The 55,067-nt window shown below is 68.4% G+C and carries 57 protein-coding genes and 1 tRNA gene (2 of these 58 only partly in view); 27 read left to right on the top strand and 31 right to left on the bottom strand.

The window, feature by feature from the left end; translation table 11 throughout:
* The 7 genes from ABTX24_RS16645 to ABTX24_RS16615 form a co-directional block, all read left to right on the top strand.
* Positions 1-182, top strand: partial view of an HpcH/HpaI aldolase/citrate lyase family protein gene (locus ABTX24_RS16645; RefSeq protein ID WP_160026594.1) — the final stretch only. Its footprint begins 889 nt before the window's first position; 182 of the gene's 1,071 nt are visible here — the last part of the coding sequence; its start codon lies beyond the left edge, outside the window; the stop codon is at positions 180-182.
* Between the two features lies 1 nt (position 183).
* Positions 184-1,047, top strand: coding sequence for an HpcH/HpaI aldolase/citrate lyase family protein (locus ABTX24_RS16640; protein ID WP_350841040.1), 864 nt, complete (start codon positions 184-186; stop codon positions 1,045-1,047).
* Positions 1,048-1,217: 170 nt separating this feature from the next.
* Positions 1,218-2,282, top strand: coding sequence for a hypothetical protein (locus tag ABTX24_RS16635; protein WP_350841038.1), 1,065 nt, complete (start codon positions 1,218-1,220; stop codon positions 2,280-2,282).
* Between the two features lie 266 nt (positions 2,283-2,548).
* A complete protein-coding gene (locus tag ABTX24_RS16630) occupies positions 2,549-3,832 on the top strand; it encodes a choice-of-anchor P family protein (RefSeq protein ID WP_160026592.1) in 1,284 nt (427 codons plus the stop codon).
* A 182-nt stretch (positions 3,833-4,014) separates the two neighbouring features.
* Positions 4,015-7,536 (top strand): (Fe-S)-binding protein, encoded by a 3,522-nt coding sequence (locus ABTX24_RS16625; protein WP_350841036.1) that lies wholly within the window; start codon positions 4,015-4,017, stop codon positions 7,534-7,536.
* Positions 7,537-7,767: 231 nt separating this feature from the next.
* Entirely contained in the window at positions 7,768-8,349 is a 582-nt protein-coding gene (locus ABTX24_RS16620; RefSeq protein ID WP_350841034.1) for a toxin-antitoxin system HicB family antitoxin, read from the top strand.
* Positions 8,350-8,440: 91 nt separating this feature from the next.
* Positions 8,441-9,202, top strand: coding sequence for a DUF4097 family beta strand repeat-containing protein (locus tag ABTX24_RS16615; RefSeq protein WP_350841032.1), 762 nt, complete (start codon positions 8,441-8,443; stop codon positions 9,200-9,202).
* A 16-nt stretch (positions 9,203-9,218) separates the two neighbouring features.
* Here the strand turns inward: ABTX24_RS16615 and ABTX24_RS16610 are convergent, their stop codons facing one another.
* The 9 genes from ABTX24_RS16610 to dcd all read right to left on the bottom strand — a co-directional run bounded on the left by ABTX24_RS16610 (position 9,219) and on the right by dcd (position 17,538).
* On the bottom strand, positions 9,219-9,500 hold the full coding sequence (locus tag ABTX24_RS16610) for a hypothetical protein (protein ID WP_350841030.1): 282 nt from the start codon (positions 9,498-9,500) through the stop codon (positions 9,219-9,221).
* Between the two features lie 10 nt (positions 9,501-9,510).
* Positions 9,511-11,241, bottom strand: coding sequence for a sodium:solute symporter family protein (locus ABTX24_RS16605; protein WP_350841072.1), 1,731 nt, complete (start codon positions 11,239-11,241; stop codon positions 9,511-9,513).
* Between the two features lie 83 nt (positions 11,242-11,324).
* Positions 11,325-12,251, bottom strand: coding sequence for a siderophore-interacting protein (locus tag ABTX24_RS16600; protein WP_350841028.1), 927 nt, complete (start codon positions 12,249-12,251; stop codon positions 11,325-11,327).
* Between the two features lies 1 nt (position 12,252).
* Positions 12,253-13,068: an ABC transporter ATP-binding protein gene (locus tag ABTX24_RS16595; protein WP_350841026.1), complete on the bottom strand. Its 816-nt coding sequence runs from the start codon at positions 13,066-13,068 to the stop codon at positions 12,253-12,255.
* Positions 13,068-14,120: a FecCD family ABC transporter permease gene (locus ABTX24_RS16590; protein WP_350841024.1), complete on the bottom strand. Its 1,053-nt coding sequence runs from the start codon at positions 14,118-14,120 to the stop codon at positions 13,068-13,070. Before ABTX24_RS16590 ends, ABTX24_RS16595 begins: the two co-directional genes overlap by 1 nt.
* Positions 14,117-15,148 carry a FecCD family ABC transporter permease gene (locus tag ABTX24_RS16585; protein ID WP_350841022.1) on the bottom strand — a complete coding sequence of 344 codons (1,032 nt, stop codon included), beginning with the start codon at positions 15,146-15,148 and terminating at the stop codon, positions 14,117-14,119. The genes ABTX24_RS16590 and ABTX24_RS16585 overlap by 4 nt, the downstream gene beginning before the upstream one ends.
* A gap of 8 nt (positions 15,149-15,156) precedes the next feature.
* Positions 15,157-16,215, bottom strand: coding sequence for an iron-siderophore ABC transporter substrate-binding protein (locus ABTX24_RS16580; protein ID WP_350841020.1), 1,059 nt, complete (start codon positions 16,213-16,215; stop codon positions 15,157-15,159).
* A gap of 108 nt (positions 16,216-16,323) precedes the next feature.
* Positions 16,324-16,926, bottom strand: coding sequence for a DNA-3-methyladenine glycosylase I (locus ABTX24_RS16575; protein WP_160026582.1), 603 nt, complete (start codon positions 16,924-16,926; stop codon positions 16,324-16,326).
* A gap of 36 nt (positions 16,927-16,962) precedes the next feature.
* Entirely contained in the window at positions 16,963-17,538 is a 576-nt protein-coding gene (gene dcd, locus ABTX24_RS16570; RefSeq protein WP_141794788.1) for a dCTP deaminase, read from the bottom strand.
* Positions 17,539-17,668: 130 nt separating this feature from the next.
* On the opposite strand from dcd, the gene ABTX24_RS16565 reads away from it, so the two are divergent.
* A complete protein-coding gene (locus ABTX24_RS16565; protein ID WP_350841018.1) occupies positions 17,669-18,451 on the top strand; it encodes an SGNH/GDSL hydrolase family protein in 783 nt (260 codons plus the stop codon).
* Between the two features lie 50 nt (positions 18,452-18,501).
* Positions 18,502-18,577 (top strand) — tRNA-Gly (locus ABTX24_RS16560).
* A gap of 14 nt (positions 18,578-18,591) precedes the next feature.
* On the opposite strand, the gene ABTX24_RS16555 is transcribed toward ABTX24_RS16560, so the two are convergent.
* From ABTX24_RS16555 to ABTX24_RS16505, 11 genes are all read right to left on the bottom strand, one after another.
* The gene (locus tag ABTX24_RS16555) at positions 18,592-19,734 is read right to left on the bottom strand and encodes a tyrosine-type recombinase/integrase (protein WP_350841016.1); all 1,143 of its coding nucleotides are present in this window, start codon (positions 19,732-19,734) and stop codon (positions 18,592-18,594) included.
* The gene (locus ABTX24_RS16550; RefSeq protein ID WP_350841014.1) at positions 19,731-19,934 is read right to left on the bottom strand and encodes a helix-turn-helix transcriptional regulator; all 204 of its coding nucleotides are present in this window, start codon (positions 19,932-19,934) and stop codon (positions 19,731-19,733) included. Before ABTX24_RS16550 ends, ABTX24_RS16555 begins: the two co-directional genes overlap by 4 nt.
* A gap of 11 nt (positions 19,935-19,945) precedes the next feature.
* Positions 19,946-21,580 carry a replication initiator gene (locus ABTX24_RS16545; RefSeq protein ID WP_350841013.1) on the bottom strand — a complete coding sequence of 545 codons (1,635 nt, stop codon included), beginning with the start codon at positions 21,578-21,580 and terminating at the stop codon, positions 19,946-19,948.
* Entirely contained in the window at positions 21,577-21,759 is a 183-nt protein-coding gene (locus ABTX24_RS16540) for a hypothetical protein (RefSeq protein WP_350841011.1), read from the bottom strand. The genes ABTX24_RS16545 and ABTX24_RS16540 overlap by 4 nt, the downstream gene beginning before the upstream one ends.
* Positions 21,756-22,037 (bottom strand): WhiB family transcriptional regulator, encoded by a 282-nt coding sequence (locus ABTX24_RS16535; protein WP_350841009.1) that lies wholly within the window; start codon positions 22,035-22,037, stop codon positions 21,756-21,758. Before ABTX24_RS16535 ends, ABTX24_RS16540 begins: the two co-directional genes overlap by 4 nt.
* Positions 22,034-23,359, bottom strand: a complete 1,326-nt coding sequence (locus ABTX24_RS16530; RefSeq protein ID WP_350841007.1) for an FtsK/SpoIIIE domain-containing protein — start codon at positions 23,357-23,359, stop codon at positions 22,034-22,036. Before ABTX24_RS16530 ends, ABTX24_RS16535 begins: the two co-directional genes overlap by 4 nt.
* Positions 23,360-23,445: 86 nt before the next feature.
* Positions 23,446-23,880: a plasmid replication, integration and excision activator gene (locus tag ABTX24_RS16525; RefSeq protein ID WP_350841005.1), complete on the bottom strand. Its 435-nt coding sequence runs from the start codon at positions 23,878-23,880 to the stop codon at positions 23,446-23,448.
* A 121-nt stretch (positions 23,881-24,001) separates the two neighbouring features.
* Positions 24,002-24,733, bottom strand: a complete 732-nt coding sequence (locus tag ABTX24_RS16520; RefSeq protein ID WP_350841003.1) for a GntR family transcriptional regulator — start codon at positions 24,731-24,733, stop codon at positions 24,002-24,004.
* Between the two features lie 69 nt (positions 24,734-24,802).
* Positions 24,803-24,994, bottom strand: coding sequence for a hypothetical protein (locus tag ABTX24_RS16515; protein ID WP_350841001.1), 192 nt, complete (start codon positions 24,992-24,994; stop codon positions 24,803-24,805).
* On the bottom strand, positions 24,994-25,830 hold the full coding sequence (locus ABTX24_RS16510; RefSeq protein WP_350840999.1) for a phosphoribosylaminoimidazolesuccinocarboxamide synthase: 837 nt from the start codon (positions 25,828-25,830) through the stop codon (positions 24,994-24,996). Before ABTX24_RS16510 ends, ABTX24_RS16515 begins: the two co-directional genes overlap by 1 nt.
* A 115-nt stretch (positions 25,831-25,945) precedes the next feature.
* Positions 25,946-26,338 carry a hypothetical protein gene (locus ABTX24_RS16505; protein WP_350840997.1) on the bottom strand — a complete coding sequence of 131 codons (393 nt, stop codon included), beginning with the start codon at positions 26,336-26,338 and terminating at the stop codon, positions 25,946-25,948.
* A gap of 36 nt (positions 26,339-26,374) precedes the next feature.
* Here ABTX24_RS16505 and ABTX24_RS16500 point away from each other — a divergent pair, with 36 nt between their 5' ends.
* The 5 genes from ABTX24_RS16500 to ABTX24_RS16480 all read left to right on the top strand — a co-directional run bounded on the left by ABTX24_RS16500 (position 26,375) and on the right by ABTX24_RS16480 (position 30,455).
* Positions 26,375-27,013 carry a hypothetical protein gene (locus ABTX24_RS16500; RefSeq protein WP_350840995.1) on the top strand — a complete coding sequence of 213 codons (639 nt, stop codon included), beginning with the start codon at positions 26,375-26,377 and terminating at the stop codon, positions 27,011-27,013.
* A 206-nt stretch (positions 27,014-27,219) separates the two neighbouring features.
* The gene (locus ABTX24_RS16495) at positions 27,220-27,348 is read left to right on the top strand and encodes a hypothetical protein (protein ID WP_350840993.1); all 129 of its coding nucleotides are present in this window, start codon (positions 27,220-27,222) and stop codon (positions 27,346-27,348) included.
* Between the two features lie 551 nt (positions 27,349-27,899).
* Entirely contained in the window at positions 27,900-29,276 is a 1,377-nt protein-coding gene (locus tag ABTX24_RS16490; RefSeq protein WP_350840992.1) for a class-II fumarase/aspartase family protein, read from the top strand.
* Positions 29,277-29,322: 46 nt separating this feature from the next.
* Positions 29,323-29,793 (top strand): hypothetical protein, encoded by a 471-nt coding sequence (locus tag ABTX24_RS16485; RefSeq protein ID WP_350840990.1) that lies wholly within the window; start codon positions 29,323-29,325, stop codon positions 29,791-29,793.
* A 29-nt stretch (positions 29,794-29,822) separates the two neighbouring features.
* The gene (locus ABTX24_RS16480; protein ID WP_350840988.1) at positions 29,823-30,455 is read left to right on the top strand and encodes a DUF2461 domain-containing protein; all 633 of its coding nucleotides are present in this window, start codon (positions 29,823-29,825) and stop codon (positions 30,453-30,455) included.
* Positions 30,456-30,536: 81 nt separating this feature from the next.
* On the opposite strand, the gene ABTX24_RS16475 is transcribed toward ABTX24_RS16480, so the two are convergent.
* Entirely contained in the window at positions 30,537-30,989 is a 453-nt protein-coding gene (locus ABTX24_RS16475; RefSeq protein WP_350840986.1) for a nuclear transport factor 2 family protein, read from the bottom strand.
* 72 nt (positions 30,990-31,061) lie between these two features.
* On the opposite strand from ABTX24_RS16475, the gene ABTX24_RS16470 reads away from it, so the two are divergent.
* Both ABTX24_RS16470 and ABTX24_RS16465 read left to right on the top strand, forming a co-directional pair.
* Complete coding sequence (locus ABTX24_RS16470; protein WP_350840984.1) at positions 31,062-32,306, top strand: MFS transporter; 1,245 nt, start codon at positions 31,062-31,064, stop codon at positions 32,304-32,306.
* A 116-nt stretch (positions 32,307-32,422) separates the two neighbouring features.
* Positions 32,423-34,276, top strand: a complete 1,854-nt coding sequence (locus ABTX24_RS16465) for an acyl-CoA dehydrogenase (RefSeq protein WP_160026574.1) — start codon at positions 32,423-32,425, stop codon at positions 34,274-34,276.
* Between the two features lie 65 nt (positions 34,277-34,341).
* Here the strand turns inward: ABTX24_RS16465 and ABTX24_RS16460 are convergent, their stop codons facing one another.
* Positions 34,342-35,217 (bottom strand): LysR family transcriptional regulator, encoded by an 876-nt coding sequence (locus ABTX24_RS16460; RefSeq protein WP_350840982.1) that lies wholly within the window; start codon positions 35,215-35,217, stop codon positions 34,342-34,344.
* An 82-nt stretch (positions 35,218-35,299) separates the two neighbouring features.
* On the opposite strand from ABTX24_RS16460, the gene ABTX24_RS16455 reads away from it, so the two are divergent.
* Both ABTX24_RS16455 and ABTX24_RS16450 read left to right on the top strand, forming a co-directional pair.
* A complete protein-coding gene (locus ABTX24_RS16455; RefSeq protein ID WP_350840980.1) occupies positions 35,300-36,520 on the top strand; it encodes an MFS transporter in 1,221 nt (406 codons plus the stop codon).
* Positions 36,521-36,610: 90 nt separating this feature from the next.
* Entirely contained in the window at positions 36,611-36,976 is a 366-nt protein-coding gene (locus ABTX24_RS16450) for a hypothetical protein (RefSeq protein WP_160026571.1), read from the top strand.
* Between the two features lie 5 nt (positions 36,977-36,981).
* On the opposite strand, the gene ABTX24_RS16445 is transcribed toward ABTX24_RS16450, so the two are convergent.
* On the bottom strand, positions 36,982-37,884 hold the full coding sequence (locus ABTX24_RS16445) for a LysR family transcriptional regulator ArgP (RefSeq protein ID WP_350840978.1): 903 nt from the start codon (positions 37,882-37,884) through the stop codon (positions 36,982-36,984).
* Positions 37,885-37,958: 74 nt separating this feature from the next.
* Between ABTX24_RS16445 and ABTX24_RS16440 the strand changes: the two genes are divergently transcribed.
* The 3 genes from ABTX24_RS16440 to ABTX24_RS16430 all read left to right on the top strand — a co-directional run bounded on the left by ABTX24_RS16440 (position 37,959) and on the right by ABTX24_RS16430 (position 40,478).
* Positions 37,959-38,567, top strand: coding sequence for a LysE/ArgO family amino acid transporter (locus ABTX24_RS16440; RefSeq protein ID WP_350840976.1), 609 nt, complete (start codon positions 37,959-37,961; stop codon positions 38,565-38,567).
* Between the two features lie 67 nt (positions 38,568-38,634).
* A complete protein-coding gene (locus ABTX24_RS16435) occupies positions 38,635-39,576 on the top strand; it encodes an oxidoreductase (RefSeq protein ID WP_350840974.1) in 942 nt (313 codons plus the stop codon).
* A gap of 80 nt (positions 39,577-39,656) precedes the next feature.
* Positions 39,657-40,478 (top strand): hypothetical protein, encoded by an 822-nt coding sequence (locus ABTX24_RS16430; RefSeq protein ID WP_350840972.1) that lies wholly within the window; start codon positions 39,657-39,659, stop codon positions 40,476-40,478.
* On the opposite strand, the gene ABTX24_RS16425 is transcribed toward ABTX24_RS16430, so the two are convergent.
* Positions 40,460-41,251, bottom strand: coding sequence for a crotonase/enoyl-CoA hydratase family protein (locus tag ABTX24_RS16425; RefSeq protein ID WP_350840971.1), 792 nt, complete (start codon positions 41,249-41,251; stop codon positions 40,460-40,462). The two genes, ABTX24_RS16430 and ABTX24_RS16425, sit on opposite strands and share 19 nt — an antisense overlap.
* Positions 41,252-41,289: 38 nt before the next feature.
* Here ABTX24_RS16425 and pgm point away from each other — a divergent pair, with 38 nt between their 5' ends.
* Positions 41,290-42,939, top strand: coding sequence for a phosphoglucomutase (alpha-D-glucose-1,6-bisphosphate-dependent) (gene pgm / locus ABTX24_RS16420; RefSeq protein ID WP_350840969.1), 1,650 nt, complete (start codon positions 41,290-41,292; stop codon positions 42,937-42,939).
* Positions 42,940-42,957: 18 nt separating this feature from the next.
* Here the strand turns inward: pgm and ABTX24_RS16415 are convergent, their stop codons facing one another.
* Positions 42,958-43,422 (bottom strand): carboxymuconolactone decarboxylase family protein, encoded by a 465-nt coding sequence (locus tag ABTX24_RS16415; RefSeq protein WP_350840967.1) that lies wholly within the window; start codon positions 43,420-43,422, stop codon positions 42,958-42,960.
* 147 nt (positions 43,423-43,569) lie between these two features.
* Between ABTX24_RS16415 and ABTX24_RS16410 the strand changes: the two genes are divergently transcribed.
* Complete coding sequence (locus ABTX24_RS16410; RefSeq protein WP_350840965.1) at positions 43,570-44,457, top strand: sigma-70 family RNA polymerase sigma factor; 888 nt, start codon at positions 43,570-43,572, stop codon at positions 44,455-44,457.
* Here the strand turns inward: ABTX24_RS16410 and ABTX24_RS16405 are convergent.
* The gene (locus ABTX24_RS16405) at positions 44,454-44,753 is read right to left on the bottom strand and encodes a WhiB family transcriptional regulator (RefSeq protein ID WP_045547698.1); all 300 of its coding nucleotides are present in this window, start codon (positions 44,751-44,753) and stop codon (positions 44,454-44,456) included. The two genes, ABTX24_RS16410 and ABTX24_RS16405, sit on opposite strands and share 4 nt — an antisense overlap.
* A gap of 165 nt (positions 44,754-44,918) precedes the next feature.
* On the opposite strand from ABTX24_RS16405, the gene ABTX24_RS16400 reads away from it, so the two are divergent.
* Both ABTX24_RS16400 and ABTX24_RS16395 read left to right on the top strand, forming a co-directional pair.
* Entirely contained in the window at positions 44,919-47,990 is a 3,072-nt protein-coding gene (locus ABTX24_RS16400) for a M4 family metallopeptidase (protein WP_350840963.1), read from the top strand.
* A 72-nt stretch (positions 47,991-48,062) separates the two neighbouring features.
* Positions 48,063-48,776 carry a Type 1 glutamine amidotransferase-like domain-containing protein gene (locus ABTX24_RS16395; protein ID WP_350840961.1) on the top strand — a complete coding sequence of 238 codons (714 nt, stop codon included), beginning with the start codon at positions 48,063-48,065 and terminating at the stop codon, positions 48,774-48,776.
* A gap of 9 nt (positions 48,777-48,785) precedes the next feature.
* Here ABTX24_RS16395 and ABTX24_RS16390 read toward each other — a convergent pair whose 3' ends face one another.
* Complete coding sequence (locus ABTX24_RS16390) at positions 48,786-49,337, bottom strand: RipA family octameric membrane protein (protein ID WP_160026561.1); 552 nt, start codon at positions 49,335-49,337, stop codon at positions 48,786-48,788.
* A gap of 85 nt (positions 49,338-49,422) precedes the next feature.
* Positions 49,423-49,986, bottom strand: coding sequence for a TetR/AcrR family transcriptional regulator (locus ABTX24_RS16385; protein ID WP_350840959.1), 564 nt, complete (start codon positions 49,984-49,986; stop codon positions 49,423-49,425).
* 78 nt (positions 49,987-50,064) lie between these two features.
* Here ABTX24_RS16385 and ABTX24_RS16380 point away from each other — a divergent pair, with 78 nt between their 5' ends.
* Positions 50,065-50,958: an NAD-dependent epimerase/dehydratase family protein gene (locus ABTX24_RS16380; protein ID WP_350840957.1), complete on the top strand. Its 894-nt coding sequence runs from the start codon at positions 50,065-50,067 to the stop codon at positions 50,956-50,958.
* A gap of 67 nt (positions 50,959-51,025) precedes the next feature.
* Here ABTX24_RS16380 and ABTX24_RS16375 read toward each other — a convergent pair whose 3' ends face one another.
* Together ABTX24_RS16375 and ABTX24_RS16370 are read right to left on the bottom strand one after the other, a co-directional pair.
* Positions 51,026-52,276, bottom strand: coding sequence for a fatty acid desaturase family protein (locus ABTX24_RS16375; RefSeq protein ID WP_160026558.1), 1,251 nt, complete (start codon positions 52,274-52,276; stop codon positions 51,026-51,028).
* 32 nt (positions 52,277-52,308) lie between these two features.
* Positions 52,309-53,469 (bottom strand): ferredoxin reductase, encoded by a 1,161-nt coding sequence (locus ABTX24_RS16370; protein WP_350840955.1) that lies wholly within the window; start codon positions 53,467-53,469, stop codon positions 52,309-52,311.
* 95 nt (positions 53,470-53,564) lie between these two features.
* Between ABTX24_RS16370 and ABTX24_RS16365 the strand changes: the two genes are divergently transcribed.
* Positions 53,565-54,722, top strand: a complete 1,158-nt coding sequence (locus ABTX24_RS16365; protein ID WP_350840953.1) for a PucR family transcriptional regulator — start codon at positions 53,565-53,567, stop codon at positions 54,720-54,722.
* Here the strand turns inward: ABTX24_RS16365 and ABTX24_RS16360 are convergent.
* Positions 54,703-55,067, bottom strand: partial view of a type II toxin-antitoxin system VapC family toxin gene (locus tag ABTX24_RS16360; RefSeq protein WP_350840951.1) — the 3' portion only. Its footprint extends 55 nt past the window's final position; 365 of the gene's 420 nt are visible here — the last part of the coding sequence; the start codon falls outside the window, past its right edge — the gene reads right to left on this strand; its stop codon occupies positions 54,703-54,705. The genes ABTX24_RS16365 and ABTX24_RS16360 overlap by 20 nt on opposite strands.

The following is a 55,067-nucleotide window of genomic DNA, read 5'->3' as shown; positions in this document are numbered from 1 at the left end:
AGCACGCGCGCCGCGTGGTCGCCGCCATGGGCGACGGCACCGGCGCGGTCATGCTCGACGGCAAGATGGAGGACGACGCCTCGCTGAAGCAGTGCCTGGTGCTCGTCGACCTCGCCGAGGAGCTGGCCGCCATCGACCCGAAGCTCAAGGAGCTCTACGACGCGATCGAGATCGAGGACTGAGATGACCGACACGACCTTCCGCCCCCTGCGCTCGGTTCTCTACATGCCGAGCTCCAACACGCGCGCCCTCGAGAAGGCGAAGACGATCACCGCCGACGCGCTGATCCTCGACCTCGAGGACGCCGTCGCCCCCGACGCCAAGCCGGAGGCGCGCGAGAACGCCGCCGCGGCCGTGACATCGGGCGAGTACGGCAACAAGTACCTCACCATCCGCATCAACGGCGCCGACACCGAGTGGCATGCCGACGACCTGGCCACCGCGGCCAAGGCAGGACCCGACGCGATCGTGGTCCCCAAGGTCAACAGCGCCCAGCAGGTGCACGACCTCGTCGCGGCCTTCGAGAAGGCCGGCGTCCCGGAGCAGACGAAGCTCTGGGCGATGATCGAGAGCCCGTACGCCATCCTCAACGCCGAGGAGATCGCCTCCGCCTCCGAGCGGCTGACGGTGCTCGTCATGGGCACCAACGACCTGGTCAAGGAGCTGTACGTCGACCACGTCCCGGCCCGCGCCAACCTGGTCACCAGCCTCCAGCTGGCCGTGCTCGCCGCGCGCGCGAGCGGCAAGGTCATCCTCGACGGCGTCTACAACAACGTGAAGGACGCCGAGGGCTACGCGGCCGAGGTCGAGCAGGGCCGGATCTTCGGGTTCGACGGCAAGACCCTGATCCACCCGACCCAGGTCGAGGGTGCCAACGCAGGCTTCGCGCCCAGCGAGCAGGCGGTGGCGGACGCCAAGGGTCTCATCGAGGCGTTCGAGGCCGCCGGCAGCGGCGTCGCGACCTACAACGGCAAGATGGTGGAGGCCCTCCACGTCGAGTCCGCCAAGCGAGTCCTCAGCATCGCCGAGGCCATCGCCGCGCTGTAGGCCACCGGCCAGGAATATCTCTCAATGTATAGAAAAAGTTACTGATCGCCCATCTTGGCTGATCAGTAACTTTTTTCCGAGAAGAAGGTGACAAACCGGCGCGATTCTGGTTCCGTTACGTGCTGCGCGACACAACCGACACTCGCTACGCGCTCAGGAGACAGCGTCAGATGACTGAAGCGAATCGTCGGCCCGCGACGGGGGACCACTCGAACGTCCCACCCACGCCGGCTCGACACCCCGCCACACCGATGCTCCCCACGAACGACACCGCGCCCGAACCCCTCGAGATCGCTCGCCGCGCTCTCGAGGGGGTGTCCCCGGCGGACGAGTCGTGGTTCACCAATCCCAAGACGAACCCAGCCGCGGAGCGAGTGCGACCGCATCACACGCCGTACACGCCATACCCGCCGCCGCAGCCCGGCACGGCGATCGTCCTGCGACACTCCGATGCCGGCTACTCCCAGCCGCCGCGGGCCACCTACCAGCGCCCGATGCCCGCGCACACCCGGCTGCCGCAGTACGCCTACCAGCCGAGCCCCTACACGGCACAGCAGTTCCACCCTGCCGGGCCGGTGACGTTCGCCAACCCGGCGATGCCGCCGTACGCCGCCGCGCAGGTGCCGACCCGGAACGGCGTGGTCGAGGAGCACCGGATCCCGAAGAGCCGCGCCCGCAACAAGAAGGCCGTGCTGCTGCCGCTCGCCGCGATGGCGATCGCCTCGGCCGGCATCGGCGCCTTCGCCCAGGCCAACGTCGAACAGGGCCTCGAGACCACGCAGGCCAAGGCCCACGCCGGCCAGTACGACGCCGTACCCGTGGTCGACGTCGCCGACCAGAAGATCATCGACGCCCCCGGTGTGATCGCGCCGGAGAGGACGTCGCCGTTCTCCCCCGCGGCCCCGGGCACCACCGCCGGCGGCAAGCACTCCAACGGCGACTACGACGCACCCTCCACCGCCGAGACCTACGGCGGCGCTCACTCCTCCAGCGGGACGATCTCCGCCCCACGCGAGGGTGACACCTTGTCGGACAAGGACCCGGCCCCCGCTCCCGAACCGGCTCCCGAGCCGGCCCCGGAGCCCGCTCCGCAGCCCCAGCCCGAACCCGAGCCCGAGCCGACCCCGGCGCCGGCGCAGCCGTCGCTGGGCGAGAACGTGGTCGCCCCGGTGCTCGACACGGTGACGGGCGTCATCGACGGTCTCACCGGAATCAAGCTCGACCTGACCCGGTAGTCATCGAGTGGCCCACAACGGGGCCGTGACCTCATTCCGAGGTCACGGCCCCGTTTGCGTATGCCCGGGTGGGTTACCCATGGCCAGGAAGGGTCATCTAGAAATAGGACCTCCGTCCCGATAACTTCCGTGGTTTTCTCTCGTTTGCCCGATGTGCCACCCCTTAACTCGGGAGTGCGCCAGGTTCCCCCGGATCTGGCAGGTGGCACGGCCCCGTTGCGGGGATCTTGGGGGATCCCCACCGCAGAATCGGAGTCCAACCAACAATGCGAAGCATCCGTACGTTCGCGCTGTCCGCAGCCGCTGCCGCCGTCGTCGGCGCAGTTCTGGTTGTGCCGGCGCCTTCTCAGGCCGCACTGACGAACACCTCCTTCGGGCTGTTCGCGAGCGGCTTCGGCACCCGCGTGACCGGTGGAAGCATCCCGGCCAACTCGGGAGACCTCGGATACCAGACGATCGGGTGCACCCGTAAGGCTGGTTACGACGTCAACAACAACACCGCCGGCGCCAAGGTGCCCGGCATCGGCACGATCGGTGCGACCACCACCAAGCAGCGCACCGTCAAGTCCGGCGCGGTGGTCAAGTCCATCTCGGAGCACAAGATCGCCGACGTCGTGCTCGACAAGAGCCCGCTGGGCAAGGTCACCGTCGAGGGCCTCAGCTCGGTTTCCCAGGCCTGGTGGGACGGGAAGGCCTACAAGGCCGACTCCAAGGCCAAGATCGCTCACGTGGTCCTCGACCCGGCCGGTCCCGGCCAGAAGATCGACCTCCCGATCCCCGGCCGTGACAAGCCGCTCGTCATCCCGGGCATTGCCACCATCGGTCTGGGCAACACCGTCGAGAAGACCAACGCCGACGGCGCCCAGGCTTACGCCAACGGCATCTGGATCAAGCTCCACGGCACCGACTCCGAGGTCATCGTCGGTCGCTCCCGCGCCGAGATCAACGGCCAGGCCTTCTCCGCCGTCTTCAACGGCTTCTCCAACTCGGTCGACGCCTCCGCTCTCGGCGGCGCCGTCCAGATCGGCAAGAACCCGCTGACCAACGCTGGCTGCGCCGGCACCAAGGGCAAGCTGAAGACCAAGTCCATCGCCGGCGTTCCGCTGGGCGAGGCGGGCGACATCCTGGACGTCAAGGGCCTCACGAGCGGCCAGCGTTCGAACCAGACCAAGACCACCGCCGAGGGCTACACCTTCGGTGAGGTCGCCAGCGTCAACATCGGCGACGGCGCGATCCGCATCGAGGCCATCCGCGCCCAGGCCAACGCCAAGTACGTCAAGGGCAAGGGCTCCACGACGTCCATCTCGGGCACCAAGTTCGGCGACATCTACATCAACGACCAGAAGGTCTCCCTCGCCCAGCTGGAGTCGGCGCTCTCCCGCGTCGACATCCCCGGCCTGGCCAAGATCGAGACCAAGGTCGTCGTCGAGCGCAGCAAGAACCTGGTTGAGGTCGTCGCCCTGCGGCTGACGCTCCTCGACGCGACCGAGGGCACCAAGTCGGTCGTCAACATCGGTCACGCCAAGTTCAAGGTGAACGCGAACAAGTGAGGCCTTGATCCACTGAGGCTGTCCTAAGAAACGGCCCGCGTCCTGACCAGGTCGCGGGCCGTTTCTTCTTTATGAAGTTACTCACGGGTAGTATCAACCCACCCATACGCAGTCGAGCCGACCTGAAGCATTAGGCTCGGTTCATTCCGGCAGTCCTGCCCCCTGATGAGGAGCGCCTAGGCATGTTGCAGATCATCGCCATCGTCGTGTGTCTTGCGGCAACGGTGGCCACCGCCTACCTGGTGATCAAGGCGGTCCGGTCGATGCTCGCGGTCATCAAGATCGGTACGCCGATCAGCCGCGTCGACCAGCCACTCGCCCGCACCCTGACGATGTTGAAAGAGACGGTCCTCCACACGCGCATGCTGCAGTGGACCTGGGTCGGCGTGCTCCACTGGTTCGCCTTCGCCGCGTTCCTGCTGCTCTCGACAGCGGTCGGGGCTGCGTACTTCCAGCTCTTCGACCCCGAGTGGACGCTCCCGGTCATCGGCAAGCTGTTCGCCTACGAGTGGCTCGCCGAGCTCCTCGGCCTGCTCGGCGCGCTGGGCATCATCCCGCTGATCATCTACCGGGTGACCCACCTGCCCTCGAAGATGGGTCGCGGCACGCGGTTCTACGGCTCCACGCAGTGGCAGGCGTTCTTCGTCGAGGCGATGGTGCTGGTCGAGAGCGCGGCGATCCTGTTCATCCGCGGTGCGGAGTACAACCTCGCCAAGGCCCACGGCGGCGAGGTCGCCGAGCACGCCACCGCGTTCCACTTCCCGATCTCGCAGTTCTTCGGGGCGCTCTACCCGACCGGCCCCGACGCGATCCACACGCTCGAGAACGTCATCTACGGGATCGCGGCCTTCAAGATCATCACGGCGCTGATCTGGCTGGCCGTCGTCTCCACCCACCTGACGATGGGTGTCGCCTGGCACCGCTTCACCGCCTGGTTCAACATCTGGTTCAAGCGCGAGCCTGCTTCACGTACGTCTGCTGTCGACGGCGCGCGCCCGCTCGGCACCGCGCTCGGCGCGATCAAGCCGATGCTCATCGACGGCAAGCCGGTCACCCTCGAGGACGTCGAGGAGGACCGGATCCCCGAGGACGCCATCCTCGGTGTCGGCTCGATCCAGGACTTCTCCTGGAAGGGCATCCTCGACTTCACCACCTGCACCGAGTGTGGTCGCTGCCAGTCGCAGTGCCCCGCCTGGAACACCGAGAAGCCGCTCTCACCCAAGCTGCTGATGATGGGCCTGCGCGAGCATGCGTACGCCGCTGCCGCTGACGGCGATCTCAAGGAGAAGCCGCTGATCGGCAAGGCCGACGGCGCCCCGGAGGGTGCCGGGGGCAACACCGAGGTGCTCGACTGGTTCTACAACCCCGAGGACGGCGGCTTCGTCATCGACGAGGACGTCCTGTGGTCCTGCACGTCCTGCGGTGCCTGCGTCCAGCAGTGCCCCGTCGACATCGAGCACGTCGACCACATCATGGACATGCGCCGCTACCAGGTGCTCGTCGAGTCCAACTTCCCCTCTGAGCTCAACGGCCTCTTCAAGGGTCTCGAGGGCAAGGGCAACCCCTGGAACATGAACGCCAACGCGCGCATGGACTGGGCCAAGGACCTGCCCTTCGACGTCAAGGAGGTCGGCAAGGACATCGAGTCGCTGGAGGAGGTCGACTGGCTGTTCTGGGTCGGCTGTGCCGGCGCCTACGAGGACCGGGCCAAGAAGACCACCCGCGCCGTGGCCGAGCTGCTCGACATGGCCGGGGTCTCCTTCGGCGTACTCGGCAACGGCGAGACCTGCACCGGCGACTCCGCCCGCCGCGCCGGCAACGAGTTCGTCTTCCAGGGCCTGGCTCAGCAGAACGTCGAGACGTTCAAGGAGTTCAAGGTCAAGAAGGCCGTCACCACCTGTGCTCACTGCTTCAACACGTTGAAGAACGAGTACAAGGAGTTCGGCATCGAGCTCGAGGTCGTCCACCACACCCAGCTGCTCAACCGCCTCGTCCGCGAGGGCAAGCTGACGCCCGTTGCGGACGGCGCCGGCGCCCACAAGCGCTCGATCACCTACCACGACCCGTGCTACATCGGTCGCCACAACGGCGTCTACGAGCCGCCGCGCGAGCTCCTGCAGATCATGCCGGGTGCGGAGTACAAGGAGATGCCCCGCAACTCCGAGCGCTCCTTCTGCTGTGGCGCCGGTGGCGCCCGGATGTGGATGGAGGAGAAGATCGGGTCGCGGATCAACGAGAACCGCACCGACGAGGCCGTCGCCACCGGTGCCGACCAGATCGCCGTCGGCTGCCCGTTCTGCCGCGTCATGCTCTCCGACGGCCTGACCAAGGCCCAGGCCAACGGGGCCGCACGCGAAGAGGTCGAGGTGCTCGACGTCGCGCAGATGCTGCTCGCGTCCGTCAAGGGCGAGCAGGCGACCAAGCTGGCCCCGGGTGAGGGCGCGAAGGTCGGTGCCGCCGCCAAGGCTGCTCCGGCTGTCGAGGAAGCCGCTCCGGCCGCCGGTGCTGCCACCGCCGCTGCGGGTTCGTCTCTCTTCGATTCCCCCGCGGAGACCACCGAGTCTCCGAAGGCTCCGGCCGACGCGTCCTCGCTCTTCGACACGCCTGCCCCGGCCGAGCCGGCCTCGGGAGGTACGTCGGGTGGCGGATCGCTCTTCGACACCCCCGCTCCGGCCGCCGAGCCGGAGAAGCCGGCCTCCGGTGGCTCGCTATTCGACGGTGGCGGTTCGCTCTTCGACACGCCTGCGGAGGCACCTGCCGAGGAGGAGACCCCGGCTTCGGGTGGCTCGCTCTTCGACGTGCCGGCCGACAAGCCTGCCGACAAGCCGGCTGAGAAGCCTGCTGCGGATCTCGGGTCTGGTGGGTCGCTCTTCGACGTACCGGCTCAGGAGGCGGAGCCTGCTGCCGCACCCGAGGCGAAGGCAGCTCCGGCCGCGCCGGCGCCCGCCGAGGAGCCTGCTGTCGACCTCGGTGGAGGCGGCTCGCTCTTCGACATCCCGGCCGCACCGGCCGAGGAGGCCGCACCAGCGCCTGAGGCGAAGGCTGCTCCGGCTGCTCCGGCTGCTCCGGCAGCCGAGCCCGCGGCCCCGGCTGCGACGCCGGCCGCCGAAGAGCCGAGCATCGACCTCAGCGCGGGTGGTTCGCTCTTCGACATCCCGGCCAGCGAGCCCGAGCCGGCGACGGCCAAGGCCGCCGAGCCCGCCGCTCCGGTCGAGGCTGCTCCGGCCGAGACCGCTCCGGTCGAGGCTGCTCCGGCCGAGACCGCTCTGGTCGAGGCCACGACTGAGGCCCCGGCCGCAGCACCTGAGGCGCCTGCGGCACCCGCCGCGCCGGTGGCAGGTTCGGGAGTGACCTCGGAGCCGAAGACCGACGTCGACTTCGACAGCCTCGGCTCGCTCTTCGACATCGAGGCCCCGGAGGGCGCGGTCGCGGCCGCGGCTCCGGCTGCTCCCGCCCCCGCTGAGGCCGCACCCGTGGCCGAGGCTGCCCCGGAAGCCGTGGTCGACGAGGCCCCGACCGCACCCGCCGAAGAAGCGGCGGTCGAGGCGGAGACGCCAGCCGAGCCCGACCCGGAGCCCGACCCGGAGCCCGAGCCCGAGAAGGCCGCGCCGGACCCGAAGCCGGCGCCGGCCGTGAGCGGAGAGGCTCACGCGCCGCGTACCGACGTCGACATCCACGAGGCAGGGTCGCTCTTCGACCTCTGACCCCACGCAGTCCGCTGCACCAGCCGATGACACCTTGTGAGTGATTCACAAGGTGTCATCGTCATTTGGCCGAGACGTCGCTCGCGTCGGCCGAGACGGCACCAGCGTGCCCATTCGACCGACGCGCCTGCCCTCTCGGCCGACCGGGGTGACGCCTCGGCGAGGCGGTTGACATCACGTGATGTCAGATCGGGGTTGTGGTGACGTCATGATGATGTCATAGTGGTGCGTATGGACATCACGCCGTACATCGACAGCCTGCGACGGGACCTCTTGGCCGCTGCCGAGGCATCGGGACCGGAGGCACGGGAGACCGCGGAGCGGCTCACCTACGCACTCGACCCGGCCGCTCGGCTGGCGGTGATGGAGGCGGTGAGCCAGGCGGCCGCGGAGATCACGGCGGAGCTGCCGACGGGCAACGTGGACGTACGCCTGCGAGGGCGCGACCTGGAGTTCGGGGTCACCCTTCCCGAGCTCGCCGAGCCGGTCGCCCCCACGCCGCCGACACCGCCCGCTCCCCCGGCTCCGCCGACCCCGCCGGAGCCGGAGGGCGACGACACCCTCGCCCGGGTGACCCTCCGCATCCCCGAGTCGCTCAAGGCGAAGGCCGAGGAGGCCGCGGCGGATGCCGGCCAGTCGCTCAACACCTGGCTCGTCGGCGCCGTACGCGCGGCGACCCGCGACAACGCGGTCAACGTCGACGTCGACCTCTCCGCGATCCCCCACATCGTCAACGAGGCGATGAGCAGCCTCGACCCGTTCCGCGGAAGCAACCGCGGCCGGTCCGACCGCCGGATGACCGGCTGGCTCTGACCTAGGCCAGATCTAGACACCCAGCAGATGCACGACCACGGACGGCCGCCCGGCCGGTCCGGTAGATCAGCACACCCTGAGGAGCATCATCATGAGCACGTACACCTTCATGTCCACCGCGCCCGCCAAGCTCTTCGTCGAGTTCGGGAAGGGCAATCTCGAGGTCCAGGCGACCGATACCGACGAGACCGTCGTCGAGATCGACGGCGATGACGCCGAGAGTCTGGTCGTCGAGCAGAGCGGCGACACGATCAACATCGTCGACCCGCACAAGGGCCCGTTCAGCCGCTCGCGGCGCTACGACATCAGCGTGACGGTCCCCGCCCGCAGCCAGCTGCGAGCCCGCACCGGCACCGCCGACATCGCCACCCAGGGCGTCCTCCGGGCTGCCTGGCTCCAGACCGGGTCGGGCGACATTCGGATCGACCGGGTCATCGAGGAGCTCCAGGTCGAGTCCGGCTCGGGCGACATCGAGGCGGATGTCCTCGACGGGCGTGCCTCGATCAAGTCCGGATCCGGTGACATCCGGATCGGTACGGTCCACGACCTGCACACCAAGACCGGCTCCGGCACGGTGGAGATCGACGAGGTCGAGGGCGACGTGAGCCACTCGACCGGCGCGGGCGACTTCGCGATCCACTCGGTCAGCGCGGGGCGGATCTCGGTGAAGGGCGCCTCCTCCGACGTACGCATCGGGATCCCGAACGGCACCCCGGTGTGGACCGACGTCAATACGGTGACCGGCCGGTGCACCAGCACTGTCGAGAGCACTGGCGCACCGGCCGCGGGAGAGCCCTACGTCGAGCTCCGCACCACCACTGTGAGTGGTGACATCACCCTCATCGGGCTCTGAGACCGAGGAGGAAGGGCTACTCCTCCTTGTTGAGGTGAGGTGCGTCCGGCACCACCGGCCGGAGCACACCCCAGGCGACGAACGCGGCCCCGATGACGAGCAGGACGATGCCCGCCCACAGGTTGGCGTTGGGCCCACCGGTCTTGTCGACCTCGGGGTCGCCGAACAGGCCCATCAGCAGCAGGATGATGCCGTAGATCGCGAGCAGGGACCCGATCACGTTGCGGATGTCGAAGAGCGACAGCAGCGTGCCGAGGAAACCCTTGTTGGTCTTGGCTGTGTTCGATTCGCTGGACATCTCAGTCTCCTCAGAAGATCGCGTTCAGGATGGTGACCATGACCAGCGCGACACCGGCCAGGGGCACCGGACGCTGCCACCACGGACGACCTGCGTCCTCGGGGTCCACCAGGTCCTCCCTCGGTGTCTCCGAGTAGACCAGACCCTTCAGCGAGCCTTCCGGCTTCGGCTTGGTGACCAGCGAGACGATCACGCTGACGATGATGTCGACACCGAATGCCACACCGGCAGCCACGAACGACGCACCCTGACCGGACAGCGGCAGGACGCCGACGGAGAGTCCGCCGAGCGTGCCGTCGGCGAGGATGCCGACGCCCACCGCCGCCAACGTGCCGGAGACGAGACCCGCCCAACCGGCGGTCGCGGTCATCCGCTTCCAGAACATACCCAGGATGAACGTCGCGAACAGCGGCGCGTTGAAGAACCCGAACAGGGTCTGCAGGTAGTCCATGATGTTGGAGAAGCTGGACGCCAGGACGGCGGTGAAGATCGCGATGGCGGTCGCTGCGACGGTCGCCCAGCGGCCGAGCTTCACGTAGAAGTCGTCGGGGCGGTCCTTGATGATGTACTCCTGGATGATGTCGAAGGACACCACCGTGTTGAACGCGGAGACGTTGGCCGCCATACCGGCCATGAACGCCGCCAGCAGACCGGTGATCGCCAGGCCGAGCAGACCGTTGGGCAGCACCTCTGCCATCAGGTAGAGCAGCGAGTCGTTGTACGTCACGCCCTCACCCGAGGCACCACCCGGAACCGACTCCCCCGCCTTCGTACTGGCGATCTCGGTGACCAGCACCGCTGCGATCATGCCGGGGAAGATGGTGATGAACGGGATGAACATCTTCGGGAACGCACCGATGATCGGCGTCTTGCGGGCCGCGCTGATCGAGTCGGCGGCCATCGCGCGCTGGACCTCGACGAAGTTCGTCGTCCAGTAGCCGAAGGACAGCACGAAGCCGAGACCGAAGACGATGCCGACCACCGAGAGGAAGTCGGAGGAGAAGCCGGTCAGCGCTGAGCCGGGCCAGGAGTTGAGCTGGTCGACGGCGGGCGCAATGGTGTCGGGGTTGGCGGCCGCGGCCTTCTCGATCTTCGAGGTCAGGCCGTCCCAGCCGCCCACCCGGTGGAGGCCCAGGAGGGTCAGCGGCAGCAGCCCGGCGACGATCACGAAGAACTGCAGCACCTCGTTGTAGATCGCGGCCTTCAGACCACCGAGGGTGATGTAGGACAGCACGATCACCGCGGCCACGATCAGCGCCACCCACAACGGCCAGCCGAGCAGCGCGTGCACGATGGAGCCGAGCAGGTAGAGGTTGATACCGGCGATGAGCAGCTGTGCCACTGCGAACGAGAGCGCGTTGACCAGGTGGGCGCCGGTGCCGAAACGGCGCTTCATGAACTCGGGGACCGAGCGCACCTTCGAGCCGTAGTAGAAGGGCATCATCACGACGCCCAGGAACAGCATGGCCGGGATGGCACCGATCCAGAAGTAATGGACGGTGGGAAGCCCGACCTGCGCTCCCGTCGCCGACATTCCCATGATCTCGACGGCGCCGAGGTTTGCTGAGATGAAGGCGAGACCGGTGACCCACGCGGGCAGGGACCTGCCCGAGAGGAAGAAGTCGACCGAGCTCGACATGCCGCGGCTGGCCAGGAAGCCGATGCCGAGAACGAACGCGAAGTAGATCGCGATCAGGAGATAGTCGACCGCGTTGGCCTGGATCAGGGTGTCCGCGGCCAGGATGCTTGCTTGCATTCCGAGACCCTTCTATTTGATTGGGCGCACCAAACTTAACCACGCGTACGCCTCAAAAATGCGCTGGGTCACCCCTTCATCGACACGCCTTCTCGCCAGTAGCCCATGAAGGCGACCTGCTTGCGCGGCATCTCGAGCTCGTTGACCAGATGGCGGCGCAGCGCGGTGACCATCCGGGACTCCCCGGCGATCCAGGCGTAGCGCCCGTCCTCGCCGTTCTCAGCGCCGTTCGCGGACCCGTTGTCGGGGCCTGCGACCTCCTCGCCCGAGGACGAGTAGTCCGGGGTCTCCCACAGGTCGGGGTCCTCGACCTCGACCGAGGTCACGTCCTCGGGTGTCGCCTCGAAGCCGAGCAGCCCACCGACGGCGGCCAGGGCCGGCCCGCCCACTGGCGCGCCCTCGCGCGGCAGCCAGCTGACCTGCAGCCCCTCAGGCGCAGACACCTCCTGTACGTCACCAGCGACCGGCACCTCCAGGAAGGCCGATCCGGTGGCGTCGGCCGGCAGCGACTCGAGGATCGAGACGATCGCCGGCACGGCGGTCTCGTCGCCGACCAGGAGCAGCCGGGTCGCGTCCCCGGGAAGCCACTCGATCCCGCCGTAGGGCTCGCCGAGCTTGGGACCGGCGACCAGGATCTCGTCGCCCGGCTTGGCCGCGCCGGCCCAGTCGGAGCCGGGACCGTGCGCGCCAGGGTGCAGCACGAAGTCGACGTACAGGCGCTTCTCGATGCCCACCCCCTCGATCGAGCGGATCGTGTAGGTGCGCATCCGCGGGCGCTCGTCCTCGGGGAGCGCGAGCCACTCGGCGTACCAGTCCTCGGCGGTGAGCTCGGGCAGCACGCCCGGGGTGGCCGGGAAGAGGAGCTTGATGCGCTGGTCGAGGGTCGGGCCGTCGTTGCCGAAGTCGGCCAGGTCGTCGCCGGCCAGCTCGATCCGGGCGAAGGACGGGGAGAGGCGCTCGACGGAGCGCACCGAGACGCGGGCGAGGATGGGCATGTCAGGCTCCTTGTGCGTGGGGGTGAGCGGTAGGTCGGTGGTGACGTCCGATGGGGACGACCATCGGCGTGCCCGAGACGGGGTCGACGATGACCTGGGACTCCAGACCGAAGACCTGCTCGACGCGGTCGGCGGTGACCACCTCGGCGGGCGTGCCGGTGGCGGCGACCTTTCCGCCGCTCATCGCGATCAGGTGGTCGGCGTAGCGGGCGGCCAGGTTGAGGTCGTGGAGCACCATCACGACGGTGGTGCCTCGGGTCTCACGGAGGCCGTGGAGCAGGTCGAGCAGGTCGACCTGATGGGCGACGTCGAGGAACGTGGTCGGCTCGTCGAGGAGCAGCAGGTCGGTCTGCTGAGCCAGCGCCATCGCCACCCAGACCCGCTGCCGCTGGCCACCGGAGAGCTCGTCGACGACGCGGTCGGCGAGGTCGAGCGTGTCCGTCAGCTCGAGCGCCTCGGCGACCGCCGCGTCGTCCTCGGGCGACCAGCGCTGCAGCGCGTTGCGGTGGGGTTGGCGTCCGCGGCCGACCAGGTCGACGACGGTGATGCCCTCGGGAGCGACCGGCGACTGCGGCATCAGGCCGAGGGTCTTGGCCACCGCGCGGGTGGGCTGCTTGTGGACCGCCTTGCCGTCGAGGACCACCTGTCCCGAGATCGGCTTCAACAGCCGCGCCATCCCGCGCAGCAGGGTGGACTTCCCGCAGCCGTTGGCGCCGACGATCACGGTGGTGAGGCCGTCCGGGATCTCTAGCGAGACCGCGTCGACGACCGGCTCCGCGCCGTAACCGAGGCTCACGTTCTCCGCAGCGAGTCGCATCAAGCTTTCCTTCCAGCTCTGCCAGCGGCGAGCAACCACAACAGGAACGGTGCCCCGAACGCACCGGTGACGACGCCTACCGGAAAGGAGACGCCAGGTATCGCATAGTCGGCGATGTAGTCGCCCGCCACCATCACGATGGCGCCGACGAGCGCAGCACCGACCAAGGTCGTACGTCCGCCGTTGAGCGCCCGCGAGATCGGTCCGGCCACGAACGCGACGAAGGCGACCGGCCCGGCCGCGGCGACGCCGAGAGCGGTGAGCAGCACGGCGAGCAGGAGCAGCAGGTCCGTACGCCGCTGGCTGACGCCCAGGCCGGTGGCCACGTCCGGGCCGAGCTGGAGGATCTGGGCGGAGCGGGCGGTCCAGACCAGCGCCGGCACGAGTACGACGAGGAAGCCGAGCAGGATCCAGATGGTGGACCAGGTGACGCCGTTGAGTGCGCCGGTCAGCCAGCGCAGCACGAGCAGGGCGTCGAACTCGTTGGCACGGGTGAAGAGGTAGTGGACGACCGCGGTCATCGCGGCCGCCGCGGTGACTCCGACGAGGACGAGGCGGTAGCTGCCGTCGGAGCCGGCGACGAGCCGGACCGCCACCGCGATCGCGATCGCGCCAACGATCGCGGCGATGCTCAGGGCCAGCCCCTGCAGGTCGAGCACCACGATCGCGAAGACCGCCGAGGCGCTCGCGCCGAGCGAGACGCCGACGATGTCGGGGCTGGCCAACGGGTTGCGCAGGGTGCTCTGGAAGACGGCGCCGGCGCTGCCGAACGCGACCCCTACCAGCACCCCGAGGATCGCCCGCGGGAGTTTCTCCGACATCAGCAGGAAGCTGGCCTCGCGGGCGCCGGGGATCTCGCCGCCGCCGAGGATCGTGAAGAAGTCGGGCACGGTGATGATGAAGTTGCCGAGCAGCACCCGGGCGACGAAGGCCCCGAAGAGGATCACCGCCAGGGCAGCGACCACGAAGGCATGGTGCCGTCGCGGGGCCCGCCGGGCCTTGCGTACGATGTCGACGGGGCTGGTCGGTTCGGCAGTCGTCGTCGCGCTCACAGGCCCGCCATCCGTCCACGCCGAAGGAACCAGATGAAGGCAGGTACGCCGACCACGGCCGTCATGATGCCGACCTGCACCTCGGTGGGCGGCAGCACGACCCGGCCCAGCGCGTCAGCGAAGGCCGTGAGCGCGGCGCCGGCGACGATGGAGAGCGGCAGGACCAGCGTGTAGCTGGGACCGACCAGGGCGCGTACGGCGTGCGGGACGACCAGACCGACGAACGCGACCGGACCGACCAGGGCGGTGGCGGTGCCGCTCAGCAGCACCACCGCGATGCCGACGAACACCCGGTCCAGACCGGTACGACGACCGAGCCCCTTGGCCAGGTCGTCGCCGAGCGCGAGCGCGTCCAGGACGCGGGCGCCCAGCAGCGCCATCACGGCGCCGATGACGAGGAACGGAGCGCAGATCGCGAGGTCTCCCCAGTCGCTGCCGATGGTGCCGACCTGCCACTGCCGGAAGACCTCCAGGCCCTTGTGGTCCATCAGCAGGATGCCGCTGGTCCAGCTGGTCAGCGCTGCGGTCAGTGCCGCGCCAGCGAGCACCAGCTTGGCGGGAGTGGCGCCGTCACGGCCGATGGCGGCGACGCCGTGCACGGCGATCGCAGCCAGCGCCGCGCCGATGAAGGCGGCCCACAGCAGCGAGTCGAGGCCGGTGGCACCGACGTACACGAGGGCCACGACGACGGCGAAGGCCGCACCGGCGTTGAGGCCGAGCAGCCCTGGGTCCGCCAGCGGGTTGCGGGTGAGTCCCTGCAGGCAGGCGCCGCCGAGCGCGAGCGCGCCGCCGACGGCGAAGGCGATCGCGGTGCGGGCGATCCGGTTCTCCAGGATCGCGTGCCCGAAGCTGCCGTCGTCGAAGAGTGCAGTGGGCGGAACCCACTCGGCACCGAGCAGGAGCGAGGCGACGGCCGCGAGGAGCAGCGCCGCCAGGATCAGCCCGATCCCGGGCAGCCGCCTGCCCCGGACGACCGCGGCGGCTGATGCTGCCGGGTCGGCCGGGGCGAGAGGCGTACGTGTGGTCAACGCGGGCTTCACTCAGCCGCGGTGACGTTGACCTTCCCGCCGTCGACCGCCTCGGCGATCGAGGGAACGAGCTCGTCGATGAAGTACGGGATCGACAGCGTGCTCGCGGCGGAGAAGGTCAGGGACAGCGGCTGGTCGGTCACGTCGAGGTAGTGGCCGTTCTTGATCGCGGGGATCTGGCTGAGCAGCTTGTCCTTCTGCAGGGCCTCGAAGCTGCCCTCGGTGTAGCCGAGGTTGATCAGCACCTCCGACTCCAGCTCGGGAGCCTTCTCCGCGGAGACGTCGGTGTAGAACTGGCCCGCGGGGACGAGCTTGTCGGCGACCGGCGCGAGCTCCATGCCGAGCTGGGTCAGCATCTGCGGACGCGCGTCGCCGGCGCCGTACAGACCGATGGTGCCGAGCTTGGAGTTGTCCTGGACACCGGTGACCAGGTAGCTGGCGCCGACGATCTGCGGGTGGTCCTTCTGGGCCTGCGCGATCGCGTCCTCGGTCTCCTTCTTGACCTCCTCGGACAGGGTGACGCGGCCGGTGGCCTTGCCGATCATCTCGAGCGAGTCCTGCCACGAGGTCAGCCACGGGGCACCGGGGAAGGCGACGGTAGGGGCGATCTTGCTGAGCTTCTTGTAGTCGGCCTCGGTGATGCCCGAGTTGGTGGCCAGGATCAGGTCCGGGGCCGCCTTGCTGATCTCGGTGAAGGGGATGCTGGTGTCGGCGTTGTAGCGGACCGGCTGCTTGCCGCCGACCTTCTTCAGCTCGGCGTCGAACCAGTCGGTCGACTGCTGCTCGTTGCCGCCCCAGGTGATCGCCTGGGCAGCGACCGGGACGACACCCAGCGACAGCGCCACGTCGTGGTCCGACCAGCCGATGGTGGCGACGTTGGTCGGCTCCTCGGTGATCTCGGTGCTGCCGTAGGCGTGCTCGACGGTCACGGGGAACGCGCCCTTGTCTGCCTTCGAGGCAGATTCCGCGGAGCCGTCCGCGGAGTCGGTCGCGCCCGTGCTGCACGCAGCCAGGCCGGTGGCAGCGAGCACGAGGCTCGCTGCGATGAGTACGGATCGACGGATCACGGGGGAACACCTCATGGGGTTAGGCAATGCTTAGTTAGGACAGCCTAAACACATCTCGGTTCCGACGAAGGATCGGCCCCCGCCTTTTGGACAGGCTCAGCGCACAGGTCAGGGCCTGACGAACGCCGCCCGTTCGGCCTCGACCCGATCCCGGATCACGCAGTCGAGCGAGTGGTCGTTGATGATCCCCATCGACTGCATGAACGCGTACATCGTCGTCGGCCCGACGAACTTCCAGCCGCGCTTCTTGAGGTCCTTGGAGAGGCTGATCGAGGCGGCAGAGGTGGCCACCACCTCCGGGACCTTGAGCGGCTCGGGCTCGAACCCCCAGACGTACGCAGCCAGCGACCCACGCTCCTCGACGAGCTCGACCGCGCGGCGGGCGTTGTTGATCGCCGCCTCGATCTTGCCGCGATGGCGGATGATCCTCGCGTCCTGCAGGAGTCGCTCGACGTCGCCCTCGTCGAACTCGGCCACCTGGTGGAAGTCGAAGCCGGCGAAGACCTCGCGGAAGGCGGGCCGCTTGTTGAGGATCGTGCGCCACGACAGCCCGCTCTGGAACCCCTCCAGGCAGATCTTCTCGAAGAGCCGTACGTCACCGCCGGCCGGGAATCCCCACTCGGTGTCGTGATAGTCGAGGAACTCCGGCGCCCCGCCGGCCCACGCGCATCGCGTCTGGCCGTCGGGGGCCAGGAATGGTGCTTCGCTCATCCACCCGACCCTAGCGGCGACCACCGACACCCACGCTCAGATCTTGGTGCGGTGGAAGCTCTGGAAGCTGCGCGAGGCGGTCGGGCCGCGCTGGCCCTGGTAGCGGCTGCCGTACTTCTCGCTGCCGTAGGGGTTCTGGGCGGGCGAGGTGAGCCTGAAGAAGCAGTACTGCCCGATCTTCATGCCCGGGTAGAGCTTGATCGGCAGGGTCGCGACGTTGGCCAGCTCGAGCGTCACATGGCCGGAGAAACCCGGGTCGACGAAGCCGGCGGTGGCGTGGGTGAGCAGCCCGAGACGCCCCAGCGAGCTCTTGCCCTCCACGCGCGCGGCGATGTCGTCGGGCAGGCTGACCGTCTCGTACGTCGACCCCAGCACGAACTCGCCCGGGTGCAGGATGAACGGCTCGTCACCCTCGGTCTCGATCTGCCGGGTGAGCTCGGACTGGTCCACGGCCGGGTCGATCGTGGCGTACTTGTGGTTGTCGAAGACCCGGAAGAACCGGTCCAGACGCACGTCGACGGACGACGGCTGCAGCATCGACTCGTCCCAGGGGTCGATGACGATCCTTCCGTCGTGGATCTCGGTCAGGATGTCCTTGTCGCTGAGCAGCACGAGCCAAACCTAACGCAGCCGGGCGTTCTGCACGGCCCCTGCGGCTTCCCTGGAATCTCCCCTACCTCATCTGTCACAGATTCCCCGGCAGAGTCGTACGTCGTGGCGCAAACCCGGTTGAATCGGGGCCATGGCACTGGATGCGCTGATCCCCGGCGGATATCGCCGGTACGTCGCGCTGGGCGACTCCTTCACCGAGGGCGTCGGTGACACCGACGCACGTCGTCCGAACGGCGTACGCGGCTGGGCCGATCGGGTCGCCGAGGTGATGGCCGAGCGGACTCCTGAGTTCACCTACGCCAACCTCGCCGTCCGCGGCCGCGGGATCGACCGGATCGTCAAGGAGCAGGTCGAGCCGGCGATCGCCCTCGAGCCGGACGTGGTGACGATCTACGGCGGATCGGTCGACCTGATGTGGCCGCACGTCGACGTCGACGCCCTGCTCGCGACCTACGAGTCGGCGATCGGGGAACTCGTCGACAGCGGCGCGAAGGTGCTGGTCTTCACTGCGTACGGCGCGCGGGCGACCACCGTCGGGCGGCTGCTCCGCGGGCGCTTCGCGGTCTACAACGAGGCCGTCCGCGAGATCGCACAGCGGCGCGGGGCGACGCTGGTCGACTTCTGGCGGATGACCGAGTACGACGACGCCGGCTACTGGGACGGCCACGGCTTCCTGGGCGCCCCCGGCCACCAGCTGATGGCGATCAAGGTCCTCGACACCCTCGGCGTACGCCACCACCTGCCCACCCCGAAACCGCTGGTCGTCATCGAGGAGCCGAGCATCGGCGGACCCATACGCGAGGTCCGGCGGCTGGCCGCTCGCGCGCTCCCCTGGGCCGTACGCCGCATGCTGCGCGGCCCGGCGGGCGACGGGCTGTCGGCCCGCTATCCCCAGATGACGCGACTTTCCTGAACCGGTTTCACACCTGGCTGGGTGTGTGGGGTAACATCCTGGTCGCACCTGCGGACGTAGCTCAGTTGGTAGAGCGCAACCTTCCCAAGGTTGATGTCGCGAGTTCGAATCTCGTCGTCCGCTCCACGTTCCACAGCAGGTCAGCCCGCACTTTCGTCGTCATCGTCGTCAGTGCGGGTTTCTGTTTGGGCCTCAGATGCCCCCAGGATGCCCCCGACCCTCTTGGCTGAGTCCCAGAGGTTGTTGTCGATGAGGTGGCCGTAGAGGTCCATCGTCATCGCGGCGGAGGCATGTCCGAGGATGCGCTGAACGACCTTCGGGTCAGCGCCAGCACCGAGCCAGAGGGAGGCGCAGGTGTGGCGGAGGTCGTGGACGCGGAGCGTGGATCGGTCGATCTTCTTGATAGCCGCCGACCAGCCGACCGAGCGCTTCCAGTTCGGCTCACTCAGCGGCCCACCCTTCGGGGCGTGGAAGATCCAGTCATCGGACTTTTTGCCCTCACACCACTTGTCGATGATCGGCACCAACTCGGCAACCAGCGGCACCGTCCGAGAGCGCTTGTTCTTGAGGCTGTCCTCGAACAGTGAGCCGGTGGCCACGTTGGACATCACCGTGCGCTGAAGTCGCAGGCCCTCCCCAGGGACCTTCACCCGGTCACCCACCTTGAGCCCAGCCAGTTCGGCCCACCGCAGACCAGCGAGCGCCAGCACCCAGACGACATCTCGGTACTCACTGGAGCAGGCAGCCGAAAGAGCTGCGATCTCATCGCGGGAAAGGAACTGACCTTCTCGCTTGATGTGCCCAGCGGTAGGAGGCTTCACCCCGGCCGCAGCATTGGCAGTCACTCGACCATCCAGGACCGCGTACGCCAGGAGCCGACGAAAGACGCCGAGGGAGCGCGCAGCCGTCGAGGGCGAGAGGCCGTCAGCGACCATCCGACCGACCCACGAGGAGATCTCGGCCGAGGTGATCGAGGCGACCGGTGCCTTGCCGAACCGCGGTTCGATGTGTCGACGCCAGATCCCGGTTTCGAGGGCAAGGGAGTTCTTCTTGATCGTCTGGCGCGACTCCAGCCAGTCGACAGCGACCACGGAGAGAGCGACCCGGCCCCGGCGAGGGTCGAACCACTCCCCCATCCGGAGGCGTCGTTTCTGGTCTTCCTCCCAGGTCTCAGCGTCGCGCTTGCGGTCGAAGACGCGGGTAGCGACCTCACGGCCGTGATGCTTCACCCGAGCCCGGTAGCGGACCTTTCCCTCTGCGGTGGTGTAGCGCTGGACGCTCATGCTGCCGCCTCCGTCTGCTCCGTCACCCAGGCGGCAACGGCCGAGCGCTTCCAAGCCAGGCGACGACCGACCTTGACCGCAGGAGCGAACTTGCCCTCCTGGCGCAGCCAACGAACGGTCAGCACAGAGACTCGGAGGTACTCCGCGACCTCGTCGAGCGTCATGAGCGGTTCCATCTCAACGCTGTTGTTGCTACTCATCACTTTCCCCTTCATCGGTTGGTGTTCTTCGTCTGGGCCTTCCACTGGTCGTACTCACGGGCACGGGCAGCAGCGGCCAGGGCAAGGGCTTCGTCGCCGGGGTGGGTCCAGCCGACGCCTTCGAAGGCCCATCGAGAGATGACGAGCGTTGTGTCTTCGTCGTCGGCCAGGAGCCTGGCTTCGAGTTCGCCGAGGTCGAGCAGCGCGGCGCGGGCGTCCTGGTCGCTCTTGGAGGCCTCGATGAATTGGCGGTACTTGGCCCGGGCACGACGCAGGCGACCCAGGCTGATCGAGTAGCGCCGGGACTTGGTGGAGAAGTGGCCCCGGAAGCCGAGCATGTGAACCCACTTGCCCAGGTAGAAGTAGGGGTTGTTCTCCTTACCGTCACGGTCGGTGTGCAGGCCGTAGTGACGGCGGGACCTGGCGGCGAGTTCGCGGCACCTCGAGGAGAACGCGGCGATGTGCTCGCGGGGCTCGTCGGCGCTGGTGGTGCTGATGGAGTTGGCGTCTTTGGTGGCGTACTTGGCGAGGTAGCCAGCGACCTGGCCGGGGGTCAGAGGACCGTTGGGGTCGTCGGTGCGGTGCCCATTGCGGACCACGCGGATATCTAGCTGCGTGCCCCAGCGCAGGACTCGTTGGGGGTCGTCGGCGTCGATCCGGTCGGCGGTGAATTCGATTCGGCCGGCCGCGTCCTCCAGGAGCCGTCCAAGGGCGTGACCGTCGAGTGGGGCAGGTGACCCGGGGCCGTCTGGGCCGTCGAGCCGGATGAGTGCGTGGAAGTGGACGAGCCCACGGGCTTGGTATTCGGCGACCTTGGCGAACTGCACCGCGGCGACGTCGGCCAGGCACGGCAGCGGGGTCGGGTTCTTCTTGGTGGGCTTGCGTCGGGTCTCGGTGACGCCGAGGTGATCGGCCAGGACACGACGTAGGGCGATGGTGGTGCGGCGCCACAACTCGGGAGCGTGCCACTGCCACACGATCGCGCTGTCGAGGTCGTGACACTCGTGACACAGTGGCGCGCCATTGGCCGAGTCGTCCTCGCCGTGGACAGTCATGCAGGACAGCGGGCGGCCGTGCTCGCAGGTCATCGGTTGTCCGGGCCTGGCGGAGCGTGGCCGACACCTTCCGCCAACACGCTGGCCGTTCTTCGGCCGGGGGCCGTGGACGTGTCCGAAGGAGGGGGCGGTGAAGGTGACGAAGAGCAGCGGGTTGTCTGCCACCGTGTCAGGGATCGTCTTCCCGCCGACAAGCCCAGCGTTGATCATGGCGAAGGTGTCGCGGGCGTAGGTCCGGGAACAGGACGGGCACACATCGGCGCGGCGGTTGCCGCAGGGACGGTAGAGCACCCCGAGCGGGGCATTCGCGGACGCAAAGGTGCCGACGAGATCCCCGGTTCGGGCGTCGAAGGTCTCCGAGGCTCCGGTGAGCCGGATGGGGTGGGCGCAGTAGCCGACGTTCGCGGCGGTCTCGGACCAGGCATCGAAGGTGCCGTCCAGGAGCCGTGCGGCGGTCGAGGCGAACTCGGCATCGGAGAGTCCGGACAGATCCAGCGGCGCACCCTCCCCGTACGGGTAGGAGACAGTCCCACCCGTCGAGGGCGATGCGTCACTGTGGATGCCCGGTGCATCCAGGGTCGAAGCAGTCACCACAACAGCCCCTGACCCTCAGCGGTGACGGTGGCGCGCGTGGGGTTGGCGGTCTGGAGCCACCACACGTCACAGCCGGGGCAGTGGTGCCCGTGGCGGACCTCGTGGAGCGGGTCCTGGTCGCAGGTGTGGTTGTGGACGTTGGTGTCCTTGGTGGCGGTGCAGGTCGTGGCGCTCATGCCGCACCGTCCAGGCGAGAAGCCGCGGGGAGAGCGTCCAGCAGGTCGAGCAGGTCCTCAGGCGCGGGGGCCTGGTCGACGCCGCACCACCAGCCACCGGTGACGCGGTTGCGGCTGGCGTAGGCCTGGCAGGCGAGCCGGACCGGGCAGGCCTCGCAGGTCTCCCGCATCAGGTCAACCAGGACCGAGGGGGCCGCGCTGGCGTCGGTCGTCCAAGGCAGGCCGCGCTTCTCCCGAGTCGTGCAGGCAGCGTGCTCCATCCAGGCCGGGGTACTCATCGCGGACCCCCATCGGTCAGGGAGAGCTGCATCCCGGGCAGGTCGCCAGGAGCGGCATCCGAGATCGTCATCAGGTCCGGGGTCGCCGGGTAGAGCGAGGCCAGGCGGCGGATGAGTTCGTCGGGCCAGTAGTCAGCGCGGATGCGGTCGGTGGAGCCGTCCTCGTCGATGATCCAGGCGGTGCCCTGGGCGGCCTTCAGGATGCGGTGTGCGGCTGCCTGAGTGGCCATGCCGTCCCCGAGGACCATGTTCGTTTCCATCGCGGAGCGGACCCGGAGCGCGATGGTCTGGGTGAACAGGCCGCGCATGTCGATGACCTCCTTGCGGGGGTCCTGGACGAACGCGACCACGACGACACCGACAGCGCGACCGATCGAGAGCAGCCGCTTGAGGAGCCGTTCTGCCTCCTTCTTGATGTTCGGGTCGGCGTACGCGGTCAGCGAGGCCAACTCGTCGATGAGGAGCAGGTAGAGCGGGTCACCAGGACCGGGCTTGTGGTTGCGAGAGATGCCCTGCAGGGCCTCGGTACGGGCATCCGCGATGGAGACGAACTCCTCCAGCATCTCCACGGCCTGCTCACCCTTGACCGCAATCTTGGTGAACAGCGGAGCGCCCATCATCAACTCCATGCCGCCCTTGAGGTCGATCCCATAGGCCCGTACGGCGTCGACCGCGATAGCCGGGGACAGCGAGCCGACGATGCCCCACAGGAACGAGCCCTTACCCGCACCGGACGCACCCACGACCAGGGTGTGGCGCTGTTCGATCTGGAGGTGGAACGGCTTGCCGTTCTGACGGCGACCCAGCCGGACCGTTTCGGTCTGCATCCGGGGCTCCGGCATCGCGGCCGTGGTGGGCTTGGTGATCAGGTCCCGCATCACCAGCTCGAACATCACCGTCGATCCCGGGCGACGCTTGGCGGGGTAAACCCGGTAGGAGTCGGCCTGATAGGTGGCCGCCAGTTTCGGGGCGAAGGCCTCCAGGTCGGCCAGGGCCTGACCGCGTCGGGTGCGGACCTTGAGGGTCACCGAGTGGGTCGAGGTCGTCACCCTCTTGAGGCGAGGGTCGCGCCATTTCTCGATGGACTCCTCCCCCACGCCCATCTTCTTCACGCGCTTGGTGCGGCGCTTGGAGAGACCGGCCTCACGGGCGAGTCCCTTCCAGGTGATCCGGAAGACCAGCCACCACCAGGCGCGGCGGACCGTAGAGGCCAGCCAGCCCAGGGCGGCCAGGGTGGCGGGTCGGGTCGGCTTGATGACGACCAGGACCGCCACGGCCAGGGCGAGCAGGCCGCCGATGCTCATGTAGATCGTTTCGTTCATGACGTGCTCCGTTCTGGGAGTTGGAGACCCGCCAGCCGCCACGGCTTCCCTTCCGCGACGGCTGGCGGGCGAATGTGGGGCCGGGCTCAGGCGGCCTTGGTGGCAGCGGCTCCGCTGGCGGGCTTGCGCGCAGCGCCGGGAGCGTCCATCCCCATGGCCGTGAGCGACCACATCAACTTGGGGCGGTTGCCGGAGTCGTCGATCCACGGGACACCGATCAGGTTGGTGAACTCGACCGGCACGAACGGCAGGCCAGTGTCGTTCGCCGGGGGCACCGGCTGGTGCTTAGCCAGGATCTTGACGTTGACCGTCTTCTCGTTCTTGCCCGCCTCAGGGTCGGCGTCGAGGACCGGCACAGTCCAGGTCGGGAGGCCGGTCTCCTTGTCGATCTTCTGCGGCCGGGTTCCGTCCGGGAGTGCCGCCTGGTCCCAGTCCTGGACCGGCTCGACCGCACCCACGATGAACGCGCCTGCCGGGAAGACCTGCTCGATGGTGAGGTTCATCCTCCGCTGAATCGCCATTGCTCTAGTCCTTCGGTAAGAACACCGCCGTTCGGTGTACTAGGACACGACTGTACGTGTACTAGGACACCTACGCAAGCAAGACGGGCAACTTTCTCGCGGAGGACGACGAATCAGCAGGTCAGAGCGTGAACTCGCTGGCGACCCACTGCCCTTCGGGGCTGACGCCCTCCTCGTACTCGATGACCGTGCCGGCATCTGTGATGTACCAGGTACGCGTAAGGAGAACCGGCGCGCCAAGGGCGACGTTCAGGCCAGCCGCCTGCACCTCGTCAGCCGCCGTTGCGCTGATCTGCTCCCGCCCAGCCGTGACCGAGACGCCGAGCGTGTCTGCGAGGTATGCGAACGTTCCCCGAGGGATTCGCTCGGTCTCCAAGAGTTTCGGAGCTCGTTCCGCGGCGTCTCCGGACAACCAACTCACCGACATCGCTCGCGGCTCACCATCAGCGAGCGTCACTCGCTCTCGCCGGATGACCGGCGCACCCGGATCGAGTCCGAGCGCTGCGGCGATCTCAGGCGACGCCTCGACCAGGTCGGCCGAAAGGATGCGAGCCTCCTTCGTGCCTGCGTAAATGAGCCCCGTAGCGCTCGTCGCCTTCAAGTAAGAGCGTCCGCCACCGGCTTCCTTCTTTGCAGTCACGATCGACCCCACGCCAGGAACCGACTCAATCAGCCCCTCACTGCGAAGGTGCGCCTGCACCTTGGTCGCTGTCGCCAGCGCTACACCCCAACTCACCGCAATCTGACGGGCGGATGGGATCGGCTCGCCAACCGCGAGTTGCCCGGACTCGATCTGGTCACGGATCTGTCGGGCAATCTGCAGGTACGGCGGCTCGGAACGCTCAACGGTCACGGCGGGTCTCTCAATCTCGCAAGGTGTACTAGTTCACCTTACTCCAGGGCGCAGGCGTTGCCGGAATCCTTATTCGTCGTCGTCAGAGCGCCATGCGCGGTCGAACTTCGAGTACGGCGAAGCGTTGACGCGCGCGGCGTAAGCGAGATCCTCAGGCGTAGGTTCTTCGCCTCGATCCTTGGCAGCGAGGATCCGTCGGTGGACGGCCTGCATCTCGCGGGGGTCGAAGACCTCGGGGGACTCGTTGGCTTGATCAGACATCAGGAACTCCACTTCTCACCGGTGATTTGCTCGTAGATCTCGACGTACCGAGCGTGCGTCTCGGCGACGACCTCGGCAGGGACCTCGGGGCCGGGATCCGTACGGTCCCAGTCGGTGAGCGAAGACGACCAGTCGCGTACGAACTGCTTGTCGTAGGACCACTGTGAACGACCCGGGTTGTACTCGGAGACCTTCCAGAACCGCGACGAGTCCGGCGTAAGCACCTCATCGCCGAGTGTGAGTACACCGTCAGCATCCCGGCCGAACTCGAACTTTGTGTCAGCAATGATCACCCCACGCTCGCGGGCAATCTCAGCGCCGCGTCCGTAGATCTTGAGCGTGAGGTCTTCGAGCTGCTGAGCAGTCTCTGCGCCGACCAGGTCGCGAACCGCCGCTACGGTCATGAACTCATCATGCTCGCCCTGCTCCGCCTTGGTCGACGGGGTGAAGACGGGAGACGGCAACTTGTCGGCCTCGACCAGGCCAGCGGGCAGTCCAACGCCCGAGATGGTGCCGGACTCCTTGTAGCTCTCCAGGCCGAGTCCGGCGAGGTAGCCCCTCGCAATGCACTCGACCGGGAGGATGTCCAGGCGGCGGCATCGGATCGCTCGACCCGCCCACTCAGCCGGAACGTCCTCGCTGATGACGTGATTCGGCACCAGATCCGCGAACTGCCGGAACCACCACAACGAGAGTTGCGTGAGGATCGCTCCCTTGTCCGGAATCGGCGTCGGCAGCACCACGTCATACACGGAGACCCTGTCCGACGCCACCAGGATTACATCGTCTCCGTCCGCGTAGACCTCGCGAACCTTGCCCTTCCGAATCAGTTCCACGGCGTCTGTTCTAGCACACCGGCGACCTACGGATCACCGCCGCATCCGCCTATCAGAACCCACTGCCAACCGAGCCTGGCGACCTATCCCCAATTTGGAGCATCGGGCTAGAGAATCACTTGGACGATGACTTGACGTGCTGCTCGAATCTTCCCATCCGGCCGAGACAAGGGTGACGCGGCGCATGGGGATCAACAACCGAGAACGGCGAGCGGCCAAACGCCGTAAGCAACTGCGAGCCCAGAACAGTGCGGCGACTCTGCTGCCGGATCAACCGCCGTTCGACGTTGATCAGTTGCCGGATGAACCGCCGTTCGACATTCAATGCCCTGAGTGCGGCGAGGTGACGTCGATCCCGCTCCACGTTGCGGAAGTTACTGCTGAGGATGAGGTCCCACTCACCCCGGCCGAGTTCATATGCCCAATTTGCGCCAAGTCTGCAGTGGAGGTTGTGCCGAGGATCGTTCATGTCGGCCGGAGGCAACGACTCGCCGTGATCGATCGTCAAGCGTTCGAGGCGAGCGGTGTTTGGGAGTGGAGGCCCATGTTCAAGATCTTCACCCTTGGCCGAGACGACAACGCGACTCGGGAGACGTTCACGGTCGCCGCGGGGCGTTCCGGACGAATCTATTGGGCGATCTGTGACGACTGCGGCCTCCCCTTCAAGTATCGCGGCGAGTCTGCAGTGGCAACTGCAGCAACCTCACAGACGGAGATCAATCTAAAGATCGGGCCGTGTGAGCACTGTCGTGGCATCGGTCGGCCGGTCCTAGCCCGAGCCGACGACGGCGCCCGGAAGATCGTGGCCAACTCCCCCGAGTTCGCGAACGCGCTACTTCTCGCCCTCGCCGAGCGACTGCGCTCGGGTGAGCTCGACCCACTTGCGGTTGCAGCCGAATTACGCACGCAGGGAACCCCGGTAATGACTCGGATTGCCGACTGGATCGAGTCGCGGCCGGCCACCGCGAACGCCGCCACGACCGCCATCTGCGCCGTTCTAGGCATTGCCGCAACCTTGCTCGCCACGCAGATCGATGCAGATGCTGGCCAATCCGATCCGCACACGTACGACGAACAGCAGGTCGAACAGATCCTCGAGACCATCATCGACAGGTATGAGCAGCGCCAGCCCGCCAGCCCGCCAGACCCTCCGACACATGGCTCCGGCCCCTCTGTCCCGTGAGAACTTTCTCTACTGACTCAAGGCGGCCTCCGGCCGCGAGCGCGGCCTCCGGGGGCGTGCGGCCTGGCGGCCGGTCCCCCTACGTGCCGCGCAAATGAAGAAGAGCGCCCCAGTCCGAAGACCAAGACGCTCATCACCAGCAGGCACACGGCGAAGACCCGCCAAACCGATCACATCAGCGCGCCGGACCGCTAGCCTTCCTCGCCATGGACCACATCACGGCGAGCATCGATCCCTCCGCCGTCGTCTTCGCCTCGATGGCGATCCTCACGACCATTGCCATCAGCACACGGATCCTGCGATCCAGCCAACGTCGAGGACGGCCCAAACGCTGACCGGCCAGCCCCGAGCCGGAGCACTGATGCCCGCGCCGTCCAGTCGACCAGGGATCTAGGGAGTCGGCTGATGACGAGGGAGGAGGGACCCTGCTGGCGGAGGGGACACTCCCCGCGACGCTTCTAAGCTCAAGGACGTTGGGCAGCGTGGGGGCAAGCCCCCAGACCCCCGCCAAGGGGGCCAAGTGCCGGAATGAGGAACGCTCCGCCCCCGCGATACGGACACCCGCACGTGCCCCCACGATGCCCCCGGTACCCTCGACGAGGCCCATCATTGCCATGAAGAGCCAGCACCAAACCCCGGTCCACGTAAGCGCGAGCAAGCGGGTGTGGGGAGAGGTAATCTGATTCCCAAGGTTGATGTCGCGAGTTCGAATCTCGTCGTCCGCTCCATAGATTCGGGCCGTGCCGTGTGGCACGGCCTGTTTCAGTTCACTTGCACGATCCAAGTGATGCAGCACACGATCGCGGGTGTTTGCGGCTTGCGTCCATTAAGATTGGGTTTCTGTTTTCCAATCATTGTGTGAACGACGCGTAAAGGATCACTCGACATGCCCGCGGGCTCGAGCAACCGATTCACCGACGGACGAGTCCCCGACCACGGCATCGGAGATCTCTTCACCTACGAGGCGCGCCTTCAGGCACGACTCGACGTCGAAGCGGCGCTGGCCGAGGCCGAGGCGGCCGTGAAGGTGATCCCCGCAGAGGCCGGCGAGGCGATCGCCGAGGCCGCCGATCTGGACAAGCTCGACCTGGACCGGATCGAGAGGGCCACCGCGGAGCACAGCCACCCGCTGACGCCGCTGGTCGAGGAGCTGTGCCGGGTCGTCGGCGCGAAGCACGGTGGCTGGGTCCACTGGGGCGCCACCACACAGAACATCACCCAGACCGCTGACCTTATCCTGATGCGCCAGGCGCACGACAAGATCCTCGACCTGCTCGGCGACCTGCTGCGCTCGCTGTCGAAGGTCGCCGAGGCGGGCGCCGAGGTGCCGATGCCGGGGCGTACGCACTCCCAGCACGCGGTCCCGATCACCTTCGGCTTCAAGGTCGCCATCTGGATCGACGAGATCGCCTCCCATGTCGACCGGCTCCGCTCGGTCGAGGACCGCGTCTTCCGGCTGCTCATGGGCGGCGCGGCCGGCACCATGGCCTCCTTCGGCTCGCATGCCCGCGCCATCGAGACCGAGACGGCCTCCCGGCTCGACATGGGCTCGATGCCGGTCCCCTCGCGTGCGATCAACGACGGCATGGTCGAGTGGGTCTCGATCCTGGGGATGCTCGGTGGCACCGCCGGCAAGATCGGCAAGGACGTCTACTCGATGATGCAGCCCGAGTTCGGCGAGGCCTTCGAGCCGATACCCGAGGGCACCATCGGCTCCTCGACGATGCCCCACAAGCGCAACCCGCAGCTGACCTTGGACGTGATCACGGCCGCCACCCAGCTGCGCGGGCTCGTCGCCCCGGCGATGGAGTCGATGCTCCACGACCACGAGGCCAACGGCGCGATGACCGGCATCCTCGAGGACGCGGTCGCGCAGGCGTCTCGCCTGGCCGGTGACGTACTCGCCCGGCTCGTGGTCATCTTCACCGGCCTGACCTTCGACGAGGACCGGATGCGCGCCAACCTGGCTCTCTCCGGCGGCCTGATCGGCTCCGAGTCGCTGATGCTCGAGCTCGGCGAACGCATCGGTCGCCAGGTCGCCCACGACGTCGTCTTCGAGCTGGCCCAGCGTTCGGCCGTCGACGACATCGACTTCGCCTCGCTCCTCGCGGAGTCGCCCGAGGTCTCCGAGCACTTCACCCGCGCCGAGATCGCCGACCTGCTCGACCCCTGCCGCCACCTCGGCGAGTCCGCCAACATCGCCCGCTCGATGGCCGAGCACGCCCGCCGGGTCGCCGATACCATCCAGATTCCCGCCATCTGACCGGAGGCGGAGGTCGCTGGGCTGTCGTCACGGATGGGGCTGGTTGGTGAACCTTCATGAAGTCGAGTGGGAGACCGGCCGAGGCGGCCGACTCCAGCGGATCCTCGCCGTACCCACCGGACTGACGGCGCTTGCCCTGATCCCTCTGGGTGTCCTGACTGCCCTGGAGACCAGTCCATGGGGATGGCTGTGGATGCTCCTCATCGTTCCCGGAGCGCTCCTTATGGCGGGGCTCACCATGAACATGTGGGATGCGCCCGCGCGCGCCGACGTCGCTCGGCGGCTCCTTTATGACGGAACCACGCAGACCGCGATGGTGGTCGGCTACGACGACCACACCGACGAGAGCACGACCTACTCGTTGCATCTGGAGGTTCGAACGGCGGAGGACGTGCACCTTCTACGCCATTACTGCTCCAGGTCACGGTGCACATTTGCGGCCGACGGCCGCGCCGACCCGACCGTTCGGGTCGTACTCGACGACTCCACGGGTGCCTGGATGGTCCGCCACGACTGAAGGCCACCACCCGCCCCTAGACTTGCTGGGTGACTTTCGAAGGATTTCCCGTGGCAGCACTCGACTTCTACGACGACCTCGAGGTCGACAACACCAAGTCGTTCTGGGAAGCCCACAAGCACATCTACAAGGAGTCGGTCCACGCGCCGATGAAGGCGCTCACCGACGAGCTCGCCGAGGAGTTCGGCAGCGCCAAGATCTTCCGGCCCTACCGCGACGTACGTTTCTCGAAGGACAAGCTCCCCTACAAGACCCACCAGGGAGCCTTCGTCGCCGTCGCGCCGCAGACCGGCTACTACGTCGAGGTCTCGCCCCGCGGCATCCGCACCGGTGGCGGCTGCTACTGGTTCGAGCCACCCCGGCTCGCTGCCTTCCGCGATGCCATCGTCCACGACCACTACGGCACTGACCTGGAGAAGCGCCTCGCCGTCGCGGAGAAGAAGGGCTACGAGGTCACCGGCGACCGTCTCAAGACCGCCCCGCGCGGGTTCGACAAGGACCACCCCAAGATCGAGCTCCTCCGCCACAAGTCGATCCACCTCGGCCGCACCATCGGCTTCGAGCCGATCATCCACACCGCAGCCCTCGTCGACGAGGTCAAGAAGGACTGGCGAGCCACCCGCCCCCTCGTCGAGTGGATCGCCGAGCACGCGGTGGCGTAACGCGCCTGATGAGATAGTCCGAGACGTTCCAGCCCATTACCCGCCGGTAGATGGGCCGGAACGTCTCGGACTATCCGGCGCTCAGGCGGAGGTGAAGCTCGCCATCGTGCGCTCGGGCTCCCAGAACGCCTTCATGGACTTGATGCGGCCCTCGTCGTTGACGGTGTAGACCATGATCAGCTCGGTGGTGGTGTAGCTGCCGTCGGGGAACGAGGTCTTGATCTTGCCGATGTTGGCGCAGGTGTTGCCGGCGGGGTTGGCGAAGGAGTCGTTGATCTCGAACTCGAACTTGTGGACCGAGGCGATGGCCTTCTCCCAGAAGGCCTTGAGTCCCTCGTGACCGTGGTGACCCTTGCCCTCGGGGTCGAACATCGACGGGCCGACGGGGTCCTCGAGCACGCAGTCCTCGGCGTAGATCGTCAGCCACTCGTCGAGGTCGCCCTTGGCGACGGCGGCGTAGGAGCGTTGCCCGGCCGTACGTGCGGGGTGTTCGTCGTCGGGGGCGTTCCAGGTGATGGCGTCGGAGGAGATCATGCGGCAGATCGTACGCCGAAACTGGAACGTGTTCTACATGATCGCCGAGTACCGCCCGGATAGGGTCGCCGGGTGACCGTCTCGGAGACCGCTCGCGGGACCGCGACACCGGGGCGGGACTTCGATCGGCTCTGGCTGGCGACGGCGACGAGCCAGGCCGGGTCGACCATCGCCTACGGCGCCCTGCCGCTGGTCGCGGTGCTGGTGCTCGACTCCTCGACGTTCCAGGTGTCGCTGCTGGCGGCGTTGTCCGGGTTCGCGGCCGCGGCGGCGGGGATCCGGCTGGGACCGTGGATCGAGTACCGGTACAAGCGGCCGACGATGATCGGCGCCGACCTGATCCGGTTCGCAGCGATGCTCAGCATCCCCGCGGCAGGCGTCTTCGACCTGCTCACCTACGCGCACCTGTGCGTCGTCGGCGTCCTCGCCGCGACCTGCGAGCTCGCCTTCACCGCGGCCTCCGGCGCTCACCTGAAGGCCCTGGTCACCCCGGAGGCCAGGCTGGTCGCCACCAGCCGGCTGGAGACGACCTTCTGGACGACTTTCACCGCGGGCCCGCCGGTCGGCGGCGCGCTCGTCTCGGCGTTCGGGCCGACGCTGACCGTGCTCGTCGACGCGGTGACATACCTGCTCTCCGCGCTCGGCATCCGCTCGATCCGTACGCCGGAACCGCAGCCTCCGACGAGGAAGCCGCAGCACTGGCTGCCCGAGGTGACCGCCGGCTGGCGCTACATCCTCACCCGGCGCGACCTGCGCGCGCTCTTCCTGAACGCCGCCCTCTTCGGCTCCTGCGTGATCGCGACCAGCCCGCTGCAGACCGCGCTGACGCTGCGGGTGCTCGGTATGGAGCCCTGGATGTACGGCGTCGCCATGGGTCTCCCCTGCCTCGGTGGCATCCTCGGCGCGACGTGCGCACCTCGCCTCACGAACCGGCTCGGCGAGCGGGCGGTGCTGCTCGGATCCGGGGTCGCGCGCACCCTCTGGACCATCCCGATCGCCTTCACCCCGAGCGGCCCGGTCGGCTTCGTGTGGTTCACCGCGGCCAACTTCGGGCTGATCCTCTGCGCCGGGGTCTTCAACCCGACCTTCGCCACCTACCGCATGCGCGAGACCGCCGACGACCACATGTCGCGGGTACAGGCGGCGTGGTCGATCACCATGAAGGTCGCCCAGCCCGTGGGCGTCCTGGCGGCCGGCGCACTGGCCGCGGCGACGAGCCCTAGGACCGCGATCGCGGTGGCCGGAGGCGTACTTCTGCTCTCCTCCGGGCTGCTCCCGTGGCGTCGGGTTGTGACGAAGACCCCTACCTGTGAGTAGCCCCGGGCTTGCCACCCCTTCAGGGCGAGCCTATTCTTAATGTTACCCGCCAGTAGTGCGTGCCGACCGGCGCTCCCGCAACTGGTAAATCCGACAAAGGTTATGAAGGTGGATCAGTGAGCCACTACAAGAGCAATCTCCGCGACATCGAGTTCAACCTGTTCGAGGTCTTCGGCACCGACAAGGTTCTCGGCACCGGTCCCTTCGCGGACCTGGACGTCGACACCGCGAAGGAGATCCTCGCCGAGGTCGAGCGTCTCTCGCGCGAGGATCTCGCCGAGTCGTTCGTCGAGGCCGACCGCAACCCGCCGGTCTTCGACCCCAAGACGAACACCGCGCCGGTCCCGGCCGCGTTCAAGAAGTCGTACGACGCGTGGATGGAGTCGGGCTTCTGGAGCCTGCACACTCCCGAGGAGATCGGCGGCCAGGTGGCCCCGAACTCGCTCGTCTGGGCGACCGCCGAGATGCTGCTCGGGGCCAACCCGGCGATCTGGATGTACGCCGCCGGCCCGTTCTTCTCGAAGGTCGTCTACGAGAACGGCAACGACCGCGACAAGCAGATCGCCAAGATCATGGTCGAGCGGCTGTGGGGCTCCACGATGGTGCTGACCGAGCCCGACGCGGGCTCCGACGTCGGCGCCGGCAAGACCTTCGCCACGCCCAACGAGGACGGCTCCTGGAACATCACCGGCGTCAAGCGCTTCATCACCAGCGCCGAGTCGGACCTGCAGGAGAACATCATGCACCTCGTCCTCGCCCGCCCGAAGGGCGTCGAGGGCATCGGCGGCCCGGGCACCAAGGGTCTCTCCCTCTTCCTCGTGCCGAAGTACCACTTCGACCACGAGACCGGTGAGCTCACCGGCGAGCGCAACGGTGCGTACGTCACCAACGTCGAGCACAAGATGGGCATCAAGGTGTCCAACACCTGCGAGCTCACCTTCGGCGACCCGCAGGTCGGCGGCGGCGAGCCCGCCAAGGGCTGGCTGCTCGGCGAGGTCCACGACGGCATCCGCCAGATGTTCGACGTCATCGAGAACGCTCGGATGATGGTCGGCACCAAGGCGATCGCGACCCTCTCGACCGGCTACCTGAACGCTCTCGAGTACGCCAAGACCCGCGTCCAGGGCGCCGACCTCGTCGCCGCCGCGAAGACGGACCCGCGCGTCACGATCACCCACCACCCCGACGTACGCCGTTCGCTGCTGGTGCAGAAGTCGTTCGCCGAGGGCATGCGCGCTCTGGTCTACTACACGACCTCGTGGCAGGAGAAGGTCGTCCTCACCGAGGACGGCTCCGACGAGAACAAGCTGGCCGCCGCGGTCAACGACCTGCTGCTGCCGATCGTCAAGGGCTACGGCTCCGAGCGCGCCTGGGTGCTGCTCGGCACCGAGTCGCTGCAGACCTTCGGTGGGTCGGGCTTCCTCCAGGAGTACCCGATCGAGCAGTACGTCCGCGACGCCAAGATCGACTCGATCTACGAGGGCACCACCGCGATCCAGGGCCAGGACTTCTTCTTCCGCAAGATCGTGAAGAACCAGGGTGCCGCGCTCGGCCAGATCGCCGGCGAGATCCAGGCCTTCCTCGACAACGAGGGCTCCGCGGAGCTCAAGGAGTCGCGTGCCCTGCTCGCGACCGCGCTCGAGGACGTCAACGCGATCGTCGGGCACATGTTCAACGACCTGATGGCCTCCCAGGAGGAGATCACCAACATCTACAAGGTCGCCCAGAACACCTCGCGCCTGCTGCTCGCCGTCGGCGACGTCGTGGTCGCGTGGCTGCTGCTGCGCCAGGCCGAGATCGCCCTCGCCGCCCTCGCGGGTGACCCGGGCAAGGACAAGGACTTCTACACCGGCAAGGTCGCCGCCGCGAAGTTCTTCGCCTCCTACAACCTGCCCAAGCTGACCGCTGAGCGGGCGATCGCCGAGGCGATCGACAACTCGATCATGGACCTTCCTGAGTCCGCGTTCTGAGTCTGATCTGCACGTACGCTGCGGCCCGCCCGGTTCTCCGGGCGGGCCGCTTCGTCATCTGCTGCTCATATCGCGGAGGCGGTGACCGCCTCGGCGAGCCGTGCGGCGGCCGCGGAGATCCGTCGGTTGCTCGGGACAGCGAGCTGGAAGGACCACTCCAGGCCGATCGGGACGGCGACGACGGCGGGGTCGCCCTCGATCGACGCGCGGGGCACGACCGAGACGCCCAGACCGCGGCAGACGAGGTTGCGAGCGAGCCCGAAGCTGGTGACCTCGGTGCGGACCGTCCGCGAGACGCCGACGGAGGCGAACGCCGCGTCCACGACCGTACGGTTGCCCCACCCCGTCGGGAAGTCGATCCAGGTCTCCTCGGCGAGGTCGGCGGCGGACACCGCACCGGCCCGTGCCAGGCGGTGGCCGGGCGCGCAGACGAAGACCAGCTCGTCGCTGTGGATGCGGGTCAGGGTCAGCCCGGGCAGCGAGGCCGCAGCCGTGGAGACCAGGGCGAGGTCCAGGGCCCCGGAGCGTACGTCTGCCTCGTTCGTAGCGCTCCCGGAGATGGTTTGACGCATACGTACGGTGATGCCGGGGTGGCGGGCGGCGAAGCCTTGCAGGACCTCGGCGATGTCCCACCGGCCGGTGTAGGAGAGCATGCCGAAGAGAACGGTGCCGACCACCTGGCCGCCGGCGCCCGCGACCGCCTCACGAGCAGCCCCGATGCCGGCGAGCACCTCACGGGCGCGCGGGAGCAGCGCCTCACCCTCGGCGGTGAGCGCGAGACGGTGGTAGCCGCGCTCGATCAGCGGCGCTCCCAACCCGCGCTCGAGCTGCTTGACGGCGGCGGAGACCGCGGACTGCACGACACCGACCCGGTCCGCCCCGGCGGTGAAGCTGCCGGTCTCGGCCACGGCGATGAAGTACTCCAGCTGGTGGGGCTGCATGAGCATCACTATCGCAGATCGTGATGCTTTCCTTCGAGAAGATTCGTTGGAGATGATCGTGAACATCGACCAGCATGGAGTCATGACGACGACCCAGGCAGCGCTCTTGACCCATCGGAACCACCACGCTCGTGGGTTCTGGTCGGTGGCGTTCCTGTTCGCGGTGACGATGGCCTTCGCGGCCGCGCCGGCGCCGCTCTACGTCTTCTACGTCGAGGAGCAGGGCTGGAGCTCGTTCGTGATCACGGTGGTGTTCGCGACGTACGGCGCGGGGGTGGCGATCTCGCTCTTCCTCGCCGGCCACCTCTCCGACCGGTTCGGGCGGCGGCGGGTGGTGGCGCCGGCGGTGCTGCTCAACGTGCTCTCCGCCCTGATCTTCCTCTCGACCCATGAGCTGGGCTGGCTGCTGCTGGCGCGGCTGCTGTCCGGACTGGGCGTCGGGATGCTGACGGCGACCGCGACGGCTCACCTCGCCGAGCTGCACCGGTCCGCCCGGCCGGAGGCTCCGCCGACCCGGGCCGAGGTGGTCGCGACCGCGGCCAACATCGGCGGACTGGGGCTGGGCCCGCTGTTCGCCGGCGCGCTGGCCGAGTGGGCGCCACGACCGCTCTACACGCCGTACGCGGTCTTCGCGTTCCTCATGGTGCTCGGGCTGCTCGCGGTCGTGGCCGCGCCGGAGACGGTCGACACCGACCAGCCGGGGTGGACCTACCGGCCGCAGCGGGTGCGGGTGCCCGCCGACGCGCGCGGCGCCTACTTCGCCGCCGGGATGGCGAGCTTCGTGGCGTTCGCGATGTTCGGCTTCTTCACCTCGCTGGTGCCGTCGTTCCTCGCCGAGGATCTGGGCATGCGCTCCCACGCCGTCGCCGGCGCGGTCGGGTTCTCCATCTTCGGGGCCGCGGCGCTCTTCCAGGTGCTGGCCGGACGTTGGCCGCGCCGTCGGCTGTACGTCGTCGGGCTGGTCGCGCTCACCGCCGGGCTGCTCCTGGTCGTCGGCGCCCTGCTGTCCGGCACGTTCTGGATGCTTGTCGTCGGGGCGGTCGTCACCGGGGCCGGGTCGGGGATGTCGTTCAAGGCGGCGGTCGCCACCGTGATCTCGGTGGCGCCGGCGAACAGCCGAGGCGAGGCGCTCGCCGGGCTCTTCCTGATGGCCTATCTCGGGATCACGGTGCCGGTGGTGCTGCTGGGGATCCTGGTGCAGTTCGTCCCGACCGAGCCGGCGATGCTCGCCTTCGGTGCGCTCCTGCTCGTGCTGCTCGGGGTCGCGGCGCGTGGGGTGTCGGGGGCGCGGCGGACTTCTTGAACGCCGGAGGCGGTGATGCGGGGGACGGTATGGGGGCCTGAACCGGCTGGGTAGCGTGGCGCGCCTGCCCCCAACCTCTGGAGTTCTGCCATGACCATCGGCCTAGGAATCATCCTGCTGGTCCTCGGACTCGTCCTGCTCACCAGCGCCGTGGATCTGCCCGACGAGGTCGCCAACGCGATCGCCAGCGAGCCGTTGGGCTGGATCTTCGTCGTCACCGGCGGCCTCGCGATCGTGATCGGCGTGCTGCTGTCGGTGAACCGGTCTCAGCACACCACCGCCGTCGAGCACCGCCAGTACGACCCCGGCCCCTACGGCGGTGGCCCCCAGGGGCCCTACCCTCCTGGCCCTCAGGCGCCCCCGCAGGGGCACTACCCGCCGGCCGGCCAGCCCATGCCCGGCAACGCCCCTCAGGGCCAGCACTTCGGTGCCGGCTACCCCGGCCGCCGGGCCTGACCCGTTCAGCGGCGGCGCGTCGGGCGTAGCCCGGAGCGGGCGGCGCGGCGTACCGCCTCGCTCAGGTCCTCGAGGGCGATCGAGTCGAGGCGCCAGCGCTGCCAGAAGAGCTGGATGTCGATCGGCTTCGCGCCCGGGAGCGGGACCGTCACGCCTGACTCGACGTCGGCCTCGGCCTGGGCGTCGAGGAGCATCCCCCAGCCCAGGCCGCGCCGGATCGCCTCGTGGAAGTCGTGGCTGCTCGGGACCCGGTGGACGACCGGTGGCCGGGTCGCGCTATGCGCAGCCAGCACCTCGTCCTGGAGGTGGTCCTTCTCGTTGTAGACGATCATCGGGATCGCGCCCCAGTCGATGCCTCTGCCCTTGCGGTGGCGCTCGATGAGCGCCGGGGTGGCGCCCGGGGTGTAGCGGAGCCTTCCCAGTGGTTCGACGGTGCAGCCCTGGACCGGCCTCGGCTCGCTGGTGACCGCGGCGAGGACCTCGCCGCGGCGCAGCGCGTCGGCCGAGTAGCCCTGGTCCTCGACGGTGATCCGCAGCGCCGTCCGGTCCCAGGTCGCCACCTCGTCGAGCACCGGACGGAACCAGGTCGCGAGGGTGTCCGCGTTGACCACGACGGAGAGGTCGACGACGGTGGCGTCGCTGGTCGTGTCAGCGCTCAGAGTGGCGGCTGCCTCGCCGAGCAGCAGGCGGAGCTGCCGGCCGTGCCTGATCAGGGGCTCGCCGGCCTCGGTGGGGGTGCAAGGAGTCGTACGCCGCACCAGCACCTGTCCGGCCGCGCGCTCGAGCGCCCGGATCCGCTGGCTGACGGCGCTCGGGGTGATGTTGAGGCGTCTCGCCGCGGCGTCGAAGGTGCCTTCCTCGGCGATCACGACGAGGGTCTCGAGCTGGGTCGGGTCGAGGGCGGGCATACCTTAAGTGTGGCTTATCTTCGGTAAGATTCTTTCGCTGGTCTGTAGGTGCGTGGCGGCTTAGCGTCGCTGGTGTGATCAACGCCAGCCTCGCCGGGCTCCTCACCGGGCTCAGCCTCATCATCGCCATCGGGTCCCAGAACGCGTACGTCCTGCGGCAGGGCATCCTGCGCTCGCACGTGTTCGCCGTGGTGGCCGTGTGCGCGGTCTCCGACCTCCTGCTCATCTGTGCCGGGGTCGCCGGCATGGGGGCGGTCGTCGAGAGTGCCGGGTGGGCGGTGGAGGTGCTGCGCTGGTTCGGGGTGGTCTTCCTCGGCTGGTACGGCATCGGATCGTTCCGGCGGGCGCTGCGACCCTCGGGACTGGATGCTGCCGACGCGCCCCGCGAGACGCTCCCCCGCGTGATCGCCAAGGCGGCCGCCTTCACCTGGCTCAACCCGCATGTCTACATCGACACCCTGGTGCTCCACGGGTCGATCGCGGCGACGTACGGCTCGGCGCGATGGGGATTCGCGGTGGGCGGGTGCGTGGCCAGCATCATCTGGTTCGCCGGTCTCGGCTACGGCGCTCGGCTGCTCGCGCCGCTGCTCGCCAGCCGACGTGCCTGGCAGGTGCTCGACAGTCTCATCGGGTGCATGATGCTCGCGATCGCGGGCGGGCTCGCGCTGGGTGGACTGGGCTGACCGGACTGACCGGGCGGCAGACTTTCAAATCCGTCCAATGTGTTGACCAGCCGCCTAGTGTGGCCGCATGCCGTGGACGACCTCCGATATTCCTGACCTGACCGGCAAGAACGCCGTGGTGACCGGACCGACGCTGGGCGGGATCGGCTACTTCGTCGCGCGCGGCCTCGCGGCTGCGGGGGCACGGGTGATCCTGGCGGGGCGGTCCTGGGAGAAGCTCGACGCGGCCGCGGAGGCGCTGACCGAGGAGGTTCCGGGTGCCAGCCTCGACCGGGTCGCACTCGATCTCTCCTCGCTCCAGGCGGTGCGGGCCGGGGCCGAGGCGATCGCGGCGGCGACCTTCGACGGCGGCGGGCCGCTGCACCTGCTGGTCAACAACGCCGGGGTCATGGCGACGCCCCAGACGCGGACGGTGGACGACCTCGACCTGCAGATGGCGACCAACCACTTCGGGCCGTTCCTGCTGACCGGGCTGCTGCTCGAGCCGCTGGCCGAGAGCGGCGAGGGGCGGATCGTCACCATGTCGAGCGTGATGCACAAGCTGGCCCGCAAGGCGCCGCTCGGGTTCCCGACCGTGCAGGTCGGCCGCTATTCGCCGTGGGGCGTCTACGCCCAGTCGAAGCTTGCCAATCTGCTCTTCACCTTCGAGCTCCAGCGGCGCCTGGAGAAGGCGGGACTGCCGATCGCCGCGTACGCCGCCCACCCCGGGCTCGCGTCCACGCGCCTCATGGCGAACGGCACGTCCAAGAGGCTGATCGCCCCGATCGCGAGCATCAGCGAAGCCGCTGTCCACGCCATGGCTCAGACGCCGCAGGCAGGCGCCTGGCCTGCTCTGATGGCGGCGACCCAACCGGGGCTGGAGCCCGGGACGTACATCGGACCCAGCGACGCCTTCGAGGCTCGCGGCGTGCCGAAGCCGGTCACCGCGACACGCCTCGCACGCGATCCCGAGGCGGCGAGGGCGCTGTGGGAGCTCTCCGAGCAGACCACCGGCATCGCCTATCCCTGACCGGCCCAGACCAAAGTCTGACCCCGGTCGCTACCTCCGGCCGATGTCCCGAAGGCGCCGCGGATCCTAGATTCACCAGGGTGAGCAAGAAGGTCCAGATATGGTCGCGGACGATCTCCGGGCACACCCACCATCTCGAGGTGACCGGGGAGATCATCCGTACGTTCGTGTGGACCGTCGACGGTGAGGAGGCCCTCACCCGGAAGAGCGCCGACGATCGGGCCCGACTGGAGAGCAAGGCGCACGGGAGCCTGCTCGTGATCCACTCCGGGCTCGGTACGCCGCGCCGCGCGACCTACTTCGCGCCCGGCGAGGACCTGGCCGGGATGGCCGGCATCGGCGGCGTCGACCTCACCCCGGAACCTGGGTCGCGGGCCGCTGCGTACGAACAGCGGGTGATCGACCACCCCAAGCGCTATGCGCTCATCGAGACCCTCGGCGGTGCCGCGGGCGTGATCGGCGGCATCGTCGCCGCGATGGTCCTCGCGTGGATCCTCGCCCGGGTCTCGCTCCCCGACATCGACCTCCCGCTCCCGAACCTGCCGGAGCTCCCCGACCTGCCGCTCCCCGACCTCCCCAGCATCCCGTGGCCATCGATCCCGTGGCCGGACCTGCCGGACGTACAGGTCCCGGAATGGGTCACGTGGGTCGCGAACCACCTCAAGTACGTCTGGCCGGTCATCCTCGCCTTCGTCCTGGCCCAAGGCGAGATCAAGCGCCGCCGCAAGCACGCCGAGCAAGCCGCCCTCGCCGAAACTGCAGAAGTGGCGGCCGAAACCGCAGAAACGGGCGACGAAACTCGACTCTCGTCACCCACAACTACAGATTCGGCCGCCACAACTGAGGACTCGGCCGCCACAGGTGCGGACTCGGCTGAACCGGGTCAGCGGCGGGGCTTGTAGGTCGGCTTCTCGCGCTTGAAGGCGGCCTCGCGGGCGATCTTGGTGTTCTCGCCGAAGAGGAGGCGGAGCTGCTCGATGCGCTCGCGGGAGAAGGTGCGCTTGATGGGGGCGTACCAGGTGTCGTTGAAGAGGCGCTTGGCGGCGGCGAGCTGGTCGGGGGAACGCTCGGAGAGCTTGCGGGCGAAGGCGGTCGCGGTGGCGACCGGGTCGGCGGAGAGCTCGGTGACCAGGCCCAGCTCGTAGGCGCGCTCGCCGGAGAACTGCTCGGCGGTCATGGTGAGCTTCTTGGCGGTGTCGATGCCGACGACCTCGGAGAGCGACCGGATGCCGGTCATGTCGGGGATGATGCCCCACTTGCCCTCGAGGACCGACCACTGCGAGTCGGGCTCGGCGATGCGGAAGTCGGCGCCGAGCGCGATCTGTACGCCGCCACCGAGGCAGTGACCGTGGACGGCCGCGATCACCGGAACCGGCAGCCGGCGCCAGGCCCACACCGACTCCTGGAAGAGGTTGGTCCCACGGAAGGGCCTGGGTAGGAAGGCGCCGACGATCTTCTTCGGGTCACGCAGGACCGAGGCGAAGTCGAGACCGGCGGTGAACGCGTCCCCCTCACCGGCGATGACCACGGCGCGCAGGTCGTGGTTCTTGCCGAGCACCTTGGCGGTGTCGACCAGCTCCTGGAGCAGCTCGAGGGTCAGCGCGTTGAGCTTGTCCGGGCGGTTGAGACGCACCTGGGCGATGCCGTCGTTGATTTCGGTGGTGACGAGGGGCATGGGGAGAACATTACGGGGCAGTAGGCATGATGGGGCACATGGTTGACCCACGCGCTGGAACGCTCGCTACGCCCGCCGACCTGGTCGACGTACCTCACCTGGTCGCCTCCTACTACAACCTGCAGCCCGATCCGGACGATCCGGCCCAGCAGGTCGTCTTCGGCACCTCGGGCCATCGCGGGTCCTCGCTCAAGTCAGCCTTCAACGAGACGCACATCCTGGCCACGACCCAGGCGATCGTCGACTACCGGACCTCGCAGGGCTTCGACGGGCCGCTGTTCATCGGACGCGACACCCACGGCCTCTCCGAGCCCGCGTGGGCGAGCGCGCTGGAGGTGCTGGTCGCCAATGACGTACGCGTCCTGGTGGACGACCGCGACGGCTACACGCCGACGCCGGCGGTCTCGCACGCGATCCTCCGCGCCAACGCCGGTCGCGTGTCGGGTGCGGGCCTCGCCGACGGGATCGTGGTGACCCCGTCCCACAACCCGCCCTCCGACGGCGGCTTCAAGTACAACCCGCCCCACGGCGGTCCCGCGGACTCCGACGCCACCAAGGTGATCGCCGCCCGCGCCAACGAGCTGATCCGCGCCGGGCTCTCCGGCGTCAAGCGGGTGCCGTTCGCGGCCGCGCGACGGAAGGCCGAGGCGTACGACTTCCTGGGCTCCTACGTCGATGACCTGCCCCACGTGGTCGACCTGGCCGCCATCCGCGATGCTGGGGTGCGGATCGCCGCCGACCCGCTGGGCGGGGCATCGGTCGCCTACTGGGCCGAGATCGCCGAGCGCCACAAGATCGACCTCAACGTGGTCAACGAGCTGGTCGACCCGACCTGGCGCTTCATGCCGCTGGACTGGGACGGCAAGATCCGGATGGACTGCTCCTCCCCCAGCGCGATGGCCGAGCTGGTGCGCTTCGTGGAGAGCACCCCGGAGTTCGACATCGCCACCGGCAACGACGCCGACTCCGACCGGCACGGGATCGTCACCCGGGACGCCGGGCTGATGAACCCCAACCACTTCCTCGCGGTCGCGATCGACCACCTCTTCGGCGGCGCGCGTCCCGACTGGCCGGCGACCGCGCGCATCGGCAAGACCCTGGTCTCGTCGTCGATGATCGACCGGGTCGCTTCGTCGTTGAACAAGCCGCTGGTCGAGGTGCCGGTCGGGTTCAAGTGGTTCGTGCCGGGGCTGATCGACGGCTCGTTCGGCTTCGGTGGCGAGGAGTCGGCGGGCGCCTCGTTCCTGCGCTTCGACGGCACCGTGTGGACGACCGACAAGGACGGCATCATCCTCGCCCTGCTCGCCTCGGAGATCCTGGCGCGCACCGGGAAGTCGCCGTCCCAGCGTTACGCGGAGCTAGTCGCGGAGCACGGCGAGCCGGCGTACGCCCGGATCGACGCCCCCGCCTCGCGCGAGGAGAAGGCGAAGCTCGCCGGCCTCTCCCCCGACGCCGTGACCGCGACGAGCCTGGCCGGCGAGGAGATCACCGCCAAGCTCACCGAGGCGCCCGGCAACCGGGCGGCCATCGGCGGCCTGAAGGTGACCACCGAGTCGGCCTGGTTCGCGGCTCGGCCGTCGGGGACAGAGGACGTCTACAAGATCTACGCCGAGTCGTTCCGGGGGCCTGACCACCTGGCGGAGGTCCAGGAGGCGGCCAAGGCGGTCGTCTCCGCCGCCCTGGCCTGACCTCCGGCGCCCAGAGACTCAGCGCATCCAGAACGGGTGCTCGGCGTCCTCACGCACCGTCACGTTGACCCGGTTGAAGAGGTTGTGGGTGGCGATGCAGAGGACCAGGGCGGCGGTCTGCTTCTCGTCGTAGTGCTTGGTGACCTCGCGCCAGAGCTCGTCCGGCACGGCGTCCTCGGAGTCGGCGAGGCGGGTGACGGCGTCGGCCAGGGCGAGGGCCGCCTTCTCGGCCTCGTCGAAGAAGGGCGACTCACGGAAGGCGGCCAGGCCGACGATCTTCTCGATCGGCAGGCCGACCTCGGCGAGACGTACGGCATGACCCTGGAGGCAGGCGGCGCAGCCGTTGAGCTGGCTCACCCGGATCGCGACGAGCTCGGTCGTGGTCTCGGGAAGGCCGCCCTCGGCCACGGCGGCCAGGAGGTTGCCGATGCCCTTGAATGCCTGCGGGATGACTTCTGCGGGGTTCTTCATTCGGTTGCTCATGCCATCCCCGACCCGCCCCGGCACAACGATGTGACGGACCGATGAAAGAAAAACTTCTTTCATCGAAGCGGTCACATCTGGTCTGCTTCGCGGGTCGGGCCCATAGGGGCCTGGACTGTAACGGGCCGAGGATCGAGAGGACCGACGATGCAGCAGGAGTGGCTGGCCGAGCGCTTCGAGGAGGAGCGGCGGCACCTGTTCGGGGTGGCCTACCGGATGCTCGGATCGACGTCCGAGGCCGAGGACGCCGTCCAGGACGCCTGGCTCCGGCTGAGCCGGAGCGACGCCGACGAGATCGACAACATCGGCGCCTGGCTGACGACCGTGGTGGCCCGCGTCTCGCTCAACATGCTCCGCTCACGCAAGACCCGCGGAGAACTGCCTCTCGAGGACCGGCTGCCGGAACCCACGGTCGTGCTCGACGACGCCAGCACCCAAGACCCCGCCGAGCGCGCGATGCTCGCCGACTCGGTCAGCATCGCCCTCCTCGTCGTGCTCGACCAGCTCTCCCCGGACGAGCGGCTGGCCTTCGTGCTCCATGATCTCTTCGCCGTGCCCTTCGACGAGATCGCGACGATGCTCGACCGCTCGTCCGACTCGACCCGCCAGCTCGCGAGCCGTGCGCGCCGACGGGTCAGAGGGCGTACGCCCGACCGCGATGTCGCCGCGCAGCGCGAGGTCGTCGACGCCTTCTTCGCGGCCGCCCAGGACGGCGACCTGGACCGTCTGATCGGTGCGCTCCACCCCGACGTCGTCCTGCACGCCGATCTCGGCTCCGGGATCACCACCTACCGCGGCGCGGCCAAGGTGGCGGGCAACGCCGTCATGTACGCCCACGCCGACCGCGTCACCCACTCCGCCCTCGTCAACGGCGCCGCCGGCGTCGCGATCACCTTCCGCGGCAAGCTCTACAGCGTCATGGCCTTCACGGTGGTCGCCGGTCGGATCACCGAGATCGAGGCGTACGCCGCCCCCGCCCAGGTCGCGAAGCTCGCCGCGAGCCTGGGGCTGGAGTCAGCGCACGGCCAGGCCTAAGCGGCCTGGCGGCGGGGTCGGCCGCGGCCACGCTTGTGGGTGACCACCTGGCCGCGTTCGACGATCTCGCCGCCCCAGACGCCCCAGGGTTCGGAGCGGGCCAGAGCACCGGAGAGGCACTCACGCATCACCGGGCAGTCGAGGCAGCGATCTTTGGCCACCTCGAGGGCGGCGGGGGACTCTGAGAACCACAACGCAGAGTCGTCTCCGTGGCACGGAAGGCCGGCGGCGTACAAAGGCGGGATGATCTCCAAGGGCACCCCTCGAGAATCTGCGCCTGAGGTAGGCCCGCACATCGGGAAACTACCTTAGATCGCCCCTGAGGATCCCTCACTGAGAATCTCCCGAGGGGGAATCGTTTCGGACTCGTGATTCGCGTTTACACCCCTCCTCGTCGCAAATCTCTCTACGATGCGAAATCGCCGCGACTCGACGCGGCGGTACCCCGAGAGGAGCAACCCGTGAAGCTCGGAAAGCAAGGAATCAGCCTTGCGCTCGTCGCGGCAGGCCTGGTGGCCACACCGATCGCCGCCTTCGCCGCGGAACCGGATCCCAGCGGCATCGACCAACTGAAGGCCGCGGCTGATCAGACCGTCACGCTCAAGAAGGAGGGCGCCACCGGCCTGATCGGCTACGCGTCCACCAAGGGCGATCTGCTGCCCGACATCGCCGCCGACACCAAGTCCGAGGCTGCCGCGAAGGCGCGCGCCTACCTCGACGAGTACGCGTCCGTCTTCGGCGCGAAGCCCGCCCAGCTCGACCAGTCGAAGGTCAGCACGACCCCGGCCGGGTGGACGGTCGAGTTCGAGCAGGTCTACAAGGATGTCCCGGTCTTCGGCGGCGTCCTGAAGGCACACGTCGACAAGGCCGGCGACCTGACCTCGGTCAACGGTTTCGCCGCCCCCGACCTCGACCTCAGCACGACCCCGAAGTGGTCGAAGGAGAAGGCCGGCGCCAAGGCGCTCGAGCTGGTGAAGGCGAAGCCGGCCCAGGCCCACCCCGACAGCAAGATCGACACCAGCGGCGTTGAGGTCGTCAAGGCCGACCTCAACATCTACCGCATGGGCGCGGCCCAGGGCGTGAGCGGCAAGAGCCTGCTCGCCTGGGTCGTCGAGGTGTCCAACCGGTCCACCGTGCGCGAGGTCGTCGTACTCGACGCCGCCACCGGCAAGCCGGTCAACCGCTACTCGATGCTCCACGCGGCCACCGACCGTGAGCTCGTCGAGAAGCACAACACCCCCGAGACCACCGACGACGAGACCGTCTGGACCGAGAACGACGCCTTCCCGGGCACGCTCGACCAGGACCAGCAGAACGAGGTCGCCACCACCGGCGAGTCCTACTGGCTCTTCAAGAACACCTTCGGTCGCGACTCCTACGACGGCAACGGCTCGAAGATGGTCACGGTCAACAACGATCCGGCGATCTCGTGCCCGAACGCCAACTGGAACGGCGAGACCACCAACTACTGCTCCGGCGTCACCTCCGACGACGTGGTGGCCCACGAGTGGGGCCACGCCTACACCGAGCACACCTCCGGCCTGATCTACCAGTGGCAGCCGGGCGCGCTCAACGAGGCGTACTCCGACATGTGGGGCAACACCGTCGACTTCCTCAACGCGCGGGAGAACACCACCGACGACGTGGCCCGTACGGATGGCAAGTGCTCCTCCTCCACCCGTGGCGCCATCACGCTGACCATCAACTCGCCGGCCGACGTGGCCGGTGACTGCCCGGCCGCGGCCGCCAGCTTCGGTCCGGTCTTCCCGACCGCCGGGGTGACCAGCGACATCGTGGTCGGCCTCGACGCCGCCAACAGCGGCGGCCCGTCGACCACCGACGGCTGCTCCCCGCTGGAGAACGCCGCTGCCGTCAACGGCAAGTTCGTGCTCGTCGACCGTGGCACCTGCCCGTTCGTCCAGAAGGTGGCGAACGCGAAGGACGCCGGCGCCAAGGGCGTCGTGATCGCGTTCCTGCAGGGTCAGCCGATCGGCAGCATCTCCGGCACGTCCGACATCTACGGGGCGACCACCGACTACGCCACCGGGCAGAAGATCAAGAACGCCACCGGCCCGGTCAACATCACCATCAAGGACGCCTCGACCGAGTCCAAGGACGAGTCCGTACGCTGGCTGATGGGTGAGGACTCCACCGCCTTCGGCGGCGCGATCCGCGACATGTGGAACCCGAACTGCTACGGCGACCCGGCCAAGGTCTCCGACGAGGAGTACCACTGCGACGGTGCCACCGACTCCGGCGGCGTCCACGTCAACTCCGGTGTCATCAACCACCACTACGCCCTGCTCGTCGACGGCGGCGCCTACAACGACGTCAACGTGGCGGGCATCGGCCTGGACAAGGCGGCCAACCTGATCTGGCACGCCCAGACCAACTACCTGACGCCGACCTCGGGCTTCCCCGAGTACGCCCAGGCGATGGTCTCCTCGTGCGCCGACCTGATGGGTGTGACGACGCTCAAGAAGCTCACCCTGGGCACCTCGACCCCGCAGACCGGCGGCGGCGAGACTCCGGGTGGCGAGGCCGAGGCTCCGGCTCTCGACCCGATCACGGCCGACGACTGCGCGGCGGTCGGGGCGGCCAACACGGCCACCGAGCTGACCAAGGAGCCGGTCCAGTGCAACTTCGGCCCGATGCTCGACCCGAACACCCCCGCGCTGTGTGGCGAGGGCACCAACGAGGTCGCCACCTACACCGAGGACTTCGAGGACGGTCTGACCGGTTGGACCCAGGACGCTGAGGCCCTGGTCCCCGGGAACGACATCCCCTGGGAGGCAGGCAGCGACGTCGAGGGTAACGAGACCGGTCTGGCGTTCGCGCCGGACCCGAACGAGGGCGCCTGCGGATCCGCGACGGGTGACATCACCAGCCGAAACGGCCTCGTCAGCCCGACTCTCACGGTGCCCAAGGGCCTCTCCCCACGGCTGAGCTTCGACCACTCTGTCCTCACCGAATGGGGCTATGACGGCGGTAACGTCAAGGCCTCGGTCAACGGCGGCGAGTTCAAGGTCGTCGACCAGGCCGCGTACGCCTTCAACGCACCGGGCGGCACGATGAGTGCCGACAGCGGATACATGGAGGGCCAGCCGGCCTGGACCGGCTCGGACGGCAACAGCTTCACCGGCAAGTGGGGCACCACGATCGTGAAGCTCGACTCGATCGCAGCCGCCGGCGACACCGTGAAGTTCCGCTTCGACTTCGGTCGCGACGGCTGTGGCGGCGCCCGGGGTTGGGCTGTCGACAACGTCAAGGTGAGCTACTGCACCGAGAGGGCGGTCCCGGAGATCTCCGCCACCTCGCCGCAGCGCGGCAAGGTCGAGATCACCGTCGACGGCAAGCGCGCCTCCGGCGAGATCGTCGTCAGCGAGAACGGCATCCGCGTCGGCCGCTTCACCCTCAAGAAGGAGGAGGCGACCTTCCGGGCGATCCGAGGCGCCCACACCTACAAGGTGGTCTACTCGGGTGACCGGTACAACGAGGCGATCACCGAGACGGTGACCGTCAGGGTCAAGTAACCGTCACACCTTCACAGGGCCCCGCCGAACAAACCAGTTCGGCGGGGCCCTCTGTGTCCCTACACTCACGCCATGCGCGGAACGATTGTGACCATGGGCGGTGGCGGCTTCTCGATGCCGGAGGTGCACGGGCAGGACTTCTCGCCGCTCGACGCGGAGCTCAACCGGCTGACCGGGAACCCGCGGCCCAAAGTCTGCTTCATCGGCACCGCGAGCGGAGACGCGGACAGCTACCACGACAAGTTCCTCGCCGCGTACGCCGTTCGTTCCGAGGCGAAGGTGCTGTCACTGTTCAACAAGGCGCCCGAGGGGCACGAGCTTCCGATCAACGACCTCGAGCAACTGCTCGACCAGGACATCGTCTACGTAGGCGGCGGGTCCACCGCCAACCTGCTCGCGGTGTGGCGGCTGCACGGACTGCCCGCCCTCCTGGAGAAGGCCGCCGCCGGCGGCACGATCCTGGCCGGGATCTCGGCGGGGGCGAACTGCTGGTACGAGGCGTCCTCGACGGACTCCTTCGGCCCCACCGCGCCGCTCCCCGACGGACTGGGTTTCCTGCCCGGTTCGTTCTGCCCGCACTACCTCGGCGAGGAGGACCGGCGGGAGACGTACGTCCGGTTCGTCGGCTCCGGCGCGCTGCCCTCCGGCCACGCGGCCGATGACGGCGTCGCCCTGCTGTGGCGCGACGGCGAGCTGGTCGAGGCGATCACCGAGCGGCCCGATGCGGTCGCCTTCGCCGTCGGGCCGGACGGGGAGACCCCGCTCGAGGTCAGGGTGCTCGACTAGCGCTTGGTCCTACGGCACGTAGAGCAGGGCGTACGTCGCGAGGTGGCAGAAGCCGAAGAGCGCGGGGGCCCACACCTCGACGTTGCTCATCGGCAGGTAGCGCGAGCTGTCGCGACCGAGGCCGACGGCCGACCACTCCGCGACGCCGGGCGCCGCGGGGAGCTGCTTCTCGAGGTGGGAGATGACGGAGTACTTCCCGCTCGCCATCTGCCGGTAGGAGCGGATGATCCAGAACCAGCCGAGGCACGAGCCGAGGGCGGCGATCAGGGCGACCGTGAAGAGCCAGGGCCGTTCAGGAGAGCTGGCCACGAGCGCCGTGCCGGCGACCAGGATCCCGACGTTGAGGACCAGCAGGAACGCGCTGGTGAGCGTACGCCGCACGCTGAGCCGCTCGGCCTCGGCGACGTAGAGCTTGTACTGGTCGAAGAGGATCGCGCGGTCACCGCTGGAGAGCACGTCGGGAGGAAGCACCCACAGACCCTCGGCGAGCGCCGACGGGTTCGGCTTGTTGGCGGTCACATAGCTGCGTACCGCGGTCGGCGACTCAGCTCCGGGAATCAACTCGTTCTCCATAGTGCGTAGTTGTCTACCGGTCCCGGCGGGGTGATGTCCATACGAGATTCGTCACCGTTTGCCTCGAGTTCGGCTATCGGAGCTCGAGCAGCGTGGCAGCGGCCTCGTCGACACACTCGGCGAGGCTGAGATCGGTCGTCTCCGAGACCCAGCGGCCGAACGCTGTCTGGAAGACCGCGGCGGCAGCATGGGCGGCCAGCGCGGCGACGGTCTCAGCGACGCCTCGCTCCACGAGAGCCGCCTGAGCGGCGGCGGCCATGTCGGCCATCTTGAGCAGCTCGCGCTCGCGCAGCGCGGGAGTCGCCTCGACGATCCGGGCCCGCTCCACCGCCTGCTCACGGGTGCGGAGCGCGCTGAGCTCGACCGCCGCCTGATGTACGCCGTCGAGCACCATCCGCAACGGCGTCGCGTCCGCGTCGGCGGAGGCGACCGCCTTGGCGACCAGGTCGTCGAGCGTGACCGGGCCGGCGAAGAGCACCTCCCGCTTGTCGGCGAAGTGACGGAAGAACGTGCGTTCGGTGACCCCTGCCCGGGCGGCGATGTCGCCCGCGGTGGTCTTGTCGTAGCCCTTCTCGGTGAACAGCTCGATGGCAGCTTCCAGCATCCGACCTCGCGCGTCCGGCTCCCATCGCCCCATACGCCCATCCTATGCGATGACAGTTTCTGACATCGCGTGCTACCGTCGATGTCAGTTACTGACATGAAAGGAAACCCGATGAACATCTTCGTCACCGGAGCCTCCGGTTGGATCGGTTCCGCGGTCACCGACGAGCTGCTCGCGAACGGCTATGCCGTCACCGGCCTGGCCCGCTCCGAGGCGGCCGCGGCTGCCCTGGAGGCCAAGGGCGCGACCGCCCACCGGGGTTCGCTCGACGACCCCGGATCGCTCGCGGTCGCCGCCAAGGCTGCGGATGCCGTCATCCACCTGGCGTTCAACCACGACTTCGACAACTACGCCGCGGCCGGACGGTCCGAGCGTGCCGCGGTGAGCGCGATGCTCGGGGCCCTCGAGGGCAGCGGAAAGGCGTTCCTGTTCGCCAGCGGCGCCGCGGGAGCCGCCCCTGGGCGCATCGCCACGGAGGAGGATGCCAGCCCCTTCCACGGACCCGACTCGATGCGCGGCGGCAGCGAGAACCTCGCGTTGAGCCATGCCGAGAAGGGCGTACGCCCTGTGGCGCTGCGCTTCCCGATCGTCCACGGCCGCGGTGGCGACCCCGGCTTCGTCACCTACCTTGCCCAGGTCGCCAGGAAGCAGGGCGTGTCCGGCTACATCGGCGACGGCAGCAACCGCTGGTCCTCCGTCGACCGCCCGGACGCCGCCCGCATGGTGCGACTCGCGCTGGAGAAGGCGCCTGCCGGCTTCCGCGCGCACCCGGTCGCCGAGACCGGCATCCCCACCCGGACGATCGCGGAGGCGCTCGGTGACCGCTTGGGCCTGCCGGTGCGGTCGATCAGCCCGGAGGACTCCGAAGCCCACTTCGGCTGGATGTCGATGATGTTCAGCACGGATGTGTCGGCTTCATCCGACATCACCCGCGCGACCCTGGGCTGGGAGCCGACGGGCCCGACGCTCCTGGAGGACATCGCCGCCGGGGCGAACGACGCCTGAACGTACGACGGGGAGCTCTCGTCGGTCTACCTGCAGGTAGCCGACGAGAACTCCCCGTCGTAGCGAACTAGATGGCCTTGCCGACGGAGGCGGCGCCGGCGGCCTCGAACTCCTTGAGGAGCCGGCGACGGGTGCGGGTGTCACCGCGGACCGCCTTGACGAGCTTGACGACCTGCGAGGGCGCGTTGCGCACGTTCGTGGACTCGAGGAAGCCGTTGGGCAGCGAGAGGCGCAGCACCTTGTGCCACGCGGAGGCGACCTGCTGCGGCATCGGCGCGGAGTGGTAGTTGAGGCCGTACTTGTCGAAGAGCGCGCGGACCTTGGGGGCGATCTCGGCGTAGCGGTTTGAGGGCAGGTCCGGGAAGATGTGGTGCTCGATCTGGTGGGACAGGTTGCCCGTCATCACGTGCAGGAACTTCGAGCCGGAGATGTTGGCCGAGCCGAGCATCTGCCGGACGTACCACTCACCGCGGGTCTCGTTCTCCGGGATGTCCTTGAGCTCGAAGGTCTCGACGCCCTCGGGGAAGTGACCGCACATGATCACCGAGTGGGTCCAGACGTTGCGGGTGAAGTTGGCGATGACGTTGGCCAGCAGCGTCGTCGGGCCCGACAGGGTCACCATCGAGACGAGCGGGTGGGCGACGTAGTCCTTGAACGCCTGGCGGCGGACCTTGGCGACCGTACGCTTCGCCGCCATCTGCCACTCGGCAGACGGGCGACGGCCCTTTTTCTTCTGCCGGATCACCCGACCGAGCTCGAGGTCGTACATCGCGATCCCGTACTCGAAGATGCACATGTTGATGAAGTTCATCGCGGGCTGGAACAGGCTCGCCGGTGTCCAGCGCTGCTCCTCGTCGACGCGCATGATGCCCCAGCCGAGGTCGTTGTCCTTGCCGACGATGTTCGTGTAGGTGTGGTGCAGCTCGTTGTGGGAGTGCTTCCACCCCTCGCTCGTCGAGGCGTTGTCCCACTCCCACACGGTGGAGTGGATCTTCGGGTCACGCATCCAGTCCCACTGGCCGTGCATGATGTTGTGGCCGATCTCCATGTTGTCCAGGATCTTGGCGATCGAGAGACCGACGGTGCCGACGACGAACGCCGGCGGGAAGATGCTCCCGAGCAGGACGGCACGGGAGCCGAGCTCCAGCGAGCGCTGGACCTTGATCACCTTGCGGATGTAGGCAGCGTCGCGCTCACCGCGGGTGTCGATGACCTCTTGGCGGATGGCGTCGAGCTCGCGGCCGAGCTGCTCGATGTCGTCGCGGGTCAGGTGGGCGATCGGGCCGGTGTAGGCCGGGGCATCAGGTGCGATGGTCATGGCTGTCTCGCTCTCGTCTTGTGGGGGATGCCTCAGGAGGCAGGGTGGTCGATGACGCACTCGCCGGCGGCGGCGGAGATGCAGGTCTGGATGGGTACCCCATCGGGGCCGGTCTCACCCGGGCGGGCGACGGTGAGCTCGCCGTTGCGGAGGTCGCGGACGGCGCCCTCCTTCATCGGGAGCACACAGCCGAAGCAGATGCCCATACGGCAACCGCTCGGCATGAGGACGCCGGCCTCTTCGGCGGCGTCGAGGATCGGCTTGTCACCAGGTGCGTCGACGGTCTTGCCGGTGAAGGCGACGGTGCCGCCCTCGCTGGTCACCACGGTGGCCAGACGGAACTGCTCGGTCTGGAGCGGCAGGCCCGCCTCGTCGTACCAGGCCTGGAGGTTGTCGAGGAGACCCGCGGGGCCGCAGGCGTACGCCTTGCGCTCCCTCAGGTCGGGGACGAGCTCGGTCAGGGTGTCGATGTCGATGCGGCCCTCGGTGCCGGTGTAGCGGGTGACGAGGCGGATCGCGCCGGCCTCGGCGAGGGACTCGAGGTTGCGGATGAAGATCGAGTCCGGGCGGCTCGGGGCGACATGGACGACGGTCACGTCGAGCCGCTGGTGCTCGACGACGCCCTCGTCGGTGACCGGGAAGAGGTTGCGCAGCATCCCGATGACCGGAGTCACGCCGGAGCCGGCGGTGACCATCAGGAACTTGTGGCCGCGCAGGTCGCTGGGCAGGACGAAGTCGCCGGCTGCCTGCTCGAGGTGGACGATCTTGCCGGGGCGCAGGCGGCGCACCAGGTGGCTGGAGACCTTGCCGTCGGGCACGGCCTTGACGGTGATCGAGATGAGGCCGTCCTTGCGGGGGCCGTGGGTCAGGGAGTAGGCGCGCCAGTGGCGTACGCCGTTGACGTCGACGCCCACGCGGACGTACTGACCCGGGGTGTGGCCCTCCCAGTCGGCTCCCGGCTTGATCTCGATGGTGGCCGCGTCGGCGGTCTCCGGGGTGACCTTGACGACGCGTCCTCGCAGGTCAGCGCCGGTTCGGAGGGGGTTGAACATGTCCAGGTAGTCGGCCGGCGCCAGGGGCGTGGCGATCGTCTCGGCGACCTCCCACACCTTGCGGGAGAGCCTCTCCCGCAGCGCGGGTCGCCTGACCTCGCCCGGGGCGAACAGGGCGGGGGATGTAGAGATCTCAGCCATGTATCCATAGTGCTACTTATTCGAGGTAAACTCCTGTGTTAGCGACGTGAATCTGATAGGCGGATTTATACGTGACGAACAAAAGTTCCCGAGATGTGCCGGCTCTTTCGTCCTATGACGTCCATCTGACGCCCGAGGTCGTCGCCTCGATCCGTGCTGTGCTCCCCCAGGTCGGCGACGACGTGGTCGCCGCGATCATCGCCGAGGTGCCTCCCTACCAGGACGCGCTCTCGGGACACATGGGCGAGACCATCCGGAACGCGGTCGGCGTAGCGCTGGGCGGATTCTTGTCGCTCGCCTCCGGGGCAGGCCTCGCCTCCGACGTGTCCGCCGCGACGCCGCCTGCGGTCCAGGGTGCCTATGACCTGGGCCGCGGCGAGGCGAGGAGCGGGCGGACGATGGAGGCCCTGCTGGCGGCGTATCGCATCGGCGCCCGAGTGGCCTGGCGAGAGCTCGCGAGCAAGGCCGTCGAAGGCGGTATGGAACCGGCGATGCTGGTGGAGTTCTCCGCACTGGTCTTCGCCTGGATCGACGAGATCTCGGAGGCCTCGGCGGCCGGGCATGCCGACGAGCGAGCCACGACCGGACGCGTACGCCGACAGCTGCGCGAGCGGCTCGCCCGCAAGCTGCTGGCCGAGACGACCCCGGAGGAGCTCGACGACGCGGCCGTGCGGGCCGAGTGGACCCCGCCGAGCACGCTGACCGCCGTGCTCGTCCCCAACTCCCAGGTCGGCACCATTCTCGCCAAGGTCAACCAGGGCACCCTGGAGCACGACGACCTGCGTGACCTCGACGACCACACCCTGCTGCTGGTCCCCGACGCGCACGGACGCCGGCGCCGGGCACTGATGAAGGCGCTGGAGGGTCGCCGGTCGATCGCCGGCCCGGCCAAGCCCTGGCGCGAGGCCCGGGTCTCGTACGAGCGCGCCCGCCGCGCCCACGACGCGGGCCTCGGCTCCGACACCGAGCAGCACCTGGTCGAGCTGGTCCTCTCCGCCGACGCCGATGCCCGCGAGGACCTGCGCGCCCAGGTCCTCGCCCCGTTGGCCGACCTACGCCCCGCCACCGCCGAGAAGCTCACCGAGACCCTCCGCTCCTGGCTCCTCCACCAGGGCCGGCGCGACGAGGTCGCCGCCGATCTCTTCATCCACCCCCAGACCGTCCGCTACCGGATGGGGCAGCTGCGCGACGTGTACGGGGACCGGTTGGACGACCCGGCGATGCTCCTCGCCCTCACGGTCGCCCTGGGCTGACCACCTCGAAGCCGAGCTCTTCGGCGACCTGGGCCATCCGCTTGTCGTAGGTCACCACCTGCTCGACAGCCTCTTCTCCTTCGGCTTCATCAGCCAGCAGAAGCGCGGTGCCGAGATGGATAGCGTCGAGCGACTTGAGTGTCTGCTTGATGTCCTTCGCCGACTCGACGACTTCAGGAAGGATGCCCATGAAATGGACGTCTGAACAGACTCGTTCGACGTCAGCCGGATCAAGGTCCAACCGCACGCAGAGCCGAGCCAGCTCGATGTCGAGGAGGTCTGACGAGATCAGCCGATCGCCACGCTCCAAGACTTCGTCCAGGTGGTCCTCCAACGCCGGCCTGT

It is taken from the genome of Nocardioides sp. NPDC127514 (assembly GCF_040302125.1).
Classification (GTDB): Bacteria; Actinomycetota; Actinomycetes; order Propionibacteriales; family Nocardioidaceae; genus Nocardioides.
This window is presented reverse-complemented; position numbering and strand designations above follow the sequence as displayed.

What these genes read in the sequence shown, in the direction of transcription:
- ABTX24_RS16405 (WP_045547698.1), bottom strand. Translation starts at nt 44,753, where the DNA reads ATGTGCGGGCCTACCTCAGGCGCAGATTCTCGAGGGGTGCCCTTGGAG.
- ABTX24_RS16490 (WP_350840992.1), top strand. Translation starts at nt 27,900, where the DNA reads ATGCCCGCGGGCTCGAGCAACCGATTCACCGACGGACGAGTCCCCGAC.
- ABTX24_RS16525 (WP_350841005.1), bottom strand. Translation starts at nt 23,880, where the DNA reads ATGGCGATTCAGCGGAGGATGAACCTCACCATCGAGCAGGTCTTCCCG.
- ABTX24_RS16450 (WP_160026571.1), top strand. Translation starts at nt 36,611, where the DNA reads ATGACCATCGGCCTAGGAATCATCCTGCTGGTCCTCGGACTCGTCCTG.
- ABTX24_RS16550 (WP_350841014.1), bottom strand. Translation starts at nt 19,934, where the DNA reads ATGAGTAGCAACAACAGCGTTGAGATGGAACCGCTCATGACGCTCGAC.
- ABTX24_RS16460 (WP_350840982.1), bottom strand. Translation starts at nt 35,217, where the DNA reads ATGCAGCCCCACCAGCTGGAGTACTTCATCGCCGTGGCCGAGACCGGC.
- ABTX24_RS16410 (WP_350840965.1), top strand. Translation starts at nt 43,570, where the DNA reads ATGCAGCAGGAGTGGCTGGCCGAGCGCTTCGAGGAGGAGCGGCGGCAC.
- ABTX24_RS16455 (WP_350840980.1), top strand. Translation starts at nt 35,300, where the DNA reads ATGACGACGACCCAGGCAGCGCTCTTGACCCATCGGAACCACCACGCT.
- ABTX24_RS16630 (WP_160026592.1), top strand. Translation starts at nt 2,549, where the DNA reads ATGCGAAGCATCCGTACGTTCGCGCTGTCCGCAGCCGCTGCCGCCGTC.
- ABTX24_RS16435 (WP_350840974.1), top strand. Translation starts at nt 38,635, where the DNA reads ATGCCGTGGACGACCTCCGATATTCCTGACCTGACCGGCAAGAACGCC.
- ABTX24_RS16640 (WP_350841040.1), top strand. Translation starts at nt 184, where the DNA reads ATGACCGACACGACCTTCCGCCCCCTGCGCTCGGTTCTCTACATGCCG.
- ABTX24_RS16635 (WP_350841038.1), top strand. Translation starts at nt 1,218, where the DNA reads ATGACTGAAGCGAATCGTCGGCCCGCGACGGGGGACCACTCGAACGTC.
- ABTX24_RS16380 (WP_350840957.1), top strand. Translation starts at nt 50,065, where the DNA reads ATGAACATCTTCGTCACCGGAGCCTCCGGTTGGATCGGTTCCGCGGTC.
- pgm (WP_350840969.1), top strand. Translation starts at nt 41,290, where the DNA reads ATGGTTGACCCACGCGCTGGAACGCTCGCTACGCCCGCCGACCTGGTC.
- ABTX24_RS16395 (WP_350840961.1), top strand. Translation starts at nt 48,063, where the DNA reads ATGCGCGGAACGATTGTGACCATGGGCGGTGGCGGCTTCTCGATGCCG.
- ABTX24_RS16595 (WP_350841026.1), bottom strand. Translation starts at nt 13,068, where the DNA reads ATGCGACTCGCTGCGGAGAACGTGAGCCTCGGTTACGGCGCGGAGCCG.
- ABTX24_RS16565 (WP_350841018.1), top strand. Translation starts at nt 17,669, where the DNA reads ATGGCACTGGATGCGCTGATCCCCGGCGGATATCGCCGGTACGTCGCG.
- ABTX24_RS16475 (WP_350840986.1), bottom strand. Translation starts at nt 30,989, where the DNA reads ATGATCTCCTCCGACGCCATCACCTGGAACGCCCCCGACGACGAACAC.
- ABTX24_RS16620 (WP_350841034.1), top strand. Translation starts at nt 7,768, where the DNA reads ATGGACATCACGCCGTACATCGACAGCCTGCGACGGGACCTCTTGGCC.
- ABTX24_RS16625 (WP_350841036.1), top strand. Translation starts at nt 4,015, where the DNA reads ATGTTGCAGATCATCGCCATCGTCGTGTGTCTTGCGGCAACGGTGGCC.
- ABTX24_RS16540 (WP_350841011.1), bottom strand. Translation starts at nt 21,759, where the DNA reads ATGAGCGCCACGACCTGCACCGCCACCAAGGACACCAACGTCCACAAC.
- ABTX24_RS16575 (WP_160026582.1), bottom strand. Translation starts at nt 16,926, where the DNA reads ATGAGCGAAGCACCATTCCTGGCCCCCGACGGCCAGACGCGATGCGCG.
- ABTX24_RS16385 (WP_350840959.1), bottom strand. Translation starts at nt 49,986, where the DNA reads ATGGGGCGATGGGAGCCGGACGCGCGAGGTCGGATGCTGGAAGCTGCC.
- ABTX24_RS16555 (WP_350841016.1), bottom strand. Translation starts at nt 19,734, where the DNA reads ATGAGCGTCCAGCGCTACACCACCGCAGAGGGAAAGGTCCGCTACCGG.
- ABTX24_RS16600 (WP_350841028.1), bottom strand. Translation starts at nt 12,251, where the DNA reads ATGCCCATCCTCGCCCGCGTCTCGGTGCGCTCCGTCGAGCGCCTCTCC.
- ABTX24_RS16610 (WP_350841030.1), bottom strand. Translation starts at nt 9,500, where the DNA reads ATGTCCAGCGAATCGAACACAGCCAAGACCAACAAGGGTTTCCTCGGC.
- ABTX24_RS16615 (WP_350841032.1), top strand. Translation starts at nt 8,441, where the DNA reads ATGAGCACGTACACCTTCATGTCCACCGCGCCCGCCAAGCTCTTCGTC.
- ABTX24_RS16445 (WP_350840978.1), bottom strand. Translation starts at nt 37,884, where the DNA reads ATGCCCGCCCTCGACCCGACCCAGCTCGAGACCCTCGTCGTGATCGCC.
- ABTX24_RS16500 (WP_350840995.1), top strand. Translation starts at nt 26,375, where the DNA reads ATGTTCAAGATCTTCACCCTTGGCCGAGACGACAACGCGACTCGGGAG.
- ABTX24_RS16425 (WP_350840971.1), bottom strand. Translation starts at nt 41,251, where the DNA reads ATGCCCCTCGTCACCACCGAAATCAACGACGGCATCGCCCAGGTGCGT.
- ABTX24_RS16370 (WP_350840955.1), bottom strand. Translation starts at nt 53,469, where the DNA reads ATGGCTGAGATCTCTACATCCCCCGCCCTGTTCGCCCCGGGCGAGGTC.
- ABTX24_RS16515 (WP_350841001.1), bottom strand. Translation starts at nt 24,994, where the DNA reads ATGTCTGATCAAGCCAACGAGTCCCCCGAGGTCTTCGACCCCCGCGAG.
- ABTX24_RS16415 (WP_350840967.1), bottom strand. Translation starts at nt 43,422, where the DNA reads ATGAGCAACCGAATGAAGAACCCCGCAGAAGTCATCCCGCAGGCATTC.
- ABTX24_RS16535 (WP_350841009.1), bottom strand. Translation starts at nt 22,037, where the DNA reads ATGAGTACCCCGGCCTGGATGGAGCACGCTGCCTGCACGACTCGGGAG.
- ABTX24_RS16530 (WP_350841007.1), bottom strand. Translation starts at nt 23,359, where the DNA reads ATGAACGAAACGATCTACATGAGCATCGGCGGCCTGCTCGCCCTGGCC.
- ABTX24_RS16375 (WP_160026558.1), bottom strand. Translation starts at nt 52,276, where the DNA reads ATGACCATCGCACCTGATGCCCCGGCCTACACCGGCCCGATCGCCCAC.
- ABTX24_RS16495 (WP_350840993.1), top strand. Translation starts at nt 27,220, where the DNA reads ATGGACCACATCACGGCGAGCATCGATCCCTCCGCCGTCGTCTTCGCC.